At 70.6% G+C, this 56,982-nt stretch carries 52 protein-coding genes (1 of these 52 only partly in view); 22 read left to right on the forward strand and 30 right to left on the reverse strand.

What is annotated here, in order from left to right; translation table 11 throughout:
• The first annotated feature begins 224 nt into the window (after nt 1-224).
• Complete coding sequence (locus BST44_RS15020; RefSeq protein ID WP_083177906.1) at nt 225-785, forward strand: hemerythrin domain-containing protein; 561 nt, start codon at nt 225-227, stop codon at nt 783-785.
• Nucleotides 786-848: 63 nt separating this feature from the next.
• Complete coding sequence (locus BST44_RS15025; protein ID WP_083177907.1) at nt 849-1,511, forward strand: UdgX family uracil-DNA binding protein; 663 nt, start codon at nt 849-851, stop codon at nt 1,509-1,511.
• Nucleotides 1,512-1,515: 4 nt separating this feature from the next.
• Here BST44_RS15025 and BST44_RS15030 read toward each other — a convergent pair whose 3' ends face one another.
• The 11 genes from BST44_RS15030 to BST44_RS15080 all read right to left on the reverse strand — a co-directional run bounded on the left by BST44_RS15030 (nt 1,516) and on the right by BST44_RS15080 (nt 16,645).
• Nucleotides 1,516-4,422, reverse strand: a complete 2,907-nt coding sequence (locus tag BST44_RS15030) for an FAD-binding and (Fe-S)-binding domain-containing protein (RefSeq protein ID WP_083177908.1) — start codon at nt 4,420-4,422, stop codon at nt 1,516-1,518.
• Between the two features lie 21 nt (nt 4,423-4,443).
• A complete protein-coding gene (locus BST44_RS15035) occupies nt 4,444-6,237 on the reverse strand; it encodes a thiamine pyrophosphate-requiring protein (RefSeq protein WP_083177909.1) in 1,794 nt (597 codons plus the stop codon).
• 229 nt (nt 6,238-6,466) lie between these two features.
• The gene (locus BST44_RS15040; RefSeq protein ID WP_083177910.1) at nt 6,467-7,768 is read right to left on the reverse strand and encodes a UDP-glucose dehydrogenase family protein; all 1,302 of its coding nucleotides are present in this window, start codon (nt 7,766-7,768) and stop codon (nt 6,467-6,469) included.
• Nucleotides 7,765-8,757 (reverse strand): glycosyltransferase family 9 protein, encoded by a 993-nt coding sequence (locus tag BST44_RS15045; RefSeq protein WP_341865317.1) that lies wholly within the window; start codon nt 8,755-8,757, stop codon nt 7,765-7,767. Before BST44_RS15045 ends, BST44_RS15040 begins: the two co-directional genes overlap by 4 nt.
• A complete protein-coding gene (locus BST44_RS15050) occupies nt 8,727-9,422 on the reverse strand; it encodes an SDR family oxidoreductase (RefSeq protein WP_083177911.1) in 696 nt (231 codons plus the stop codon). The genes BST44_RS15045 and BST44_RS15050 overlap by 31 nt, the downstream gene beginning before the upstream one ends.
• Before the next feature lies 1 nt (nt 9,423).
• Nucleotides 9,424-10,833, reverse strand: coding sequence for a PfkB family carbohydrate kinase (locus tag BST44_RS15055; protein WP_083177912.1), 1,410 nt, complete (start codon nt 10,831-10,833; stop codon nt 9,424-9,426).
• On the reverse strand, nt 10,830-11,399 hold the full coding sequence (locus BST44_RS15060) for a D-sedoheptulose-7-phosphate isomerase (protein ID WP_083177913.1): 570 nt from the start codon (nt 11,397-11,399) through the stop codon (nt 10,830-10,832). Before BST44_RS15060 ends, BST44_RS15055 begins: the two co-directional genes overlap by 4 nt.
• Entirely contained in the window at nt 11,396-12,430 is a 1,035-nt protein-coding gene (locus BST44_RS15065; protein ID WP_244184824.1) for a glycosyltransferase family 9 protein, read from the reverse strand. The genes BST44_RS15060 and BST44_RS15065 overlap by 4 nt, the downstream gene beginning before the upstream one ends.
• Entirely contained in the window at nt 12,421-13,911 is a 1,491-nt protein-coding gene (locus BST44_RS15070) for an HAD-IIIA family hydrolase (RefSeq protein WP_083177986.1), read from the reverse strand. The genes BST44_RS15065 and BST44_RS15070 overlap by 10 nt, the downstream gene beginning before the upstream one ends.
• Entirely contained in the window at nt 13,908-15,548 is a 1,641-nt protein-coding gene (locus BST44_RS15075; protein ID WP_083177914.1) for a carbamoyltransferase family protein, read from the reverse strand. Before BST44_RS15075 ends, BST44_RS15070 begins: the two co-directional genes overlap by 4 nt.
• 8 nt (nt 15,549-15,556) lie before the next feature.
• Nucleotides 15,557-16,645, reverse strand: a complete 1,089-nt coding sequence (locus BST44_RS15080; protein WP_083177915.1) for an NAD-dependent epimerase/dehydratase family protein — start codon at nt 16,643-16,645, stop codon at nt 15,557-15,559.
• Here BST44_RS15080 and BST44_RS15085 point away from each other — a divergent pair.
• Entirely contained in the window at nt 16,644-17,522 is an 879-nt protein-coding gene (locus BST44_RS15085; RefSeq protein WP_083177916.1) for a glycosyltransferase family 2 protein, read from the forward strand. The genes BST44_RS15080 and BST44_RS15085 overlap by 2 nt on opposite strands.
• A 22-nt stretch (nt 17,523-17,544) precedes the next feature.
• Here BST44_RS15085 and BST44_RS15090 read toward each other — a convergent pair whose 3' ends face one another.
• The 6 genes from BST44_RS15090 to BST44_RS15115 form a co-directional block, all read right to left on the reverse strand.
• Nucleotides 17,545-18,765 carry a glycosyltransferase gene (locus tag BST44_RS15090; protein ID WP_083177917.1) on the reverse strand — a complete coding sequence of 407 codons (1,221 nt, stop codon included), beginning with the start codon at nt 18,763-18,765 and terminating at the stop codon, nt 17,545-17,547.
• Nucleotides 18,766-18,781: 16 nt separating this feature from the next.
• Nucleotides 18,782-19,750: a glycosyltransferase gene (locus BST44_RS15095; protein WP_083177918.1), complete on the reverse strand. Its 969-nt coding sequence runs from the start codon at nt 19,748-19,750 to the stop codon at nt 18,782-18,784.
• 249 nt (nt 19,751-19,999) lie between these two features.
• Nucleotides 20,000-21,055 (reverse strand): DNA topoisomerase IB, encoded by a 1,056-nt coding sequence (locus tag BST44_RS15100; RefSeq protein ID WP_083177919.1) that lies wholly within the window; start codon nt 21,053-21,055, stop codon nt 20,000-20,002.
• A gap of 119 nt (nt 21,056-21,174) precedes the next feature.
• A complete protein-coding gene (locus tag BST44_RS15105; protein WP_083177920.1) occupies nt 21,175-21,573 on the reverse strand; it encodes a heme-binding protein in 399 nt (132 codons plus the stop codon).
• Nucleotides 21,574-21,832: 259 nt separating this feature from the next.
• Nucleotides 21,833-22,240, reverse strand: coding sequence for an STAS domain-containing protein (locus tag BST44_RS15110; protein ID WP_083177921.1), 408 nt, complete (start codon nt 22,238-22,240; stop codon nt 21,833-21,835).
• Between the two features lie 227 nt (nt 22,241-22,467).
• A complete protein-coding gene (locus BST44_RS15115; RefSeq protein ID WP_083177989.1) occupies nt 22,468-23,307 on the reverse strand; it encodes an SDR family oxidoreductase in 840 nt (279 codons plus the stop codon).
• Between the two features lie 186 nt (nt 23,308-23,493).
• Here BST44_RS15115 and mbp1 point away from each other — a divergent pair, with 186 nt between their 5' ends.
• Together mbp1 and BST44_RS15125 are read left to right on the forward strand one after the other, a co-directional pair.
• Nucleotides 23,494-23,730 (forward strand): microaggregate-binding protein 1, encoded by a 237-nt coding sequence (gene mbp1 / locus BST44_RS15120; RefSeq protein ID WP_083177922.1) that lies wholly within the window; start codon nt 23,494-23,496, stop codon nt 23,728-23,730.
• 150 nt (nt 23,731-23,880) lie between these two features.
• Nucleotides 23,881-24,192 carry a DUF3349 domain-containing protein gene (locus BST44_RS15125; RefSeq protein WP_083177923.1) on the forward strand — a complete coding sequence of 104 codons (312 nt, stop codon included), beginning with the start codon at nt 23,881-23,883 and terminating at the stop codon, nt 24,190-24,192.
• 12 nt (nt 24,193-24,204) lie between these two features.
• Here the strand turns inward: BST44_RS15125 and BST44_RS15130 are convergent, their stop codons facing one another.
• The 5 genes from BST44_RS15130 to BST44_RS15150 are packed head-to-tail and all read right to left on the reverse strand — an operon-like array spanning nt 24,205 to nt 28,081.
• The gene (locus BST44_RS15130; protein WP_083177924.1) at nt 24,205-24,969 is read right to left on the reverse strand and encodes an endonuclease/exonuclease/phosphatase family protein; all 765 of its coding nucleotides are present in this window, start codon (nt 24,967-24,969) and stop codon (nt 24,205-24,207) included.
• Nucleotides 24,970-25,016: 47 nt separating this feature from the next.
• A complete protein-coding gene (locus BST44_RS15135; RefSeq protein ID WP_244184825.1) occupies nt 25,017-25,643 on the reverse strand; it encodes an SAM-dependent methyltransferase in 627 nt (208 codons plus the stop codon).
• The gene (locus BST44_RS15140; protein WP_083177926.1) at nt 25,640-26,413 is read right to left on the reverse strand and encodes a PIG-L deacetylase family protein; all 774 of its coding nucleotides are present in this window, start codon (nt 26,411-26,413) and stop codon (nt 25,640-25,642) included. Before BST44_RS15140 ends, BST44_RS15135 begins: the two co-directional genes overlap by 4 nt.
• Nucleotides 26,414-26,420: 7 nt before the next feature.
• Nucleotides 26,421-27,362 carry an acyl-CoA dehydrogenase family protein gene (locus BST44_RS15145; protein ID WP_083177927.1) on the reverse strand — a complete coding sequence of 314 codons (942 nt, stop codon included), beginning with the start codon at nt 27,360-27,362 and terminating at the stop codon, nt 26,421-26,423.
• Nucleotides 27,359-28,081, reverse strand: coding sequence for a glycosyltransferase family 2 protein (locus tag BST44_RS15150; RefSeq protein WP_167380207.1), 723 nt, complete (start codon nt 28,079-28,081; stop codon nt 27,359-27,361). Before BST44_RS15150 ends, BST44_RS15145 begins: the two co-directional genes overlap by 4 nt.
• A gap of 105 nt (nt 28,082-28,186) precedes the next feature.
• Between BST44_RS15150 and BST44_RS15155 the strand changes: the two genes are divergently transcribed.
• Nucleotides 28,187-28,780 (forward strand): nucleotidyltransferase family protein, encoded by a 594-nt coding sequence (locus tag BST44_RS15155; RefSeq protein ID WP_083177929.1) that lies wholly within the window; start codon nt 28,187-28,189, stop codon nt 28,778-28,780.
• Here BST44_RS15155 and BST44_RS15160 read toward each other — a convergent pair.
• A complete protein-coding gene (locus tag BST44_RS15160) occupies nt 28,774-29,031 on the reverse strand; it encodes a DUF7218 family protein (protein ID WP_083177930.1) in 258 nt (85 codons plus the stop codon). The genes BST44_RS15155 and BST44_RS15160 overlap by 7 nt on opposite strands.
• Before the next feature lie 137 nt (nt 29,032-29,168).
• On the opposite strand from BST44_RS15160, the gene BST44_RS15165 reads away from it, so the two are divergent.
• The 3 genes from BST44_RS15165 to BST44_RS15175 are packed head-to-tail and all read left to right on the forward strand — an operon-like array spanning nt 29,169 to nt 32,853.
• On the forward strand, nt 29,169-30,206 hold the full coding sequence (locus tag BST44_RS15165; protein ID WP_142274510.1) for a chemotaxis protein CheB: 1,038 nt from the start codon (nt 29,169-29,171) through the stop codon (nt 30,204-30,206).
• Nucleotides 30,199-30,957, forward strand: a complete 759-nt coding sequence (locus BST44_RS15170; RefSeq protein ID WP_083177932.1) for an STAS domain-containing protein — start codon at nt 30,199-30,201, stop codon at nt 30,955-30,957. The genes BST44_RS15165 and BST44_RS15170 overlap by 8 nt, the downstream gene beginning before the upstream one ends.
• A gap of 54 nt (nt 30,958-31,011) precedes the next feature.
• On the forward strand, nt 31,012-32,853 hold the full coding sequence (locus tag BST44_RS15175; RefSeq protein ID WP_083177933.1) for a CheR family methyltransferase: 1,842 nt from the start codon (nt 31,012-31,014) through the stop codon (nt 32,851-32,853).
• A 5-nt stretch (nt 32,854-32,858) separates the two neighbouring features.
• Here BST44_RS15175 and BST44_RS15180 read toward each other — a convergent pair whose 3' ends face one another.
• Nucleotides 32,859-33,752: a chemotaxis protein CheB gene (locus BST44_RS15180; protein ID WP_083177934.1), complete on the reverse strand. Its 894-nt coding sequence runs from the start codon at nt 33,750-33,752 to the stop codon at nt 32,859-32,861.
• A gap of 186 nt (nt 33,753-33,938) precedes the next feature.
• Between BST44_RS15180 and BST44_RS15185 the strand changes: the two genes are divergently transcribed.
• The 3 genes from BST44_RS15185 to BST44_RS15195 all read left to right on the forward strand — a co-directional run bounded on the left by BST44_RS15185 (nt 33,939) and on the right by BST44_RS15195 (nt 37,134).
• Entirely contained in the window at nt 33,939-35,114 is a 1,176-nt protein-coding gene (locus tag BST44_RS15185; RefSeq protein ID WP_083177935.1) for a glycosyltransferase, read from the forward strand.
• A gap of 48 nt (nt 35,115-35,162) precedes the next feature.
• Nucleotides 35,163-36,245 carry a helix-turn-helix transcriptional regulator gene (locus tag BST44_RS15190; RefSeq protein WP_083177990.1) on the forward strand — a complete coding sequence of 361 codons (1,083 nt, stop codon included), beginning with the start codon at nt 35,163-35,165 and terminating at the stop codon, nt 36,243-36,245.
• Nucleotides 36,246-36,723: 478 nt separating this feature from the next.
• On the forward strand, nt 36,724-37,134 hold the full coding sequence (locus BST44_RS15195) for an STAS domain-containing protein (RefSeq protein WP_083177936.1): 411 nt from the start codon (nt 36,724-36,726) through the stop codon (nt 37,132-37,134).
• 22 nt (nt 37,135-37,156) lie between these two features.
• Here BST44_RS15195 and BST44_RS15200 read toward each other — a convergent pair whose 3' ends face one another.
• Nucleotides 37,157-38,527, reverse strand: a complete 1,371-nt coding sequence (locus tag BST44_RS15200) for a flavin monoamine oxidase family protein (RefSeq protein WP_142274508.1) — start codon at nt 38,525-38,527, stop codon at nt 37,157-37,159.
• Nucleotides 38,528-38,649: 122 nt separating this feature from the next.
• Between BST44_RS15200 and BST44_RS15205 the strand changes: the two genes are divergently transcribed.
• Nucleotides 38,650-39,606, forward strand: coding sequence for an alpha/beta fold hydrolase (locus tag BST44_RS15205; protein WP_083177937.1), 957 nt, complete (start codon nt 38,650-38,652; stop codon nt 39,604-39,606).
• Here BST44_RS15205 and BST44_RS15210 read toward each other — a convergent pair.
• From BST44_RS15210 to BST44_RS15220, 3 genes are all read right to left on the reverse strand, one after another.
• On the reverse strand, nt 39,601-40,947 hold the full coding sequence (locus BST44_RS15210) for a flavin monoamine oxidase family protein (protein ID WP_083177992.1): 1,347 nt from the start codon (nt 40,945-40,947) through the stop codon (nt 39,601-39,603). The genes BST44_RS15205 and BST44_RS15210 overlap by 6 nt on opposite strands.
• 88 nt (nt 40,948-41,035) lie before the next feature.
• The gene (locus BST44_RS15215; protein ID WP_083177938.1) at nt 41,036-42,160 is read right to left on the reverse strand and encodes an Rv3169 family protein; all 1,125 of its coding nucleotides are present in this window, start codon (nt 42,158-42,160) and stop codon (nt 41,036-41,038) included.
• Entirely contained in the window at nt 42,160-43,341 is a 1,182-nt protein-coding gene (locus BST44_RS15220; protein WP_083177993.1) for a phosphotransferase family protein, read from the reverse strand. The genes BST44_RS15215 and BST44_RS15220 overlap by 1 nt, the downstream gene beginning before the upstream one ends.
• A gap of 73 nt (nt 43,342-43,414) precedes the next feature.
• Between BST44_RS15220 and BST44_RS15225 the strand changes: the two genes are divergently transcribed.
• Nucleotides 43,415-44,029 (forward strand): TetR/AcrR family transcriptional regulator, encoded by a 615-nt coding sequence (locus BST44_RS15225; RefSeq protein ID WP_083177939.1) that lies wholly within the window; start codon nt 43,415-43,417, stop codon nt 44,027-44,029.
• Entirely contained in the window at nt 44,026-44,919 is an 894-nt protein-coding gene (locus BST44_RS15230; RefSeq protein WP_083177940.1) for an SDR family NAD(P)-dependent oxidoreductase, read from the forward strand. Before BST44_RS15225 ends, BST44_RS15230 begins: the two co-directional genes overlap by 4 nt.
• On the opposite strand, the gene BST44_RS15235 is transcribed toward BST44_RS15230, so the two are convergent.
• Entirely contained in the window at nt 44,916-45,521 is a 606-nt protein-coding gene (locus BST44_RS15235; protein ID WP_083177941.1) for a class I SAM-dependent methyltransferase, read from the reverse strand. The two genes, BST44_RS15230 and BST44_RS15235, sit on opposite strands and share 4 nt — an antisense overlap.
• A 41-nt stretch (nt 45,522-45,562) precedes the next feature.
• On the reverse strand, nt 45,563-46,948 hold the full coding sequence (locus tag BST44_RS15240) for a 13E12 repeat family protein (protein ID WP_439330726.1): 1,386 nt from the start codon (nt 46,946-46,948) through the stop codon (nt 45,563-45,565).
• A 145-nt stretch (nt 46,949-47,093) separates the two neighbouring features.
• On the opposite strand from BST44_RS15240, the gene BST44_RS15245 reads away from it, so the two are divergent.
• The 7 genes from BST44_RS15245 to BST44_RS15275 all read left to right on the forward strand — a co-directional run.
• The gene (locus BST44_RS15245) at nt 47,094-48,044 is read left to right on the forward strand and encodes a DUF4129 domain-containing protein (RefSeq protein ID WP_083177943.1); all 951 of its coding nucleotides are present in this window, start codon (nt 47,094-47,096) and stop codon (nt 48,042-48,044) included.
• Nucleotides 48,041-48,523: a hypothetical protein gene (locus BST44_RS15250; protein WP_083177944.1), complete on the forward strand. Its 483-nt coding sequence runs from the start codon at nt 48,041-48,043 to the stop codon at nt 48,521-48,523. Before BST44_RS15245 ends, BST44_RS15250 begins: the two co-directional genes overlap by 4 nt.
• Nucleotides 48,520-49,497 (forward strand): AAA family ATPase, encoded by a 978-nt coding sequence (locus BST44_RS15255; protein ID WP_083177945.1) that lies wholly within the window; start codon nt 48,520-48,522, stop codon nt 49,495-49,497. Before BST44_RS15250 ends, BST44_RS15255 begins: the two co-directional genes overlap by 4 nt.
• Nucleotides 49,498-49,504: 7 nt before the next feature.
• A complete protein-coding gene (locus tag BST44_RS15260) occupies nt 49,505-50,764 on the forward strand; it encodes a DUF58 domain-containing protein (RefSeq protein ID WP_083177994.1) in 1,260 nt (419 codons plus the stop codon).
• Between the two features lie 64 nt (nt 50,765-50,828).
• The gene (locus BST44_RS15265; RefSeq protein WP_244184828.1) at nt 50,829-51,221 is read left to right on the forward strand and encodes a hypothetical protein; all 393 of its coding nucleotides are present in this window, start codon (nt 50,829-50,831) and stop codon (nt 51,219-51,221) included.
• 226 nt (nt 51,222-51,447) lie between these two features.
• A complete protein-coding gene (locus BST44_RS31340) occupies nt 51,448-56,520 on the forward strand; it encodes a PPE domain-containing protein (protein ID WP_083177947.1) in 5,073 nt (1,690 codons plus the stop codon).
• A gap of 231 nt (nt 56,521-56,751) precedes the next feature.
• Nucleotides 56,752-56,982, forward strand: partial view of a helix-turn-helix domain-containing protein gene (locus BST44_RS15275; protein WP_083177948.1) — the start only. It continues 246 nt past the right edge of the window; only the first 231 of its 477 coding nucleotides appear in the window; its start codon is at nt 56,752-56,754; its stop codon lies beyond the right edge, outside the window.

Here is a 56,982-nt window from a genome sequence, read left to right on the forward strand (position 1 = left end):
CCATGCTGCGCGACCACGCTGTCTACCAACCCGCAACCACTACTGCGGCGGCTTGACAACGTCATTGAGATTCTCCTTCTCGCGAATTCTCGCGACGTGGTTCGCGACCCGGGGTAGTAACTACCCACTGCCGGGCCTCCTACCCGTTTGGTCCCGCATTTCGTCGGGTAGCCGACTGGTGCGCGCAACAGCCCGCGCGCGAAACCAGAGATGGGAAGGACACCATGGCTCAGAGCGCCATCACGTCGCCCACCGATGTGGTCGACTTTCTTGTCAATCAACACCAGCAGATCAAATCCCTGTTCGCCGAAACGCTGGCGGCGTCGGGGAAAGAACGCGAAAAGGCGTTCGTCGAGCTCCGGCGGTTGCTGGCCGTGCACGAGACGGCCGAGGAGGAAGTCGTGCACCCGCGTGCCAAGCGGAAGCTGTCCGACGGCGCCGAGGTGGTCGACGAGCGACTGCACGAAGAGCACGAGGCCAAGACCGTCCTGCAGAAGCTGGAGAAGCTCGACGTGGACAGCGCGGAGTTCACCCGCCTGCTGACCGAGCTCCGTGACGCGGTCGTCGAGCACGCCGACCACGAGGAGCACGACGAGTTCTCCAAGCTGGGCCAGGAATTGAGCGGCGACGAACTCGAACGGATGGGTCGCGCCGCCAAGCTCGCCGAGGCGATCGCGCCCACCCGGCCGCACGCCGGCGTCGAGTCGCAGGCGGCCAACATGGCGGCCGGACCGTTCGCGGCGATGCTCGACCGCGCCCGCGACGCCATCGTCGGCAAGGGCTAGCACGACTCGATGGGGTGCCCCCGCGTGCGCGTGGGGGCACCCTCGCCCTCGGCAGGGAACACCATGACCGCGACCAAGGCGCCGGGCGCCGACCGCTACCTGCCCGCGGAGCGCGGGCTGGACACGCTGCGAGCGGCGGCCGAATGTTGCCGCGGCTGCCCGCTTTTCGCCGACGCCACCCAGACCGTGTTCGGCCGTGGGCGGGCGGGCGCACCGATCATGCTGGTGGGCGAGCAGCCGGGGGACCAGGAGGACCGCGCCGGTCAGCCGTTCGTCGGGCCGGCCGGGCGCCTCCTCGACCGGGCCCTCGAGGAGGCGGGCATCGATCCGGTGCGCACCTATGAAACCAATGCGGTCAAGCATTTCAAGTTCACCCGCAAGGGCGGCAAACGGCGAATCCACCAAAAGCCCGGGCGCACCGAGGTCGTCGCGTGCCGGCCGTGGCTCATCGCCGAGATCGAGGCGGTGCGCCCCCAGGTCATCGTGTGCCTGGGCGCGACGGCCGCGCAATCGCTGCTGGGGACGGCGTTTCGGGTATCCGCCGAGCGGGGAAGACACCTGCGGCTGCCCGCAGCCCTGGTTGACGTCGAGCCGGAGCCCGTCGTGGTGGCGACGGTCCACCCGTCGGCGGTGCTGCGCGACCGCAGCGACCGGCGCGACGAGGCCTACCGGCACTTCGTCGGCGACTTGCGCAGCGCGAGTTCCGGAGTCGTCGCCAGCCCCTGAGCCGCTAGTCCCTGAAGGGCAGCGGCCCCGCGAGGGCCTGCGCGAAGTGCATCGGCCGGCGGTCGCCGGCCAGATCGCGAATCTGGGTGCGGCAACTGAACCCGTCGGCCAGCACCAGCGCGTCGGCGTCGGCGTCGCGCAGCGCCGGCAGGAGCTTGTCTTCCGCGCACGCCACCGACACGTCGTAATGACCCTTCTCGAAGCCGAAATTGCCTGCCAGGCCGCAACATCCGGCGTCAAGGACGTCGGTGTCCACCCCGGCGCGGTCCAGCAATTGCCGTTCGTGGGTGTAGCCCAGGATCGCATGCTGGTGGCAGTGCTGCTGGACGACCGCGCGGGCGGTGACGGGTGCCGGCTCCCAGTCGGGCGCCTTGTCCGCTAGCAGGTCGCCCAGGGTGTAGGTCTGCCCGGCCAGCCGGTGGGCGTCCTCGTCGCCGTAGAGCAGTTCGGGCAGGTCGGACCGGAACACCGCGGCGCAGCTCGGCTCCAGGACGACGACCGGTGTGCCGGCCCGCAACGCCGGACCCAGCGACGTAAGAGTGTGCCGCAGAACGCGTTTGGCGGTGCGCAATTGGCCGGTGGAGATCCAGGTCAGCCCGCAGCAGACGGTTCGCTGCGGGACCTCGACGGCGAATCCGGCCGCCTCCAGCACGGCCACCGCGGCCCTGCCGATCTCGGGTTCGAAGTTGTTGACGAAGGTGTCCGGCCACAGCAGCACCCGTCCGCGCGGCGCCGGCGGGCGCGTGCCGGCCCGGCGCGCGAACCACCTGGTGAACCTCTCGTCGGCGAAGTTGGGCATCCGGCGCTGCGTGTCGATACCGCCGGCCTTCTTGACCATCGTCGAGAGGCCGGGCGCGTGGGCGACGGTGTTGAGCAGGTGCGGTGCCGCCGCGGCGAGTCGGGCCCACAATGGAATCCAGCCCATCGAGTAGTGCGCCATCGGCCGAAGACGGCCCCGATAGTGATGGAAGAGGAACTCGGCCTTATAGGTCGCCATGTCGACGTTGACGGGGCAGTCGCTGCGGCAGCCCTTGCAGGACAGGCAGAGATCGAGCGCGTCGCGGACCTCGGTGGAGCGCCACCCGTCGGTGATGACGTCTCCTTCCACCATCTCGAACAGCAGCCGCGCCCGCCCGCGGGTGGAATGCTCTTCCTCCTGCGTCGCCCGGTAGCTGGGGCACATCACACCCGACTCGTCCCCGCGGCACTTGCCGATCCCCACGCAGCGGTCCGCGGCGTGGGAGAACCGATGGTCGTCGTGCGGATAAGCGAACGCGGTGGCGGGTTCGGCCGGGCGGAAACCGACCCCCTTGCGCAGGTTCTCGTCGAGCTTGTACGGGTGCACGACCTTGCCGGGGTTCATCCGGTTCCGCGGGTCGAAGATCGCCTTGGCCCGTTCGAACGCCGTGACGACGCGGTCGCCGAACATGATCGGCAACAGCTCCCCGCGCGACTGGCCGTCGCCGTGCTCACCCGACAGGGAGCCGCCGTAATTGACCACCAGCCGCGCCGAATCCTCGACGAAGGCACGGAATTTGGCGATCCCCTCGGCTGTCCACAACACGAACGGTATCCGCGTGTGTACGCAGGCCTGCCCGAAATGCCCGTACAGCGAGGCGGATCCGTAGTCGTAGCGATCCAGCAGCTTGCGGAAGTCGCGCAGGTAGTCGCCGAGCCGGTCCGGGGGGACCGCGGCGTCCTCCCAGCCCTCGTGGGTCGGCGGTCCGCCGGGCCGGTACGCGGTGGCGCCCAGCCCCGCCTCGCGCGCCGCCCAGACCTCCTTCTTCCGGGCCGGGTCGTCCAGCACGAGGGCGCTGGCATCCGTCTGCTTCTGCAGCGCCTCGATCATCGACTTGGCTTTGCCGTCGGCCTCCTCCTGGTCGTCGCCGTCCAGCTGAACCATCAGCCAGGCCTTGCCGTCCGGCAACTGCCGCAGGGCCTTCTCGGCCAACCGTCGGGAGTGCTCGAGCTCGACCAGGCGGTGATCGAGGCCCTCGAGCGCCGCCGGCCGGTGTTCGAGGATCGCGGGCACGGCGTCCGCGGCCGCGGTGATGTCGTCGAAACCCAGGACCGCCAGCGCGCTCGCCGCCGGAACCCGGACCAACGTCAGCTCGGCGCGCAGCACCGTCACCAGCGTGCTCTCCGAACCGACCAGGGCCTTTGCCAGCTGGAAGTCGTTCTCCGGCAACAGCGAATCCAGGTTGTAGCCCGAGACGCGCCTCGGGATGCGCGGGTAGGCGGACCGGATGTCGTCGGCGTAGTCGTCGATCAGGGCCTTGAGACCGCGATAGATCTCGGCCCGCCGGCCGCCCGCTGCGACAAGCCGTTCGATCTCGTCCTCGCCGGTCCGGCCGACCCACATCCGCAGCCCGTCGTAGGTCAGCACCTCGAGTCGGCGCACCGAGTCGACCATCTTGCCGTACGCCTGCGCGGTGGAGCCGCAGGAGTTGTTGCCGACCATCCCGCCGATCGTGCAGCTGACATGGGTCGACGGCTTGGGCCCGACCATCCAGCCCGATTCGCGCAGTCTGTCGTTGAGCGCGTCGAGCTTGATGCCCGGTTGGACCACGGCCACCCCGGCTTCGGTGTCCACCGACTCGATCCGGGTGCAGTACTTGCTCCAGTCCAGGACCACCCCCGCGTTGCAGGACTGCCCGGCCAGGCTGGTGCCGCCGCCGCGGGACAGCACCGGCAGGTCGTGCCCGCGGCAGACCCGCACGGCGTCGGCCGCCGCCTCCGGGGTCCTCGGCATCACCACGCCGATGGGCACCTGCCGGTAGTTGGACGCGTCGGTCGAGTAGGCCGCGCGGGAGCCGGGATCGAATCGGATCTCGCCGTCGACGTTGTCACGCAGGTCTGCGGCCGCCGCCTCGAACAACTTCGGTGTTCGGTCTGGCCGTGTCGCGGTCATGCCAACTCCTCGTCGATTCGCTCAACCCTTCTTGTGCGGCATGAACTCCTGCGCCTTGGTTTTCAGGCCGACCTTGACGAATCCGACGCGGTCCTCGTCGCCGCCCAGCACCGCCGCGGTGGCCGACTTGAACTGGTCCCAGGTGGCGTGCGGCGGAATCGGCGGCATGTCGGGGTCGGTGTGAACGTCGAGCACGGTGGGCCGATCCGCGGACAGCGCCGTGCGCCACGCGTCCCCGAGTTCCTCCGGGTCCTTGATGGTCATCGCGCCAAGGCCCAGGCTTGCCGCGAACGCGGCGAAGTCGATGTCGGGCAGCGTTTGTGATTCCGCGAATTTCGGCGAACCGGCCATGGCGCGCATCTCCCAAGTGACCTGGTTTAGGTCGTTGTTGTGCAGGATCGCGACGATCAGCCGGGGGTCTTCCCATTCGTGCCAGTAATGCTTGATGGTGATCAGCTCGGCCATGCCGTTCATCTGCATGGCGCCGTCACCGACGAACGCGATGACGGGCCGGCGCGGGTGGCCGAACTTGGCGCCGATCGCGTAGGGGACGCCGGGGCCCATCGTGGCCAGGGTGCCGGACAGCGAGCCCCGCATGTTGCCGCGGAACCGTAGGTTGCGGGCGTACCAGTTGGCCGCCGACCCGGAGTCGGCCGTGATGATGGCGTCGTCCGGCAGCTTGGGGGACAGCTCGGAGTACAGCCGCATCGGGTTGATCGGGTCGGCGCTGACGTGGGCCTCCTTGTCCATGGTCTCCCACCAGCGGGCCACGTTCTTCTCGATGGTCTCCCGCCAGGACCGGTCCTCTTTGCGGCGCAGATGCGGGATCAACGCGCGCAGCGCGGTTTTGGCGTCGGCCACCAGGTTGACCTCGAACGGGTAGCGCATCCCGATCATGCGGCCGTCGACGTCGATCTGCACCGCGCGGGCCTGGCCGAACTCGGGCAGGAACTGGGTGTAGGGGAAGCTGGATCCCACCGTGAGCAGCGTGTCGCAGTCCCGCATCAGCTCGTAGCTCGGCCGCGTCCCCAGCAGACCGATCGAACCGGTGACCCAGGGCAATTCGTCGGAGAGCACATCCTTGCCCAGCAGCGCCTTGGCCGCACCCGCGCCCAGCAGGTCGGCAACCTCGCTCAGCTCGGCGTGCGCGCCGCGGGCGCCGGTGCCCACCAGCATGGCGACCTTCTTGCCGGCGTTGAGGACCTCGGCCGCGCGGGCGACGGCCGCGTCGTCGGGCGCGATTGCCGGGTACTCGATGCCCAGGCTGGAGGGCACCATCTTGAACGCGTGCTCGGGCGGCGAGTAGGGCAGCTCCTGCACGTCGCTGGGAATGATCAGGGCCGTGGGGGCCCGCTGGGTCATCGCGATCCGGATCGCGCGGTCCAGGACGTTGGGCAACTGTTCGGGGACGGTGATCATCTGGACGTAGTCGCTGGCGACGTCCTTGAACAGGGTCAGCAGGTCGATTTCCTGCTGGTAGTTGCCGCCCATGGCGGTGCGGTTGGTCTGCCCGACGATGGCCACCACCGGAACGTGGTCGAGCTTGGCGTCATAGAGGCCGTTGAGCAGGTGGACGGCGCCGGGCCCCGACGTCGCCGCGCAGACGCCCACCCGTCCGGTGAACTTCGCGTAGCCGACCGCCTCGAAGGCGCTCATCTCCTCGTGGCGCGCCTGGATGAATTTCGGCTTGTTGCCCGCGCGGGCCCACGCGGCCAGCAGGCCGTTGATGCCGTCGCCGGGGTAACCGAACACTTGCTCGACACCCCACGCGCGCAATCGCTCCAGCAGGTAGTCCGAGACCTCTTGCTTGGCCATTGATGTCCTCCTCGACAGACGGTTCTCGATAATGTTCGCTACGTACGCCGGCCGGCGCAGGCGCCACGGTCAAGCGTGGTTTGCTGCGAAGGCCCGCGGCCGTCTGTTTCGACCGCATCCTGGCGCGAATGGGCGGCGAGAGCACTTCCCACAAGACGGGGCATACCCCCGATTGCCGCGGTTATTCGCCCGGTTTCCCCGGCGGCCGCCGGCGGTCGGCGGCGGGCCGCTAAAAGCCCTGTGGCACACCGTTTCCGAGGTGGAGCAGGCCCGCTTTTTGCACCGCGCCCGGATCGAGTGAGTTCCGGGCGTCGAGCACCACGGCCAGCGGCGCGTCGCGGGCGATCACGCGCCAGTCCAGGTCACGGAACTGGGGCCACTCGGTCAGCACCACGATGGCCTCGGCCGCCTTGGCGGCGAGGTACGGGTCGTCGACGGCGGTCACCCCGCTTCCCTGCAGGACGGCCGGGTCGATGTTGGGCAATTGCGGGTCGTAACCCATGACTTGCGCGCCGGCCACCGCCAGTTCCCGGCACGCCGCCAGCGCGGGGGAATCGCGGGTATCACTGGTCGCGGCCTTGAACGTGAGGCCGAACGCGGTGATCCGGCAACCCCGGATGGGTCGACCGATCATTTGCTTGAGGGCCCCGGCGATGCGTTGCCCCTGAGCGCTATTGGTTTGCCGGGCGGCCTCGACCTCGGAGAAGGGGACACCGTGCCGGCGCGCGGTGTGCACCAGCGCCGCGGTGTCCTTCGGCAGGCAGGAACCGCCCCAGCCCGGGCCGGGCCGCAGGAACTCCGGGCCGATCCGGCGGTCGGCCCCCATGCAGCCGGTGACGTCGTCGATGTCTGCTCCGACCCGGGCACACAGGGCGGCCAGCGAATTCGTGTAGGACAGCTTGACGGCCAGGAAAGCGTTGCTGGCGTACTTGGCCAGCTCGGCGCTCTCCGGGCTCATCCGCAGCACGCGTTCGGGTCCCGACCCGTAGGACCGCCGGACCAGCTGTGCCGCCGTCTCGTCGTGGGTGCCGATGACCAGCCGGTCCGGGTGGCGGAAGTCGTGGACGGCTCGGCCCTCCCGCAGGAATTCGGGCGCGGACACCACGCCAATGTCCTTGTGCCGCAGCCGTTCCGCCATCGCGGAGGTGGTGCCGACCGGCACCGTCGACTTCAGCGCCACGACGGCGCCGCGGCGCAGGACGCCGCCGAGCAGGTCGATCACCGACTCCACCGCACCGAGGTCCGCCCGTCCGCCGTCGGCGCTCGGAGTGGGGACGCAGACGAACACGACGTCGCGGTCGGCCAGCGCGCCGAAGTCCTCGCTGAACCTCAGCCGGCCGCCGGCCAGCCCGTCGCGGAGCAGCTTCGGCAACTGCGGCTCGTCGATGACCGGAATTCCGGCCGCCAGTTTGCGCACCCGATCCGGGTCGATGTCCACCGCGACCGTGTTCAGACCGCGGTCGGCCACGCAGACGGCGGTGGTCAGACCGACGTAGCCAACACCTACCACGCCGACGAGCGGCCCACTCATGCCGTCTCCCGCAGGATTTGGCGGCTGGCGGCCAGCACCCGCGCAACCGTGATCAGAAGCAACCCCTCGTGCGGCACCGCGGCGTGCGGGTCACCGACACCGCCGGCCCACAGCGCGACGTGCGGTGCCGGGCCGCGCGGGCCCCAGCGCGCGGGAGCGGTGGGACCGAACAGCACCACCGACGCGGTGCCGGTCGCCGCGGCCAGATGCGCCAGCCCCGTGTCGCCGCAGATCACCAACCGGCTGTCGGAGATCAGCGCGGTCAAGGCGGGCAGGTCGAGCAGCCCGGACACCACCGCGGCGCGGGGCAGGCCCGCCGTGCGGGCGACCCGGTGCGCCAGATCGAATTCGCCGGCGGATCCGGTGATGACCACCTCGTGGCCGTCGTCGCTGAGCGCCGCGGCGACCGCGGCGAAGCGGTCCACGGGCCACTGCCGGGCGGGCGCCGAGGCGCCGGGATGGATCACGACCGCCCCGGTCTGGTCGAACGGAATCCCCGGGGGCCGCGGTATGAGCACATCGTCTGAATCGCAAGGGATCCCGCCCCACTCCAGCAGCGTGCACCAGCGGGTCACCTCGTGTACGTCCGAGCGCCATGGTGGCCCCTCGAGGCCGGGATGCCGCTGGTGGCGGTGGGTGAGCACGCACTGCGGCGCCCACGCCAGCAGGTGGTCGATGCTTTCCGGCCCGCAGCCGTGCAGGTTGATGCCCAGCGCCGGCGGCCCCGGCAGCGGTTGCACGTCGCCCAGGCACGAGGTGGGCAACAGCTCGTCGATCGCCCCGGTGAGCATCGCCAGCTCGCGGTAGCGGTCCGGGGCGGCGAGCATGACGCGGGCCTGCGGGTAGCGCCGGCGCAGGCCGCGTAGCGCGGGGACCGCCGTGAGGAGGTCACCCAGTCCCAGGGCGCGCAAGACGACGATGCTGTCGGCCCCGTCGGCGTCGCCGCCCGCCTCGAGCGTCAAGGCCACGACGACTCCGTCGAGGCGCACACCACCAGCTCCCGCACCTCGCATCCGGCCGGCTGGGAAAGGGCGAAAAGCACGGTCTCGGCGACGTCTTCGGGCTGATTGAGCTTGGCGTCGGCCGGCGGCTTGTATTGCTCGGTGCGCCCGTCGAAGAACGGGGTGTGCATGCCGCCGGGGATGAGCAGCGTCACGCCCACCTCGCCCGCGAGCTCGGCCGCCAGCGCGCGCGTGAAGCCGACGACCCCGAACTTCGACGCGCAATAAGCGGTGGCGTCGCCGACGGCCTTGATGCCCAGCGTCGACGCGCAGGTGACGATGCGCCCCCGGGTCCCCCTCAGGTAGGGGAGGGCGGCGCGGATGACGGCCGCGGTGCCGACCAGGTTGACGGCGATGACCTGCTCCCACTCTTTGGCCGGCACCTGTTCGAGCGTTCCGCACGAGTCGATGCCCGCGGCGGTGAAGACGCCGGTGATTTTGCCGTCCACCCGCTCGGCCAGCGACTCGACGGCGGCCGCGACCGCGCTGGTGTCGGCCAGATCGCACGCGGCGTAAGGCACGTCGGCGGCCGGTGGCTTCTTGTCCATCACCAGCGGCGCGCCGCCGCGTCGGGCCACGGCGGCCACCGCGGCCGCGCCCAGCCCCGAGGAGCCGCCGGAGATCAGTACGCCTTCGAGTGAGTGTGCAGTCATGTCAAGACCTTTCGGTAGGGGCGCGGCCGGAAGACGCCGCGGCGATCAAACGGGACGACGAGTAACCCGCCACGGTGGGCAGGATGACCACCTCGCCGCCGTGGCGGTACACCACGTCGGCCTCGGGCAGATCGGCGGCGACGTAATCGCCGCCCTTGACCCAGATGTCGGGCCGCAGCGTTTCCAGCATCCGTTCCGGGGTCGGGCCGTCGAAGATCGTCACCCCGTCGACGCAGGCCAGCGCCGCCAGGACGCGGGCGCGGTCCGCGTCGCGCATCACCGGGCGGCCGGCACCCTTCAGCGCGCGCACCGACGCGTCCGAATTGACCAGCACGATCAGGGCGTCTCCGAGTTCGCGGGCCTGGCGGAGCAGCCGGATGTGCCCGGTGTGCAGCAGGTCGAAGCAGCCCCCGGTGGCGACGACGACGCGGCCGTCGCGGCGCAGTCGCTCGGCGAGGGCGACCGCGTCGACGGCGGCCGGGTCCGCCGGGCGCGCGCCGTCGCCGAGCGCGTCGAAACCGGCGGCGGGCACGGGCGTCGAGACGGCGGCGGCGCCGCCGGCGGCGACGAACCGGGCCGCGTCGGCGACCGCCGCCTGCACCGCGGCGACCGGGTCGGCGCCCGCCCCGAGCGCCACGGCCGCGGCGACGGCGAACCGGTCCCCGGCGCCGCAGACGTCGGCCGCGCCGGCGCTCGACCCCGCCGGTATGCCGACGTGCCGCGCGGCCGACCCCGACCCGTAGACGCGGGCGCCGTGGGCCCCGCGGGTGATGCACACGGCGCGCGCGTCCCACTTCCGCAGGAGGACCTCGCCGCCGTCGCCCGAAGTGGTGGGGCCGCAGAAGTGGCGCGCCTCTTCGTGGTTGGGCGTGACCAGCGCGCACCCGGGCACGGGCGCGGCGCCCCGGGGGTGCGGGTCCCACACGACCGGGATCCGCGCCGCGGCCTCGGTCAGCGCCGCCCGGATGGCCGGCAGCGCGGTGACGCCGGCACCGTAGTCGGCCACGCAGATGGCCCGGGCGTCCGACAGCGCCCGCACCGCCTGCACCGGAAGCGGGACGTCGACGGGGGCGGCGTCGCCCCGGTCGACGCGCAGCATCGACTGGCCGCGGGCCCGAATCCTGGTCTTGGTCACGGTGGTGCCGCTCATCGGCAGGGGCAGCACGCTGACCCCCGCGGCGCCCAGCAGGTCGTGCAGTCGCCGACCCGTGTCATCGGGGGCGATGCCGGTGATCAGCACCACCTGCGTCTGGGTGCGGGCGGCCATCAGGCCCGCCCCACCCGGCCGTTGTACCTGCCGCTCGGCGTCGACCACCGGCACCGGCGCCTCCGGGCTCAGCCGCGACGCGGTGCCGACGATGTCGACGTCGAGTATCGAATCACCGACAATGACAAGGGGTTTGGTGGTCACGACGCACCCGCCCGCAGCAGCACCTCGTCGAGCGCCATGCACAGCCCGTGCAGCAGCATCAGATGGATCTCCTGCACGGTCGCGGTGCCGGCGGCGTCCACGCAGATCGCGTCGTCGCACATGGCGGCCAACTCGTTGGGCGCCCGGCCGGTGAGCCCCCACGTCACCATGCCCACGTCGTGTGCCGCCTTCACCGCCGTCACCACGTTCCGGCTGGTTCCGCTGGTCGACAAGGCCACCAGCACGTCGCCGGGCCGGCCGTGCGCGCGGACGCCGCGCGCGAACATCTCCTCGTTGCCGTAGTCGTTGGCGATTGCCGTCAGCGCCGACGTATCGCCGTGTAATGCGATCGCCGACAACGGGATTCGCTCCTCTTGGAACCGGCCGACGATTTCGGCGGTGAGGTGTTGCGCCTCGGCGGCGCTGCCGCCGTTGCCGCACGCCAACAGGCGACCGCCGCGGGTCAGCACGCCGGCCAGCTGCCGGCCCCACCCGCGCAGCCGGGTCGCCTCGGTTTCGCTGCGCCGCACGGCGTCTCGCAGCGCGTCGAAGTGCGCCTCGATCATGGCTCTTCCCCTTCCCGCACCGCGTCGAGCAGTTCGGCGTCGGTGATCCCGTCCAGACACGGGTGGCCCGCCACCGGGCAAACCCGGGCCCGGCTGGCCCGGCACGGCGCGGACTGGTCGCCGAGCACCCGCACCCGCGGCGAGTACGGGCGCCACTGCGCGGCCGGCACGACGGGGGCGAACAACGACACCACCGGCGTCCCCACGGCGGCGGCCAGGTGCGCGGGCCCGGTGTTGGGCACGACGACGACGCGGGCGGCCGAAAAGACGGCCGCCAGTTCGGCGAAGCTGGTCCGGCCGCCGAGGTCGACCGCCGCGTCGGCGGCGACCGCCGCGGTCAGTTCCGACTCGTCGGGTCCGCCGGTGACCACCACCCGGTATCCCGCGCCGGCCAGCGCCGCCACCATCGCCTCGCCGCGGTCCCGGCTGGGCCGGCGCGCCGGGACCGCGGCGCCGGGGTGGAAGACGACGTACGGTCCGGTGCCCACGCGTTCGGCCAGCGGCGCGGGCAGTGCCGGGACGGCACGGATCCGCAGCGCGCCGTCGTCGCCGGGCGGCAGCCGGCAACCGGCGGCCTCGGCCAGCGACAGCGCCCGCTCCGGTTCCGGGATCCCGTCGGCCACGTGGTGGCGCAGGTCGAGCAGGGTGCCGGGGTAGTCGACGCAGATCGCGCCCACCCACGGCACGCCCGCCATCCGGGCCAGCAGCGCCAGCGGCAACGGGGACTGATGAAACGACGTGAAGATGTACATCCTGGCGGGTCCGATGTCGTGCAGCTGCTTGACGAGCGCCTCGGCGTGCGAGGCCGTCAGCTCGGGCGCGTCGAAATCCACCCAGGGCGCTTGCCATTCGAGGATCTCGTCGACCCCGGCCAGCAGTTCCGCGGCGGCCCGCCCGCGCGGGCCCACCAGCATGGTGACGCGGTCGTGGCCGGCCGCCACCGCCCGCACCGCGGGCCCGGTGATCAGCACGTCGCCGGCGCTGTCCAGGCGGGCCACCACCGCGGTGTTGCGCGCGCAACTCACCGGCACTCCCGCAGGACCAGGGACACGGCGTCGGGCAGCGTCGCCGCCACCCGCGCGTGCGCCCGCGCGTGGTCGATCTCGGGCGGCAGGGTGCGCCGGGTGGGCACCAGCACCGCCGCGGCGCCGGCGGCCAGCGCGGCCTGCACGTCGGCCCCGATGTCGCCGATCATCACGCAGCGCTGCGGCGGGACCGCCAGCTCCCGCGCGGCCGCCAGCACCAGGCCGGGCCGTGGCTTGCGGCAATCGCAGCCGTCGGCCGGGCCGTGCACGCACACCTGCCACGCGTCGAACGGGCCGAGCACCTCGTCCACCCGGGCGTTGACGGCGGCGAGCTGGCCGGGACTGATCAGCCCGCGCGCCACGCCGGACTGGTTGGTCACCACGGCCAGCAGCAGGCCGCGCCGGCGCAGCCGGTCCAGCGCCCGGCCGGCCCCGTCGGTGGGTCGCACGCCGGCGGGGTCGTTGAGGTAGGGCCGGTCGACGATCAGGGTGTCGTCGCGGTCGAGGAGCACCGCGAGCGGGGGGTCGCGGTGGGCGCAGCGGAAGGCCCACTCGCCGGCCAGCCGGTGCGCGACCGCGACCGGTGGGATGAGCGCGCTCGTCACCGAGAGACGCGCCGCCTCAACGACATTCCGCGGACCGTCGAGCCAGCGCCGGACGGTGAACTCGGCCGTCAGCAGCAGCCATGCGGCGGCCGCCGCGCGAGCCAACGGGCCGCGGCGCAGCAGCGCGCCGACGACGCCGACGGCGGCGGCCAGCGTGGCGGCAGCGTGTGCCGGCATCCTGCCCGGTCCCTCGCCGATCATGTCGCGCCAAGCGCGGCCGTACTTGCGCCGCATCAAGGCGTTGTCGCGGTTGCCGAGCTGCGCCCGCACGCTCGACCACCGGGTCGCCGCCGCGACGGGATGCGTCGAACGACGCTCGCCGCGCACGATCACCCCGCCGGCGGCCACGATCCGCACCGCCAGGTCGGAGTCCTCGCGGTAGGCCCGCGGGAACCGCTCGTCGAAGCCGCCGACTGTCACCAGCATGTCGCGGCGATACGCCATGTCGGCCGTGATCCATTGCGCCGCTGACAGCCGCAGGGTGCGACGCTCGTCGTCGGTGGGCCGCCGGGATCGTCGCGCCGGCACCTCGATCACCGCCTGTGAGCCCACCGCGTCCGCCGCCCCGGCGGCCTTGAGGTCGATGGCCAGCGCCGACTTCCATTCCGGCCCCGGCACCACGTCGTCGTCCAGGAAACACACCCAGGGCGTGCCGGTGGCGCGCCAGCCCACGTTGCGCGCGGCGGCCGGCCCCCGACCGCCGCTGCGCAGCACCCGCACGCCCATGTCACCCACCGGCAGGTCGGGGGTGGGCCGCGGACGGTCGTCGACCACCACCACCTCCGCGGCCGCCGGGCCGGAGCCGCTCTGCAGGGCAAGCAGCAACTGCCGCAGGGAGTCTCGGCCGACCGTCGGTATCACGATGGCGTAGTCGGTCGTCATCGGCACCGCCGGACCAGGTAGGGGCCGAGGGCCAGCACGTCGATCGGGGAGCTGCCGAACACCTCGAGCGCGTCGCGCGGGCTGTCCACCATCGGTCGCCCGGCGGTGTTGAAGCTGGTGTTGACCACCACCGGGACGCCGGTGCGCTCGGCGAACCGGCTGATGGTCGCGTGCAGGCGCGGATCGGCGGCCGCGTCGACGGTCTGGATGCGCGCGGTGCCGTCGACGTGGGTGACCGCGGGGATGCGGTTCCGCCAGGACTCGGCGACGTCGTGGACGAACAGCATGTAGGGGCTGGGTAGCGGTCCGCGGGAAAAGATTTCGGCGGCGCGCTCGGCCAGCACCATGGGCGCGACCGGGCGGAACTGCTCGCGGCCCTTGACCGCGTTGAGGCGCTCCAGGTTGGCGGGGTGGCGCGGATCGGCCAGCAGAGATCGCCCGCCCAGTGCCCGCGGCCCGAATTCGGCGCGGCCCTGGAACCAGCCGATGAGCTGGTTGTCGGCCAGCGCGTCGCCGATCGCGGCGGCAACGTCGCCCGGGCGTTCGTAGTCGACGGCGGCTTGGGTCAGGGTGGCCTCGATCTGTTCGTCGGACCAGCCGCGGCCCAGCCGCGCCGAGGGCATCGGTGCGATCGGTTCGCCGAACGACGCGGCCAGGCTCAGCGCCGCGCCCAGCGCCGTGCCGGAGTCACCGGACGCGGGCTGCACCCACACGCGGTCGAAGCCGCCCTCGGCGTGGATGCGGGTATTGGCAACGCAATTGAGCGCCACGCCGCCGGCCAGGCACAGCGCGTCACCGTCGGTCCGGTCGCGCAGCCAGCCCACCAGGTCCAGCAGCACGTCTTCGACGACGCGCTGCACGCTGCAGGCCAGGTCGGCGTGCACCGGGTCGAGCGTCTCCTCGTGCGGGCGGCGGCGCGGCGCCAGCCCGCCCCACGCGATCGGCTCCGTGCGAAACCCGCCGTCTCCGCAGGCATAGACCCGCTGGTGCAGCTGGTCGGCGAAGCGTGGCTCGCCGTAGGAAGCCATCGCCATCACCTTGTACTCGTCGCTGGAGCGCGCGAAACCCAGGTGCTCGGTGAGGTTTTCGTAGAGCAGCCCCAGCGAGTGCGGCAGCGACTGGGAGGCGAGCACGTCGAGCTTGTGGTCGCGGTACACGCCGGCCAGCATCGAGGTGCGCTCGCCGCGGCCGTCGACCACCAGCACCGCCGCGTCGGGATGCGGGGAGGCGAGCGCGGTCGACGCGGCGTGCGCGACGTGATGGCGGATGTGACGCACCACGGCCGGGTTCAGGCCGGGCACGGCGGACGCCAGGAAGCGCGGCGCGCGCTCGGCGTACAGGGTGCGCAGGTATTCCCAATCCGGATCGAGGCCCCCCGGGTCGAGCGGCTCGTCGTACATCAGGGCCGGGTCGTAGGAGTAGCCGATCGCGTCGACCTCCTCGGGGGCGACACCGGCGTCCTCGAGGCACCAGCGGATGGCCGCGGTGGGGATTTCCCAGGTGGAGAAGGGCACCGCCTGCTTGCCGTGCTTGCGCCGCGAGAACCGTTCCTCTTCGGCGGCGGCCACGACCCGGCCGTCGACCACCAACGCCGCGGCCGGATCGTGGAATACCGCGTTGACACCGAGAATTCGCACCGCACCTCCTAATGCGCCAACTGGTCGGCGGCCGAGACGAGGTCCCGGTCCGGGTCGTCGCAGGCGGTGTCGTCACACGCGATGCGGAACCACGCCACGGTGGTGGCGAGCCCGGTGCGGTAGTCGACGTGTGGCCGCCAGCCCAGCCGCTCGCGCGCGACGGTGATGTCGGGGCAGCGACGCTGCGGATCGTCCTCGGCCGGCGGAATGAACTGGATGGTCGACGTGCCGCCGGCCAGCTCCCGGATCAGCTCGGCGGCCGCCAGCACGGTGAGTTCCGCGGGGTTCCCGATGTTGACGGGCCCGCCGAAATCACCGCGCGCCAGTTCGATCAGCCCCGCAACGGTGTCGTCGACGTAGCACAGCGACCGGGTCTGCAGCCCGGTGCCGGAGACCGTCAGCGGTTCGTTGCGCAGCGCCTGGCGGCAGAACGTCGGAACCATGCGGCCGTCGTCGGCGCGCATGCCCGGGCCGTAGGTGTTGAAGATGCGGGCGACGGCTGTGTCGACCCGGCCGAGGCGGCGGTACGCGAACGTCAGGGCCTCCGCGTACCGCTTGGCCTCGTCGTACACGCTGCGGGGACCGACCGGATTCACGTTACCCCCATAACTTTCGGGTTGCGGATGCACCTCGGGGTCGCCGTAGACCTCACTGGTCGACGCCAGGACGAACCGGGCGCCGGCGCGCTCGGCGATCTCCAACGCGGTCGCGGTGCCCGCCGACCCGGCGCGCAGCGTCTCGATCGGGCGTCGCTGATAGTCGACCGGGGAAGCCGGTGAGGCCAGATGAAACACGGTGTCGAAGGCGGTGCCGACCTCGTCGAGCACCGCGGGATCGCAGATGTCGTGTGGTACGAAACGATAACCGGGCCGCCCCGCCAAGCGATCCGCCGCGCCCGGCGGGCTGGTGGACAGGTCGTCGACGCTGACCACTTCCACGCCGCCGCCGAGCAGTCGGTCACACAGATGGGCGCCCACGAACCCGGCGCCACCGGTGATCAGGACCCGCGAAAGAGCTTGCACCGAGCTGTCATACCCGTCAGCGCCGGTGCAAAACTGCGTTTCATCGCGCACTTCTGGGGTAGCTGCACCAGTCATGGCGACCAAGCCCCTCACCTCATTCGTGATCGCGACCCGGGACCGCGCGGATGAGCTCAGCGCGGTCCTGGACCGCCTGTTGGACACCAGTGCGTGCCCGATCGTCGTGGTGGACAATGCCTCCCGCGACGATTCGGTGCGGGCCGCGACCCGGATCGCGGCGCGTTCGGCGGGCCGGGTCACCGTCGTACCGCTGAACCGGAACGAGGGTGCGGTCGCGCGCAACGTGGGGGTGGCGCGCTGCGGCACCCCGTACGCCGCATTCTGTGACGACGATTCGTGGTGGGCGCCGGACGCGACCTCGATCGCCGAGGAGGTGTTCGAAAGGTGTGACAGCGTAGCGGTATTGGCGGCCCGCACCGTGCTGTGGCCGCAGCGGCGCGACGACCCGTTCGTCGGGCGGCTGGCCGGCAGTCCGCTCGGCTGGGACCCGGTGCTGCCCGGTCCGTCGATCCTGGGCTTCCAGGCGTGCTCGGCGGTGGTGCGCAAGTCGGCGTTCGAGGCGGTCGGCGGGTTCAGCCCGATCCTGCACTTCCGCGGCGAGGAGAGCCTGCTGGCCTGGGACCTGGCCGCGGCGGGCTGGCAGCTGTGTTTCTGCCCCGCGCTGGTGGCGTACCACCAGCCGTCGGAAACGCGGTCGTCGAGCAGCGCCCAGCGCGCCCGCGAGGTGCGCAACGCGATGCTGACCGCCTGCCTGCGCCGGCCCGCAAGCCGGTGCGCCCGCGCGGGCGCCGCGTTGGCCTGGGCCGCGGCCCGTGACACCGCCCACGCGAAGGCGTTGCTGGAGGCGCTGGCCGCGCTGCCTGTCGCGCTGCGGCAGCGCCGGCGGCTGCCGGACGACGTCGAGCGGTCGTTGCGGATCCTGGAAAGTGCCTGAGCCACAATATCATCCGGGAGCATCACCCGGAGCGCTTGCTCTGCGCGCTGACTTCGCGCCGCACCGGTGCGAGCTTCTCGTAGATGCGCTCGGTGTCGGCCGCCACCCGGTCCCACGTGTAACGGGCGCGGGCCCGTTCGCGCCCTGCCGCGCCCATGGCGGTTCGCCGATCACGATCGGAGAGCAGCGCGGCGATCGCGTCACCCAGCCTGGCCGGGTCCTTGGGCGGCACCAGGCGGCCGGTGACGTCGTCGACGACCGTGTCGCGGATTCCGCCCACCGCGGTGGCCACCACCGGCACCCCGCAGGCCATCGCCTCCAGCGGCACGATGCCGAACGGCTCGTACCAGGGGGTGCAGGCCACCACGTCCGCCGACCGCAGCAGCGCGGGCATCTCGCGCCGAGTGACCGCGCCGAGCAGCCGCACCCGGTGGGCGACGCCGAGCTCGGCCGCCAGTCGCTGCAGCTCTCGGGCCTCCGGGTCGTCGGCGAAATCCGCTCGCGCCGGGCCGCCCACGACCACCAGCTCGGTGTCGGGAACCCGGGGCAGGGCGGAGATCAGGGTCTCAAAACCTTTGCGCGGCACCAGCCGCCCGACCGACACGATGCGCGGCCGTTCGCCGCGCGGGGCCCTCGGGCCGTCCGGGTTGAAGGCGTCGACGTCCACACCGCACGGCACCACGGACGTCCGCGACCGGGCGCGTCCCATCCGGACCAGCTCGAAGACCTCGTCGGTGCTGGTGGCCGCGACCCAGTCGGCGTCCCGGGCGATCCTGGCCTCGACGCCGACGCGACAATCCGGGCTGGTGTCATCGAGCCCCTGGTGCAATCGCTTGACAAGGCCCAGGGCGTGGAACGTCTGCACGGTCGGAACGCGGTGGGACCGCGCCGCGCGCTGGGTGGCGACCCCCGACATCCAGAAGTGGCCGTGCGCCACGTCGGGGGCATCGGCGACCCAGCGCGCGTCCAGGTATTCGGCGAAAGCGTACATGTATTGCAGCAGTGCGTCTTTGGGCAAAACGCGGGCCGGCCCCGCCGGGACGTGCACGACGCGGTAGCCGTGTTCGGTCTCGACGCATTCCGGCAGCCGCGCGTCGTCTCGGCGGGTATACACCACCACGTCGTGGCCGCGGCGGGCCAGCGCGGACGACAGCTCGGCGACGTGAACGTTCTGGCCGCCCGCGTCCACGCCGCCCAGGTGCGCCAGCGGGCTGGCGTGTTCGGAGATCATCGCGATCCTCATGCGTGCTCCCTTCGGGTCATCTGCACTGCTCCTCGATCACTCGGTCCCACTCGGCGAGGAAGCGGCCGAGTCCGAAGTGGGCGGAAGCGAATTCGCGTGCGGCCTTGCCGGCGGCCGCGGCGGTGGCCTGGTCGTTCATGAATTCGCGCAGGCCCGCCCCCAACGCGGCGGGGTCGGCGCTGACAACGCCCGCCTCGCCGGGGACCACCAGCGGCGCCATCGTGGTGCCGACGGCCACGACCGGCATGCCGAGGAACATCGCCTCGATCAGCGAGAGGCCCAGCGACGTCCAGCGGGCGGTGTGCAGGTAGACCCGCCTGCGGGCGATCTGGTCCCAGAGCTCCGGTGCCGCCACGTCCCCGCGGCCGGTCACGCCGCCCCGGTTGGCGTGCAGCGATTCGGTGCCGATGCCCCACACGTCGATCTGCGCGTATGCCGACAGCGGTTCCAGCAGGTCGGCGCCGACGACGCGGTTTCGCCGCAGCGGCTCGTTGATCATGGTGGCCGCTCGGAGAATGTCGCCGGTGTAGCGGGCGCCCGGGTCGGCGACGCCGTGGTCGATCACCCGGGTCGGGGCGCGGCCGTTGTCCCACATCAGCCGGTTGAAATCGGTGACGTGGATCAGGGGGACGTCGGTCCGGTCGGCGACCACGTGCCGGCTCCGCGTGGGGCTCGGGCGGGGAGCGTTGTGCTCGACGTAGACGGCCGGCAGCTCGGTCCCCGCCCGGCGGCCCGCCCAGCGCGCGACGAGGCCGGCCTCGTGCGGGCGTTGCAGCACAACGAGATCGATGTCCTCGCGCCGCAGCTCCTCGAGGGGCACCTCGCACGCGTTCGGCCAGGACCGTCCGGCCAGTCCGATGCCACCCTCCCCGCGGTCGGCGGCCACCGGGATCACATACCGGTGCCGTCCCGCGACGAACGCCTGCGTCCACGATCCATGGACGTGCCACACCAGCACATTCTTTGCTCGCCCGGGGTCAGCCATGGCGGGCGAAATACCCTATAGGTACTTCGTTAAACGATGCCTTTTGAGAAGACACACTTCGTCGCGCGGCTCCCCGACACGCCTGGGGTCATGGCGCATTGGGGCTCAGAAGGTTTCGCGCCGGGCCGAATCCACCGCGCGCGACGGCGAGGGCGAGGGCGGTGTCCGTCAAGCGAAGTGTCAAGGCCGGGCGGCGAAGATCCGCGGGCGAGAAGCGGTTTGCCACACACCTGTCGCCGGCCCGGGAGTTCACGCGCTCTTGGGCAACGCCGACGATCCGGACGCCCTGTGGCCCTTGGCCGTCCGCCGGATCAGCATCCGGGTCGCCTTGTCGAGAATCTCCTGGGCCGCGTCCGGGTCCCGGGCGCGCTCGGCGCGGCGCGTCGCCGCGGCGATCGTCAGCCCCTGCTCATATCCGGTCACGACGCGGGGGTCGACGTAGGAGCCGCGGGCCACGGCCGGGGTGTTGCCCAGCTCCTCGGCCACCTCCTTCATGACGGCGGACTCCACGCGTTTGGCCACCCGCCGCGACACGGCCGGGTCGGCGTCGGCGAAGGCGGTGGCCGCCAACACCGTCCCGTGCCAGGTGCGCAGGTCCTTGACGGTGTACTCGTCGCCGACGAGTTCCTTGAACCGCGCGTTGAGATCGTCGGAACGCACGTCTATCCAGCCTGACGCGGTGCGGCACACCAGCAGTCGTTCGGTGCGGTTCGGGCGGCGCATCAGCGCGCGGACCGCGCGGACCACTTCCGGATCCTCGATCTCCACGGTGCGCCGCACCCCGCTCTTGGCGGGAAAGTCGAATTCGACCGCATGGCGGCGGACCACCACGTGTTCGCACAGCAGGGTTGCCAGTCCGTACGACTCGTGTTCCTCGGCGTACTGCTCGCCGCCGGCGCGGAAGTATCCGCGGTCGAGCAAGCGCAGCGCCAGCGCCAGCACGCGCTTCCGCGTCAACCCGCTGCGCGTCAGGTCTTTGGCGATGACGGCGCGCCAGTGTGACAGTTGGGTGGACAGTTCCAGGACTCGGTCGAACTTCTCCTCGGCGCGTTCCTGCTGCCACGCGGTGTGATACAGGTACTGGCGACGGCCCGCGGCGTCGACGCCGACGGCCTGGATGTGCCCGTTGGCATGCGGCGAGATCCACACGTTCTTCCAGGCCGGCGGGATGACCAGATCCTTGATGCGCTGCAACGTGTGGGGGTCGGACACCAGGTCTCCGTCGGGCGCGTAGTACGCAAAACTCTTGCCCCGGCGCTTGCGCGCGATGCCGGGCTTGGTGAGAACGCTGCGACGCAGCCGCATCTTTTCCCTCCAGTCACGTTCGCTGACCGGACAACTACCCGCCGCGAGAACCGTTCACACGTGAAAAGAAGCGACCCGCCACGGCGCCGTGGCGGGTCGCTTTTCTCTCGCGGCGCGAATCAGCCGGCCATGAACTCCTGGTAGGCCGACTCCAGGGTCGGCGGCAGGGCCTGGACGTTGCACTGCCGTTCGGTGTCGCCGATCGGCGCCAGGATGCCGCGCAGGTCGTAGTACTCCTGCGGATGGGCCGTGAAGTAGCCCCGCAGGTTCGCCGCGGCCTCGGGCCGCGGCTGGCCGTAGGCCGCCGTGACCACCTGGTTGGCAGCCGGGTGCGCCGCCAGGTACTGCTCGGCCGAGCCCTGCACGGACGAGACGGTGGCGTGCACGCCGCCGGGGCTGCAGTCGGGCGCCGCGGCCGCCGTCGGCGCCCCGACGACACCCATGGTGATCCCCCCGAGCAGGCAGCCGGCGCTGATGCCGGCCAGTCGCCGGCGCGCGACAATACTGCTGATTTTCATGATCAATGTGTCCTTCGAAATGTGATGTGGTTCTTCAAGAGAGGCTCCCGATCCTCGAAAACCAAAGTAGCTGAAGCGGAAAGTGGCGGTGTTCGCTCACGACGAACGGGGGACCGCCAAACCGCCATTACGGCCACGGAACGGGGCCGTTCACTAAGCGAATGGTCAAATACGGTCGGCGACGTTGAGAATTCTTAAGGAAAGCAGGCCGGTTCTTAACGAATCGCCAGCAAGATCGTGACGGAATCGTGATGTGGATTCAACGCCGTTGCTTAGACCCTTGGATGAGCTGGAGCGCCTCGGCGACGGAATCGACCAGGGGCAAGCCGAGGCCGGTCACCAGGCGGGTGAGCCGCCGCAGCGCGACACCGCCGACGACGCTGCAGTGCAAACGCGCGACCTGGCACTCCTCCTGGACGAGCAGCAGCGCCCGAAGGCCCGCGCTGCCGAGGTACTCCACGCGCCTGAGGTCGAGGATCAGTGGCGCCCGCAACCGCACGAAGCGGCGGATGGCCTGGGCGACGAGGTCGGCGTTGGACGCGTCGATCTCGCCCTGGACGCGCAGCACGGTGGCGAGGGCGTGCGCTTGCACGTCCAGTTGCGCACCGGCGCAATCGATTTGATAGCAGTGGAGTCGCTTTTCGACTCGGTACGGTTGAGCAGTCATGTCGTCGCCCGTCGGGTGTCGTGGTCAGTGGTGAGCGACCGACGCCCACGGCCGCTCGCAAGAGGGCAGCTGTGGATTCAACCTGAGGTGACCATAGCCCTATGCGGCCGTCGGCGGGCGGGAATGACTTCGCTCGCGCGGGGCGCCCGGTCGAGGAGCCATCGCCACCAGCGGATTCAGCCCGGCGCAGCGGACAACTCTTCGTTTCCTGGCCCCGCGACGGCCGCTCAGATCCGGGAGAAGTCCGGGTGGTGCACCGGCGCGTCGGCGCCTTCGCTGCCATCCTTGCCGTGGCCGTCGGTGGCCGCCGGCGGCAGTGACCGCAGCCACGTCTCGACGCCGGGGCCGACGACCACCGCGCGTTCGGGGGCCAGCAGCGCCCCGGCGGCGAGCCCGGGAACGGCCGGCTGCACCGTTCGCACCCTACGGCTGTCGCCCTGCCGGGCAAGCACTTTCGAGGTCAGTTCGGGTAGCCGGATGGCGTCGGGGCCGGTGATGGTGCGCGGCGAGTGCGTCTGGCCCAGGGCCGTCTCCACCAGGACGTCGGCGACGGTGTCGGCCGCGATGGGCTGAATCAGCCAGTCCTCCACGATCACCTCGTCCCCGTCACAATTCACCGGCCCCGTGGGGCCGGTGGCGGATTCGTACCACGGGGTGGACTTCACGACCGTGGTCGGGACGGGGCCGTCGAGCAGGATTTCTTTCGCCGCCCGCTTGGCCTCGAAGAAGGGCAGGCCGTCGAACGCCGGGTCGTCGATGCCGGCCAGCGTCGACACCACCACCCGCTGGACCTCCCGCGCGGCGCACACGCCCATGAGGTTGCGCGAGGCGGTGATGAAAGCCTCGGCGATGGTGGGCTGTCCGTCGTCCGGCACGGGGTTGGACACGTCGATCGCGACGTCGACTCCCTTGAACGCGCGGTACAGCCCCTCCCCGCTGAGCAGATCGATTCCGTGTTCGCGGGAAACCTCGACCACCGCGACGTCGCGCGCCTTGAGCCTCGCGACGACGCGGGATCCCGCTGTGCCGGTCGCCCCGACGACGGCGATGGTGGTCAGACGCCTCACCCGCTTTCGTTGGTCGATCATTACTACCCAGCCGCCGTCGGTTCAAACGGTCGGGGTTCGGTGGAAACCGATCCCCCGTGATTGCGCGCACACCGCCGGAAGCGGTTTGGCGGCTCGGACGGCGGGAAAGCCGTAGAGGCGAGTTGCACAAAACCAGAGGCACAAAAACCAGAGGGAGGTCGACCCATGGGGGATGACAAGAGCGGGCCGCAGGAAGCGGTGCAGGGCGCCGTCGAGGGCGTCAAGGGCAAGGTGAAAGAGGTCGGCGGGGCCGCGCTGGGCCGCGACGATCTGGTCGAGGAGGGTCAGGCCCAGCAGGACAAGGCCGACGCTCAGCGTGACGCCGGCAAGAAGGAGGCCGAAGCCGAGTCCGCGCGGGCCGGCGCGGAGGCCGCCGAAGAGCGTCAGAAGGAAAACCAGTAGTTCGTTGGTGGAAAGGGGTCCGGTCCCGGTTCGGGGCCGGGCCCCCTTTTTTGCGTCCCCCTTTTTGCCCGCGCCGCCGGCGGGGTTTCAAACCGCGACGTCCGGCTATTCCTGGCGAGAACCGTCAGCGGTGGATGAGCGAGGTGGAGGATGGGCCTGACCGATCGGGTCGCGAGCATGGTCGCGTTCCTGCGCGCGGGCTACCCGAGTGGGGCGCCCGCTGTCGGCTACGCGCCGCTGCTGGCGCTGTTGCCGCGACGGGTGTCCGACGAAGAGGTCACCACCATCGCCACGAAGCTGCTCGCGCCCAAGCGTCCCTCGATCACGGGTCCCTCCATCACGACCGTCGACGTCGGGGTGGAGATCACCCGGGTCACCGACCGGCTGCCCTCGGTGGATGAAATCGACCGTGTGCGCCGCCGGCTGAGCGGGATGGGTTGGGCGGGACGCCGCCGCGCCTGAGCGCGGGGACAGTCACGCGTGTTCGAGGTCGACGACCAGGGGCCGATGGTCGGAGATCCCCATGGGCTCGGCCGCCACGGCGCCGCCGCGCAGGCGGCGGTCGTCGGTCAGGATGTGATCGAGCTGGCGGTCGGGGGCGTCCGCCGGGAAAGTCACCGCGGACGCCAACGCGCGCATGCCCGACCAGCGGCGCACCGTCTTCGGTGTCATGTTGAGGTCCCCGGTCAGTAGCCGCGGCCCGGGGAAGCCGCGCAGGTCGTGGACCAGCCGGCGCAGCTGGCGCCGATTCCAGCCCGGCACGAAGGAGAGGTGCGTGTTGGCCACGGTCAGCCCGCCCGTCGGGGTGCGCAGCTGCGCGATGACCGCCGCCCTCGGCTCTTCGTCGACGACCATCACCCGGTTGGGCCCGGGCAGGTACATCGGAAAGCGCATCGGAATGCGGGGCAGCCGCACCACCTGCCAGCTGGCCACCGGGTAGCGCGACAGCAGCGCGATGCCGTAGGCCGCGGTGCCGGGTTGTTCGCGACCGGTGGCGGCCATCCATGTCGCGCCGGGTGTGCCGGAGATGGCGGCCACGAACCGGTGTTCCACGGCTCCCATGGCTTCGGCCGCCACCGCGGTGAGGTCCGCGCGCTCCGAGCGCGGCTGATCGCAGTCGACCTCCTGCAGGCTGAGCACGTCGGGATCGAGGCGGCGCACGCAGTCCCGCAGCCGCTGCAGTTCCACCCCGTCACCGACGGTGCGGCCGTGCAGGATGTTGAAGGTCGCCACGCGCATGCGGTGTCTCGTACCCACTTTCGGCCCCGCGCAGTCCCGCGGCGGGGTCAGCACGCCCCGGGCACTCCTTCGCGCGCCGCCACCGACCGTGCGTCGCCGGTGTCGAACACCTCGACGATGACGTCCGCGTCCTCGTAGCATCCCAGCGATCGCAGCCCCGGGGTGCGCGCGATGACCGCGTGGGCCGCGTCGCCGGTGAGCGGGTAGTCGGCCACCTCGTGCCGCCAGTGCGCGGCAACGACGGTCGCGCCCGCTTGCAGCCGGGGACATTCCCGACGTAGCACCGCGGCCAGCGCGTCGGCACGCAGGTAGTACGCGACCTCGCTGAGCACCAGCAGGTCGAAGGGCCCGTCCGGCCACGGGGCGTCGAAGGACGACCGGGTCAGCGTGACCCGATCCCGGCAACCGCCCTGGCGCAACCGGGCGTCCGCGCCGCGCAGCGCCGCGCCGGCGACGTCGACCGCCGTCACATGGTCGCAGCGCCGCGCCAATCGCGCGGTCAGCGTGCCGATCGAGCAGCCCGGTTCGAAGGCGTGCCGGTACCGGCGGGCGGGCAGCAGCGCGAGGGTGATGGCGTACTTGCGCTGCTCGTACCACCGCGACGAGAGTGCCCAGGGGTCGTCGGCGCCGGCGTATATCCGGTCGAAGTAGGCGTCGGGCAACCGGGTGGTCACCGGAACACCACCTCGCCCACGGCGAGCAGCCGCTGCACGACGAACGGCGGTAATACGGGCGGGGTTTCGCCGCGGCCGGGCCGTAACTGGCTCCGGTAGCATTGCGCGGCTTGGCGTTTGCGGTTCACGGCCCAGCCCGGTGCGGGGACCGAGTGGGCGCGGTCCCACGGCACCACGGGGTCCGCGGGGGCGGCCCAATGCCACATCCAGACCGGGTATTCCAGCAGCGCGACGCCGGTGCGCTGGCATGCCGCCGCCGCCGCGCGCCCGACGGCTTCGTGGTCGGGATGGCCGTCGCCCCGCCAGGTGGCGGCGCACCAGGCGCCGGGGCCGGCGGCCCCCAGAATTTCGGTCAGGGCCCCGGTGAGCCGATCCTCGTGGTCGCCGAGCTCGCCGTCGGGCATGCCCAGCCGCGTCGGGGGAGGGACACCCAAAACGCCTGCGGCCCTGCGTAGTTCGTAGCGACGAGTCGTCGACAGCCGAAGCCGACCGGACAGCGTCGCCCCGGGCTGGGCGGCGCCGCCGTCGCTCACCGACACCACGCGGACGTCGACGCCGGACGCGATCAGCTGTGCGATCGTCGCCCCCAGGCCGAGGGTCTCGTCGTCCGGGTGAGGCGCCACGACGATCAGGCGCCGGCACCGCGCCAGATCCAGCAATGGCAGGGGGCTGCGCTCGAAAGCGGCCAGCCACAACGGCGCCGGAGTTCCGCCATAGGTCAGCGGCTTGGCCGCGAACCGGGCACTGTTGCTGGTCGGCGCGGTTCTCACGGCGTCCTCAGTGCTGGCGGCCGGCGAGCTGCCCGAGCTCGGCGAGGTCGCGCTCGGCGTGGCTCTGCCGGATATAGATGCTCAGGTCGGCGACGCGCTGGGCGTGCCGGCCATCCTGGCAGAGTGGACCCGGTCCCAGCGCGCGGCCGGTGCGGGTGATGGCCTCGTCGACCGCGTGTTCCACGACGGTGCGGACGCGGCGCGCCAGCAGCTGCGCCGTGCCGGTCCGGTCGAACGGGTCGGAGTCGACCTGCGCGGCCGCCGCGGCCAGGATCGCGTCGCCCGCGGCCAGCGCGGCGTCCACGGCGCCGAGGTGTGCCAACGAATAAGCGTCAGCGGATTCGCTTCTGGCGCAGCGGTACAGGGGGTCGGCGACGCGGCGCGCGCCCCCGATCCAGCAGGCGGCCACCCCGATGGCGCCGTGCCAGAACCCCGGCCTGTCCAGATAATCACCGGGATCACCCACGGCGACGGCGTGGGTGTTGGTGAACTGCACGGGCCGGGTGTCGCTGCCCGCCATGCCGGCGTTCCACCAGGTGCTGGGCAACGGCTTGACGCTGGCGTCGGTCACCTGCACGGCGAACAGGCCCCGCGTTCCGTCCTCGAGCCTCGCGGTCACCAGTGCGTGGGTGCAGAACCCTGCGCCCGAGCACCACACCTTCGTGCCCGTCAGGGTGAACGCGCCGCCCACGTCGGTCGCCGTCAGCACCGCATCGGGCGCCTCGGCTGCCCAAACACCCCAGAGCTGGCCGGATTCCGGTGGCTTACCGCCCAATTCGTGAAGTATCGCGACCGCGTCGACGTGCGCTTCGGCGACCCGGGCCGCCACGATGTCCTCCTCGGCCAGCGAGGCCAGGCGTTGCCAGCGTTCGGCGGTGCGCCCGGAGGCGGGCAGTGGCAGCTCGAGTCGTCCCGACTCCAGCCAGTGCCTGACCAACCCCGCCGTCACGTGCAATCACCCGCCGCCGATCTCCCCAGTTGCCTGAGGTGGTGAGCGAACCCGTGTGGCGCCCGAGCCTGGGTTCGCGCCGACGTGATGACGGAGAGTTCGGTGTCGCGATGGATACGGTAACCGGCGGCCTCGAATCGCTGGACCAGGTCGACATCCTCGCCGGAGGCCAGCGCGCGAAAGCCGCCGACCCGCCAGTAGGCACGCGCGCTGAAGCCCATGTTGGCCCCGTGAACGTGTTCGTGCTCGGTCTCGCCGGTGATCGGGTCGGCGTGGTAGCGCAGCAGATAGCGGTCGACGACGTCGGCGCCGTGCAGCCGCCAGTCGGTCACCCGCACGACGCCCAGGACCATGTCTGCGCCGACGTTCAACTGATGCACCAGCCAGTCGGGGTCGACGCGGCTGTCGGCGTCGGTGGTGGCGTACCAGCACCTGGCTTCCCCGAAAAGCGACCGCGCGTAGCCGAATCCGACCGCGCGCGCGGTGCCGACGTTGTGGGCGTCGACGCTGACGAAATGCACGTCGGGCCCGTACTCGCCGGCCAATTCGCCGCTGCCGTCGTCGCAGTCGTCGAGCACGACCACGACGGTGACCGGAACGGGTGCGCAGAGGCCCGCGGTGAGGACCGCGCGCAGGCAGTCAGGCAGCTTCGCCCGCTCGTTGTGGGCGGGTATCACGACTGCGGCGGCATCGTAGGCGCGTAGCCAAGCGGTTGACACTACGAAAGATTTGCCCGATTGCCCGCAAGTTAAACGGGCTTACCAACCCGGACACCGCATCCGCGCAGGTTGCACCGGCCGACGGCGGGGTATGACCAATGCACCATGGCACCCATCGAGACCCACGCCGACGCGCCCCCGCCCAGCACGCGGCTGCGGCACGCACTGCGGGGCGCGGCGTCGGCGCTGAAGGAGAACGGGCCGCGCTTCGCGCTGGCCGGCAGCTACGCATTGTGGGCCTACGGCGCGCCCGAACCCACCCACGATGTCGACCTGGTGGTGGCCGAATCCGACGTGGACGACGCCGTGGCCACCCTCACCGACGCCGGCTTCGCCGTAGAAAGGCCCCCGGAGGATTGGCTGTTCAAGGCGCGCACCGGCGATACGGTGGTCGACGTTCTGCACCGCCTCAACGGCGTGCGGGTGGAGCCGTCGACCCTGGACTGCGCCGAGCAGCACGACGTGCTCGCGGTCCGGATGCCCGTGCTGCCGCCGACGATGGTGCTCATCCAGCAACTGCGTGCCCTGGGGGAGCACCACTGCGACTTCGCCAAGCTGCTGCCGGCCGTGCGCGCCGTCCGCGAACGGCTGGACTGGGAGCGGATCCGGGCGCTGACCGCCGACAACGACTACGCGGTCGCGTTCCTCGTGCTGGTCGAACGGCTCGGCCTCACGGGTCAGTGCCTCACGGATCAGTGATTGCGCAGCTTGGCGACCAGTTTGTCCTTCGTCAGGCTCGAGTAGCCGGACATGCCAAGCTCTTTCGCACGCTTCTTCAGCTGGGGAACCGTCCAGTCCTGGTAGGAGCCGGACTTGCCGCCCTTGCGCCCCACCGAGGACTTGCCCCGCGCGGCGGCCGCGTTGGAGATCCGGGCCGCCTTCTCCTTGGAGTCGCCCTGCTTGCGCAGGTCCTCGTACAACTTCTCGTTCTTGATCGACGAATTCGGCATGGTCCATCCTTCCTGTCGCGCTTCCTGTCGCGATGAGACATCCCTGGCGTCCCGGTTAGGGTGCCCGCGCGGGTGGTGGTGAAAACCCAAGTCTTCGCCCGGGCGCTATCCATCGCCTGGTGGGTTACCTAGCATTGATGCGGGTAGTCGTCGGGGTGGTGATCACAGCGAAGAGCGAAAACGGCGAGCTGCGCGGCGTGGTGGCGATCGGCGCCTCCGCCGGCGGGGTGGACGCCCTGTCCAGGCTGGCAGCGGGGTTGTCAGCCGACGTGCCCTACGCCTACCTGTTGACGCTGCACATTCCCGCAGATGCGCCGAGCTTCCTGGCCCGCATCGTCGACCGGAGCGGGCCGCTGCCCGCCGTCGCGGCCGAAGACGGCGTTGCGCTCGAACCGGCACGGATTTACGTCGCCCGGCCAGATCGCCACCTGATGGTCGACGACCACCGGGTGGTGCTGTCGCAGGGCCCGACCGAGAACGGGCACCGGCCCGCCATCAACGCGATGTTTCGCTCCGTGGCGCTGGCATTCGGCCCCCACGCGATCGGTGTCCTGCTCTCGGGGGTGCTCGACGACGGCGTGCTGGGCCTGGGAGCGATCCGCTCGCGCGGCGGCACCACCATCGGCCAGTCGTCCGAGGACGCGCTGTTTCCCGCGCTGCCGAACAACGCGCGCGATGCCGGCGTGCTCGTTCGGGAGGCCGCGGCCGCCAAGATCGGCATGCTCCTCAAAGAGCTGTCGCACCACGAGCCGAATGATCCGAAGATGAAGCGCGACGCAGCCATGGAACTCGAGAACCGGATCGCGACGATGTCACGATTCGCGACCGACTTCGACACCCAACAGCTGGGCGTCCCGTCGGGATACAGCTGCCCGGACTGCAAGGGCTCGCTGGTGTCCATCAGCGAGGGCAACTTCCGCTGCCAGGTGGGTCACGCCTGGACGGCCGGCCCGTTGCTCGCCGCGCGGGACGACGAGGTCGAGGGCGCGCTGTGGGTGGCGCTTCGCAGCCTGCAGGAGAAGGCCCGGTTGGCGCGACAACTGGCGGAGAAGGCGGGGCCGGGTGTGCTCAATCGCCGTTATACCGGCCTCGCCGACGAAACCGAGCGGGCGCTGAGGGTGCTCAGCGACCGGTTGTCCAGCGGCGGGCCTGGCCGCGGTGGTTCCGATGGCTGAGCCGTGGTCGGCTATTCGCGTCGCTACGCACGCGCAGCACGACGTGCCGATCCTGGTGGCCGACGGGGTGCTTGACAGCTCCACCTACCGGGGCCTGCGCGACACGGTCATCAAGGCCGCCCTCGACGAGCCTCGCGCGGTGATCGTCGACGTCGACCGGCTCGCCGTGCCGACGGCGACGGCCTGGACGGTATTCACCAGCGCCCGCTGGCACGTCAGCATCTGGCCGGACGTCCCCATCCTGCTGGTGTGCTCGGCGCCGCAGGTGCGACGGGCGATCACCGCGGCCGGCGTGGCCCGGTATGTGCCGGTCCACCCCGGCCGTGAGTCGGCGCTGCGCGCCGCGCACAGCGGCTCGTCACACGTCCGGCGGCGGGCGCGCACCGAACTTCCGCGCTCGCCGGGCACCGTCACCCTCGCCCGCGCCGCGGTCACCGACTGGCTCACCGCATGGGACAGCCGCGACGTGATTCCCATCGCGTCCACGGTGGCCACCGTCTTTGTCGAGAACGTCCTCGACCACACCGAGAGCGCGCCGGTGCTGATCGTCGAAAGCTACCGGGACGACGTCACCGTCGCGGTGGAGGATTGCAGCAACCGGTTGCCGGGTCGGCACGAGGACGCCGCGCGCGGCGCCGAAATCGTGTCCGGGCTCGCCTTCGTATCCGCACTGTGCCGAGCCTGGGGCGCCACCCCGACGTCGTCGGGCAAGACGGTCTGGGCATTGGTCGGTCGCGAGAACCGATTCTGACGTCGCGAGTAGTGTTCAAGTCCTTCGGCCCTGCTGGATCTGGACGGGACATGAATGGACGGGACGACTGACGAGGCTTTCGAGGCCCTGCTGTGCTACATGCGGGACTCTCGCGGCTTCGACTTCACCGGCTACAAGCGCACGTCGCTGATGCGCCGTGTCCGCCACCGGATGGATCAGGCGGGCTACAGCACCTTCGAGGAATACCTCGATTTCCTGCAGGCGAGTTCCGAGGAGTTCGCCGCGCTCTTCAACACCATCCTGATCAACGTCACCGCCTTCTTCCGTGATGCCGACGCCTGGGAATACGTCAGCTCCGAAGTCATCCCCCGGATGCTCGCCGAGCGCGGTCCGGCCGACCCGATCCGGGTATGGAGTGCGGGATGCGCGTCCGGAGAGGAGGCCTACACGCTGGCCATGCTGCTCGCCGAGGCTTTGGGGCCCGAGGCGTTCCGCCAGCGGGTCAAGATCTACGCCACCGACATCGACGAGGACGCGCTGACCGAGGCGCGCGCCGCGTCGTATGACGCCAAGGCCGTCGAGGGGGTGCCGGCCGAGCTGCTGGCGCGCTACTTCGAACAGGTCAACGGCCGCTACGTCTTTCACAAAGACCTGCGACGCGCGGTGATCTTCGGCCGCAACGACATGGTCAAGGACGCCCCCATCTCCCGCGTCGACCTGCTCGTGTGCCGGAACACGTTGATGTACCTCAACGCCGAGACCCAGCGAAACGTGTTGGGCCGCCTGCACTTCGCCCTGGCGCCGCAGGGCACGCTGTTCCTGGGACGCGCCGAGATGCTGCTCAGCCACGGCGACCGGTTCACCCCGTTGAATCTGAAACACCGGATCTTCCGCAAGGCGATCGGGAGCCACACCGGCGTGGAGCGCTACGATCCCGCCGGGGCGTTCTACGAACGCAACGTGGACCTTACGGGCTTGATGACGGTGCGCGACTTGGCATTTCGCGCCAGCCCGGTAGCCCAGATCGTGGTCACCGGCGAGGACACCGTCGCCATGATCAACCAGCAGGCCGAGAGTTTGTTCGGGCTCTCGGCTCGCGACATCGGCCGGCTGCTGCGCGACCTGGAAGTGTCCTACCGCCCGGTGGAGCTGCGCGCCTATCTGGAGCAGGCCAAGGTGGAGCGGCGCTCGGCGCGGATCCAGGACGTCAAATGGCAGCGGCCGGGCGCCGAGACGGTGTGGTTCGAGATCCACGTCAATCCGCTCGTCGACGCCGAGAACGGGTTGCTCGGTGTGTCGATCGTGTTCTTCGACGTCAGCGCGACACGCGCCCTGCTGGACAAGGTGGTGCAAACCAACCGCCAGCTCGAGGCGGCATACGAGGAACTGCAGTCCACCAACGAGGAACTCGAGACCACCAACGAGGAACTGCAGTCCACGGTGGAGGAACTCGAGACCACCAACGAGGAATTGCAGTCCACCAACGAAGAACTAGAGACGATGAACGAGGAACTGCAGTCCACCAACGACGAATTGCACACCATCAACGACATGCTCCGGGAACGCAGCCTGGAGCTCGACGAGGCGAAGGACTTTCTGGATTCGCTGATCTACTCCGTGGGCATGGGGATGGCCGTGGTGGACCGCGAGATGAAGGTGACGTTGTGGAACCGCGGCTGCGAGGAGCTCTGGGGGCTGCGCGCCGACGAGGCGATCGGCATCAGCCTGACCGCCCTGGACATCGGCCTGTCCCTGGACACCGTGCGTCCGCTGATCGGCAACGCGTTCGTGGACGCCGACAGCTCCGGTGAGACGGAGGTGGACGCCGTCAACCGGCGCGGGCGGCCGGCGCGGGTGCGGATCACGTGCACGCCGTTCCGGTCGAGGGAGGGTGCCGTCGGGGGCGCGCTTTTGCTGATGGACGTGGTGAGCTAAACCGCTCAGTGCCCCCACCGCGCGGCCGCCTCCTCGGCCGCCTGGTGGGCCAGCTGCGCGCGGCGTCGCGATTCGGCGGCCCGGCGCCGCGCCGTCGCCACCGTCTGGGCGGTGGCGCCGAACCCCGAGGAGAGGTCGTCGCGCCTGCGGCTGAGTTCGGCGGCGCGCATCCCGGCGAGTTCGGCGCGGCACGCCGCGGTGTTGACCAGGTCGTCGCACGGCGGCCTCTGGTTGGCCGGAGTCCCCGCGCCGCTGTCTTCGTCGGTTGCCGGCTGCCCGCCGCGCGCGCCCGGCGGCGGTTCGGGCAACGGCTCAGGCAGCGGCGCGCCCGCGACGATGTCGGCCAGGACGCGGCCGATCTCGTGAACCGGCAAGGCCAGGTCGGCCCCCGCCCGCGCGGCCGCCACCGGCATCGACGGGTACCGCGCCGTGGCCGGGCTCTCCGCGACGACGATGGCGCCGGCCCGCTTCATCGCCGCGGTGCCCGCCGCCCCGTCCTGCCCCGACCCCGACAACACCGCCGCCGCGCTGCGCGCTCCGTACGATGCGGCTACCGAGCGCAGCAGCACGTCGAAGCGCCGCACCCCGCGCCCGCTCATCGCGCGCAGGTGGCAGCGGCCGTCCGGCGTCAGCTCGAGATCCATGCCCGGCGGACAGACCACCGCCCACCCCGGGGCCAGCGTCTGACCGTCGCGCGCCCACCCGACCCCCAGGGCGGTGTGCCGGCGAAGAATCGTGGGCAGCACGCTGTCGTGATCGCCGAGGTGTTGCTGAACGACGACGGCGGCCGGAAACTCGGCCGGCAGGTCACCCAGGACCGTCGACAGGGCGTCCAAGCCACCCGCCGACGCCAGCAGGATCACCAGCTCGACGACGTGCCGTCGCGCGCCGTTCGCCACCCCTCCAGTCTTCCAAAGCGGCGGCCGCGCCACAGTCCCGCGAGCGATCCCTTGTCGTCGGGGTCCTCCCGGGTTATCCGAAATGCGAAATGGTTCCCCCGGGGGCGAAGTGGCTGCGGTGCCGCAGTTTCGCCGATACGGGGCGGGGTACGCACCCACGCCAAGGGCGACGCAAGGGGGTTTGAAGTGAGGATTGCGATCGTCAGCGGCGACGACATCGTCGATGACGACCCACAGCAACTGTGCGCCGCGCTCGCGGACCACGGCCACGAGGTCACCGGGTTCGTCCGGCGCAAGGGCGGCCGACCTGCGGGAACGCACTCCGCCGGCCACCGCACCGTCACGGTGCCCGCCGGTCCCAGCGCGGCAAAGTCAGCCGCGGACGTGCTGCCGTACGTCGGCGACTGGGCGGGCGCGCTGGCGCGTGAGTGGGCGGCCGAGAAGCCCGACGTCGTGCACGCGTACGGCTGGCTCGGCGGTCTGGCGGCCCAACTGGCCGCGCGGCGCCAGGACGTGCCGACCGTCCAGAGTTTCCTGGGACTGGCCAGCACATGCGGGTTCGCCGGCGCAGCGCCACCGGAGAGCGAGCGGCTTCGCATCGAACCGTTGCTGGCCCGCAGCGCGACATGGGTGACCGGCGAGAGCACCGACGACGTCGACGCACTGAGCCGGCTGCGCCGCAGCCGGACCCGCGTGTCCGCTTTGACGAGTGGCGTCGACGTCGAGCTGTACACCTCCAACGGCCCGGCGCTCGCCCGCACCGACCTGCACCGCGTGCTCTGCATCGCGCCGAACCCGCTGCCCGGCAACGGTTTCGATATCGTCATCCGCGCCCTGCCCCGGGTTCCGGCGGCGGAGCTGGTGATCGCGGAGACCAAACCCACCAACCGGGCCCACGACGAGGCGCGCGCCCGGCTGCGACAGCTCGCCGCCGGGCTGGGGGTGGCCGACCGGGTCCGGTTCGCGGGCACGGTCACCGATGATGAACTGCCCATGCTGCTGCGCTCCGCCGACGTGGTCGCGTGCACGCCCCGGCGGCCGCCCCGCGCGACGACGGTGCTCCAGGCGATGGCCTGTGGCGTGGTGGTGGTGGCTTTCGGCGTCGGGGTACTCAACGACGCCGTGGTGGACAGCGTCACCGGGCTGGTGCTGTCGCCGGGGTCCCCCCGGCGGCTGTCCACCACGTTGAGAAGCCTGCTCGCGCAGAGCTTTCAGTGCGAGAGCATGGGCTCGGCCGGTCGCAGCCGCGCGCTGTCCCGCTACGCCTGGGACCGGATCGCCCTCGACTGCCTGAACATCTACCGCCAGGTGAGCGCCCCAGTTTGGTCATCCAGGCGCTTGCAGTCATCGGGAGTCCGGTGATGCAATATTGACAGCCCAATGTCCCAGGGGGCGCCAGCCATGACCGCCATGACGAGCATCAGCGACAACACCCGCCGCAACGGCGCCGCCCGTGCGGTCGGTCAACTGCCCGGCGTGAACCAGGCCGACCCCGGCCCGGCGCCGGCAGACGATGCGGTGCGGCGGACGCACGGGGCCGCCTCGGCCGTCCGGTATGACCAGTTCCGCACCATCGACGCGCAGGCCGCGCGGCAGTTCTTTGCAGGGGCCTACCAACCCGGCTGGCGCGTCACCGGACTCACCAGCCGCTCCGCGGTTTCGCACCGGCGGTGCGAGGCGGATTCGCTCACGGTCGACGACGTGACGATCCAGGGTCGGGTCGCGCTGGAAATACCGGCCTCCGACACGGTCGTCGTCATCCAGCCGCGGGCGGGGTCGATGAGTGTCGCGGGCGGCCCGCAGGCCACGGGGGAGTTCCCCATACTGGTGGCCCACGACCTGGCGTGCGTGCTGCAGTGCAACGGCGCGCGGTTCGACGTGGTGAGCATCGCCCCGGACGTGCTGCACAAGGTCGCCGCGGATGGGCGCGCGCCGATTCCGCAGCAGGTGCGCTTCCTGGACTGGCGGCCCCGCTCGCGCGCGGCCGTGCGGGCGTGGCATCGGGCGCTGGAGTACGTGGCGTCGACCCTGGCCGGCCCGGACACCCCCCAACAGCCGCTGATCGTGGCGGGGCTGGCGCCGCTGCTGGCCGGCGCGCTGCTGCAGTGCTACCCGTCCAACGTCACGGAGCTTGACCTGGCGGACGAACCCGTGCCCGAAACGCTCAAGGACGCCGTGTCTTTCATCCATCGGCACGCCGGCGAGGACGTCAGCATCAACGACGTGGCCGCCGCCGTGCACCTGACGCCCCGCGCGGTGCAGTACCTCTTCCGCCGCCAACTCGATAGCACGCCAACGGAATACATTCGCCGCGTGCGACTCAGCCGCGCCCATCAGGAGCTGTTGGCCGGCGCGCCGCCCAACACGACCGTCACCGAGATTGCCCAGCGCTGGGGTTTCGCGCACACGGGCAGGTTCGCAGTGCTCTACCGGCAGACGTACGGACAGAGCCCGCATACCACCCTCCGACACATGACCCCGCCGCCGTCCTGACCCGGCTGTTGTCACCCGACCGTTATGGTCCGGCTGCCGTGCGCACAACACGCCGCTGAGCTCCAGGTCAGGCCCATCGCGTTCACCCCGCGTCGCACCGGGCGCCGGCTGCCCGCGATGTCGGGGAAAACGACGAAGCGAAAGTGAATTTCGCGCGTCGAGTTCTGCGCGATACGCCTGGTTGAGCCCTGATCGGGGCGAGTGGCCGGCCGTACGGTGTCGTGCATACGCGCCGACGGGGGTTTTTGCGGGTAGGCTGGGGTCAGGTTGAGTCCCCAGCTGCCGTTATCAACGGGCGCAATTCGGACACCGTCGTCGCTCGCCCTGCTCACCACAATCCCTGAAGGGCGCACTCAACATGACTGCTCTAGCTGATCTGCATACATCTGATCCCCATACACCCGAGCCCCATACACCCGAGCTGCTCGGACAACCGCGCAGCAGGTACCAAATCGATTGCGCCGGAGCGCAAATCCACGTGCACGCCCGCAGTGTGGCCACCGTCCTGCGCATCGATGGCGAGGTCGACGCGGCCAACACCAACCTGGTCACCGAGACGATTCGCCGCTTTTCGCGGCTGAAGGCCCCGCTCATCCTCGACCTCAGCGGCCTGGATTTCCTTGCGGGGTCGGGCCTTCGGGCGCTACTGGTCCTCGACGAGGAGCACCGGCGGGCGCGGCTGCGATACTGCGTGGTCGGCGGCACGGCGCTGCGCCGGCTCACCCGGGTGGTGCCCGACCACGGACTGCCCATCGCCGACTCGGTCGCATCGGCCCTTTCGCGCATCGAAGGCGCCACGACCGCGCGCCGTCGGTTGGTTTCGGGCCCGGCCCGCCAGCACGAACCGCAGCGCGACGCGTCGACGCGACTTCGGGGGCTGGCCTCCTGAGAGCCCGCGTCCTGGGAACCCACTAGCCGCGCAAGCGGCGCATCAACTCCTCGGCGGCGCGCCGGCCACTGGCCATGGCGCCGTGCACGGTGGCCGGATTGTCGACGCCGACCGCTTCGCCAGCCAGGTAGAGCCGGTCACCGATCGGCTCCTGCAGCCGGCGCCGGTCGTCCAGGCCGGAGCCGGGTGCGTGAAATGAGTAGGCGCCGCGCGCGTACGGGTCGGTGCTCCAGTTCGACGTCTTGACCTCGACCGGCGAGGCGTCGTCGCCGAAGAGCCGGTGCGCGATGGGTCGCGCGGTGGCCACCAGTTCACCCGATGCCGCGGATTCCACCGCGCGCCCACGGCCGCCGGCGTTGAAGGCCAACACAATCGGGCCCGCGTTCGCGGGCAGGGTGAACCATTGGGCCCACCAGCCGTTGTCGGCGCTCAGGTATTGGTAGAAGGCGTTGTCCACCGTCCAGCCGCGCCGGTCGAAGCGGAAGAAACTCTTGGACAGCACCCCGAAGCCCAAGGCGTCGATCGCGTGGCGGTGGGGCCCGGGCAGCGGCGGGTCGAAGGCGATCGCACCGGCTTTCAGCACGCCGAGCGGAACGGTGACGATCGCCGCCGGTCCCGAAAACGACCGCTCCGTCGTCCGCACGACGACGGTGTCACCGCGCTGCGCTACCGCGGTCACCGGCGTGTTCAGCTCGATCCGAAGGCCGTCGGCGAGCAGCTTCGGCAGGGCGTCGTAGCCGTTCGTGACCACAACCTGGTCGCCACCGGTGTAGTCGCCCTCGTCGAATGTGATGGCGGACAGCTGATCCGCGTCGGCGGCGAACTCGTCCTCGATCTCGGTGGTGAGGTAGAAGGCCAACTCGGCACGGCCGGAGGTGGACAGCGTGGCGCCGCCGGCCGCGGCGTCGATCGCGGCGGCCAGGCTGCCGCCGTCGACCCGATAACGCGCCCGCTCCACGAACGCGCGCCACAGGGTCGGGTCGTAGTCGAGCCGTGGCAGTCTGGGATCGATCACGAGCCTGGCCCAGCTGTAGTAGTCGGTCGTGGCCAGCTGCGCCCGCGCCTGCCGCGCGAGCTCGGTCAGCGGGTTGTCCGCCGTGCCGTGGATCCACGACGCGCCCATCTCCAGCGGTGCGCCCCAGTCGCGGTCGGTGTGCACGCGGCCGCCGATGCGGTCGCGTGCTTCGATCACCCGCACCGGCCAGCCCGCGCCGGCGAGGCTGCGCGCGGCGGACAGTCCGGCCATCCCGGCGCCGATGACCAGCACCGACCGGGTGTCCGGCCGCGTCGGGCGCGCGGACGGCGGGCGCCGCGGCGCGCAGGCGGCCGGCAGGGCGCCGCCCGCCACGCCGACGGTCGCCGCGATGAATTCCCGACGGGATATCGGGTACACGGGTGTTAGCGTCTCACACAGAAATCGTTTGCCGGATTTACCGAATCCGAACGGACCTTAGGGATAAACTTGCGACAGTCCTTAACTGCGGCGACGCGGCCGCGTTCGACGGGGGAGCGGCGATGAGTGCTCGACGATCGGTTCGGACGGTCGACCCCTACCCCGACGCGTTGCCGCCCAGCCGGGCCGTGACCGTGCGGGCGACCGACGGCACCCGCCTGCACGCCGAGGTGTTCGGGCCGCCCGACGGCTATCCGATCGTCCTGACGCACGGCATCACGTGCGCCATCCGGGCCTGGGCCTACCAGATCGCGGACCTGGCCGGCGACTACCGGGTGATCGCCTTCGACCATCGCGGGCACGGGCGCAGCGGAATGCCCCGGCGCGACGGGTACAGCATCAAACACCTTGCCTCCGACCTGAATTCGGTGCTGGACGCGACGCTGGCGCCGCACGAGCGCGCCGTGCTGGCCGGCCACTCGATGGGCGGCATCACGATCGCCGCATGGTCGTCGCGCTACCGGCACATGGTTCGCCGGCGCGCCGACGCCGTCGCGCTGATCAACACCACGACCGGCGACCTGGTCCGCAAGGTGCAGCTGTTGCCGGTGCCGCACGGGCTGTCCCCGGCCCGGGTCGCGGCCGCCCGCGCGCTGATCAACGCATTCGGCGGAGTCCCGATCCCCGGCGCCGCCCGCCTCCCGAGCCGGTACCTGATCGGGATACTGGCGGTGGGCCGCGACGCCGACCCCGGCGTCGCCAGGATCGTCCATCGGTTCTTCGAGCAGACGTCGCCCGCGGGGCGCGCCGGTTGCGCCAGGATGCTGGTCGCGGCGCTGGGGTCGCGCCACCTGGAGCTGGACGGTCTGACCGTGCCGACGCTGGTCATCGGGAGCGAACGCGACCGTCTGACCCCGATCAGCCAGGCCCGCAGGATCGCGGGCACCGCGCCGAACGTCGTCGGCCTGGTCGAGTTGCCCGGCGGGCACTGCTCGATGCTGGAGCACCCGCGCGAGGTGAACCGCCACCTGCGGGCGCTCACCGAATCGGTGACCCGGGACGTGCGGATCAGTTCATAGCAGGGCGGTGATCTCGGCGGCCGCCCGCTGACCGGACCGCACGGCGCCGTCGAGGAACCCGGTCCACTCGTCCGCGGTCTCGGTGCCGGCCCAGTGAATGGGCCCGACCGGCTCGCGCAGCCACGGCCCGAACCGTGTCCACGATCCCGGGGGGACCGCGGCGGTGGGGCCGCCGGGAGCGAATTGCTCGGCGCCCCAACGATGATCGACATAGTCCAGCGGTTTGAGCGCGTCGTCGCCGAACAGGGTCGCGAAGCAGCGCAACGTGTCGTCGCGCCGCTGCTCCGGGGACAGCGAGTCGAACGCGCGCGCGTCGACGAAGCCCATCAGGATGCCCGGCCCGTCGGCGTGCGGGCTGACGTCGAAGGTGATGAACACCGGCCCGGTGTCGGAGAGTGCCTGGCCGGAAAAGCCATTGGCGCGCCAGAACGGCGTGGAATAGGCCGCGTAGGCCTTGCTGAGCCGGCCCTGCGGCCAGTGCTCGGCGAGTTGGTGGTACTCGGCGGGCAGCGGGGGAGCGAACTCGATCGACGCCCGGTGGGCGGGCGGCACCGCGACGACGACGAATCCGGCCTCGGCCTGGCCGACGTCGGTGGTGACGGTCACGCCGGCGCCGTGTCGGTCGATGCGGCGGACCGGCGCGCCCAGCACGACCCGGGTGCCCAGCTCGGCGGCCGCGGCCTCGGCGATCTGCTGGGTGCCGCCCGGGAAACGGTCCTGCTGGGCGCCGTTCTCGACGTCGAGCAGCCGGTCCAGCCCGCCCGCGGCGTGCGTGTAGCGGGCCGCGTGCAGCATCGACACGTCGTCGGGTTCGCAGCCCCAGGTCACCCGGGCCACGATCGCCAGCAGATCGCGCGACGAGGCGGTGGCGCGCACCGAACGCAGCCAGCCGCCGAGCGACAGCCCGTCGAGCTCGCGCGCCCGGCGCGCGTCCCACGGCGCCGACACCGGGATGCTGCGGGCGATCCGGTCGAATTGCCAACGCAACCGGCCGATGTCGAGCAGGCCGGTCAGCGAAAGCTTCGGGATGGTGCCGCGGTAGGAATGCGTCCAGCCGCGCCAATGGATCACGTTCTTGCCGTCGTGGTGGGTCGGTACGGTTCCGACGTCGAGCTCCGCGGCCAGCGCCAACACCGCGTCCTGCGTCGGGCCGACGAACGTGCCCCCCAGGTCGGCGGGCAGCCCCGCCACGCTGCCGGTGAACGACCGGCCGCCGACGCGGTCGCGGCCCTCGAAGACCACCACGTCGTGGCCCTGGCGGGCCAGCTCGCGCGCCGCGGCGAGCCCCGCAAAGCCGGCGCCGACCACGACTACGTCGACGATCCACGGCGGATTTGGCACGCGCACCAGTCAACCGCATTTCCGCGGATTCGTACGGCAAATGCCTACACCCGCGGACGCCGGCTGGTTGGCCGAGATGGCCCGAGAACTACGGGGCGACGGTCAGCCAGTCGGCGAACCCGGACGGGTCGTGGCGGCCCAGCGCGCCGTGCTCGTAAAGACCCCAGCCCTCTTGGGGTGCGCCGTCACCGTCGCGGCACACGGCGCGGCCGACGTGGTCGATGACGCCGAAGCCCGACCGCGCGACGATCGCCGGGTCGGTCATGTCGTAGGTGCGGCGTTCGACGAACTTCTCGCCCTTCCACATGCCGTGCAGCCAGTCCGAGTCGCCGCCGTAACCGCCGCCGACGTGGATGGGCACCGGCAGCTTTGACTCGACGTCGAAGTGCACCGGCGTGCCGTCGGGCGCGGTGGCGTCGATGGTCGCCCCGGTGGGGATGCGGGTGCCGGAGCGGTAGTGGATCTTGACCTGCGGCCAGCCGAGTTGCTCGACGCGGCCGTCGCGCCAGATCCGGGTGCAGTCGTTGAGCGAGCGGAAGCCGTTGGGCTCCTCCTGGATGATGAGCACGATGGCGAAGTCGTCGAACGCCATCGGCACGTACAGCCACCACATCCCCTCGAACGGGGGGTCGGCGGGCCGCCCCGCCGGCTCGGGCTCGCCGATCGGCCTGATGCCCCAGGACCGGTCGCGGCTGCCCAGCCAGGTCGCGGGGTCGACGGCGATCTCCTCGCCGTCGACGGCGATGCGGCCGCTCCAGCTGCCGAGCTGGGCGAACCGCTGCGCATCCAGCGTCACCCGGTTGCCCGACCGCAGCACGTGCGGCTGCTCCTGCACGACGTCGAACAGCCCCTCCCAGGTGAGATCGGCTGCGATCCCTTCGGTTTCGTCGAGGACGAGCCGCAGCTTGCGCAGCGGCTCGATGACCTCGATGCGGTAGCCGTTGACGCGCTGGTTGAGCCGGTCTTGGTCGATGGCGTCGCACAGGTGCACCGCGGTCTGGGTGTCCCCGCGCCGGACCAGGAAGAACGCGTCCTTGACGCCGAGGTTGGGGTAGTAGCCGATGCCGCTGATGACGAAGATGTTCCCGGTGCGGTCGTGCGCGTTGAAGTAGGAGCGGTCATAGAAGTTGCGGTCCGAGGAGCCCGGCCACGCGATCGGCTGCGGGATCTGATGAACCGGGAACTCGTCGAGCGGGCCGAGTGAATGCGGCATTACTGGTCCTCTCCGTTAGTGCCCTCGCCGACCGTGCCCTCGCCGATCGGACCCTCGCCGATCAAACGCCGCATCAAGCCGGCGTGGTAGAACAGCGACTCGACATCGTCGGGCTTCTCGGTCTCGCCGAAGTGCACCCGGCGCGCGCCGGTGCGCATGAAGACGCACGCCCACATGACGCCGGAGTAGACGTAGAACCAGCGCAGGTCGCCGATTTGGACGCCGGTCAGTCGCCGATAGGTGGCGCGCACGTCGTCCTCGCGCATCACCTCCGGCAGGCCCGGCAGCCCCGCCAGGCCGGTCAGCTCCTGAAACACCATGTGCGCGTAGATCATCCACGCCACGTCGAGCTCGCGCGGCCCGAGCGTGACCATCTCCCAGTCCAGCACCGCCACCGGGTGGAAGTCGCGGTACAACACGTTGCCCACCCGGGCGTCGCCCCAGAGCAGCACCGGCTCGCGCGCGGCCGGTTCGGCCGGCCAGTTGTCCTGCAGCCAGGCGAAGGTGCGTTCCAGCAGCGGCGAGCGGCCGATGTCGGGCACCGCGAAGTCGTACCAGGACCGCACCCAGTTGAAGTGCCGGCGCAGGGCGGTGTCCCCCTCTTGGCCGTCGGACAGGAAGCCAAAGGTGTTGGCCGCGCTCGGGATCGAATGCAATTTGGCAAGCACCCCGACCGTGGCGTCCTGCAGTTCGCGCTGGCGTTCGGGCGGGGCGTCGGCGAACCAGTTGTTGCCGAACGTGTAGGGCATCACGTCGGGCGGCACCACCCCGTCGACGTAGTCCATCACGAAGAAGGGTGTGCCCAGCACTTCGCCGGTGGGCTCGAGCCAGCGCACCGGCGGGACGGGGACGTCGGTGAGCTCGCCGACTTTGCGGATGACCTCGAATTGGTGGTCCAGCCGGTACGTGGGGAAGACCTGCACGTCCTCGGCGGCGGGCGCCACCCGGGTCACGAGTTTCTGCTCGGTCGGCCCGCCATCCTGCTGCCAGCGCGCCGTCAGGATGATGGTTTCCGACGACATGCCGGTCGAGTCGACCCCGCTTTCCACGGTCACCTGCGGGTCGGCGCCGGCGGGCAGCACGGTCGACAGCCATTTCGACATCACCGAGGGCAGCGTCGTGACGTCGCGGCTGGAGCGCTGCAGCCGATCGACCTTGTCGAGCACGGGTTCGTTGGCCACGGGTGCCTCCATTCCTTGAGACTTATTCTCTTTGAGACCTCGGCGCGGCAATTACGATACGGTAGGTAGCGTTATGAAAGCAGACCCGCCCGCCCTTGACAAGGCCCTTGAGAAGGCGCCCGGCGCAGGCCGCCCGCGGGACCCGCGGATCGACTCGGCCATCCTATCGGCGACCGCGGAACTGCTTGTCCAAATGGGCTATTCCAGCCTGAGCCTGGCCGCGGTCGCCGAGCGCGCGGGAACCACGAAGTCGGCGCTGTACCGACGCTGGTCGAGCAAGGCCGAACTGGTGCACGAGGCGGCCTTCCCGGTTGCGCCGACCGCGCTGCAGGCGCCGGCCGGGGACATCGCCGCCGACATCAGGATGATGATCGAGGCCACCCGCGACGTCTTCACCACCCCGGTCGTTCGCGCCGCGCTGCCTGGGCTGGTGGCCGACATGACGGCCGATCCCGCGCTGAACGCCCGGGTGATGTCCCGGTTCGCGGACCTGTTCGCGACGGTGCGGGTGCGCCTGAGCGACGCCGTCGATCGGGGCGAGGCCCACCCCGACGTCGACCCGGACCGGTTGATCGAGCTGATTGGGGGAGCCACCATGCTGCGCATGCTGCTGCGCCCGGAGGAGGAACTCGACGACGCGTGGGTGGAGCAGACCACCGCCATCGTCGTGCACGGGGTGACGCGGTGACGGGGCGGCTGGCCGGCCGGGCCGCGATCGTCACCGGCGGTAGCCGCGGACTGGGCCGCGCGATCGCGCTGGCGCTGGCGGCCGACGGTGCCGCGGTGGCGGTGGCGGGGCGCACCGAGCAGGTGTGGGACGAGCGGTTGCCGGGAACCATCGGGGAGACGGTCGCCGAGATCGAGGCGGCGGGCGGGCGCGCGGTGGCGGTGCGGGCCGACCTGACCGACCGCGACGACATCGCCCGGTTGGTGGCCTCGGCGCGAGATACCTTGGGGCCCCTCACGATTCTGGTGAACAACGCGGCCTTCACCGCGCCGGGCCGGCCCCCGGCGCCGGGCGCAGAGCCTCGCGCGAAGTCCGCGTCGGGCGGCACCAAGGCCGCCAAGGCCGCGTCGGGCGGCGCCAAACCGGGCTGGCCCGGATTCGTCAGCATCCCGCTGGCCGCGTATCGCCGACATTTCGACATCGCGGTGTTCGCCGCCTACGAGCTGATGCAGCTGGTGTGCCCCGACATGATCGAGGCGGGCGGCGGGGCGATCATCAACATCTCCTCGGTCGCCTCGAGGATCCCCGGCAACGGGCCGTACCCCGACCGCAGCGGTGGCGTGCTGCCCGGCTACGGCGGTTCCAAGGCTGCGCTCGAGCACCTGACCCAGTGCGCGGCATACGATCTCGCCGACCATCGCATCGCCGTCAACGCCCTGTCACCGTCGAAGCCGATCCTGACTCCGGGGCTGGCCTACTATGCCCGCGAGTTCGACGAAACGGCGGAGTCCGACGAATTCGCCCGTGCGGCAGTCGAACTGGCTCTGGTCGACCCCGCCGAGGTCACCGGCCGCACGATCGGCCATCTGCAGGTTCTCGACGGCAGCTTCCGGCCTTTCCAGCCCGACTAGACCGGCTTGTTCGCCGTGACCGCGTTGATGATCACGGCATACAGCCGCTGCCATTTCGGGGACTGGAATCCCGCCTGCAGCAACAGCTTCTCGGCCCGGTGCCTGGTGCGGGCCCTGCCGCCGCGGCCGACGGCGAGGGTCGGCACCAGCCACGGCGAAAACCGGTCGACGAGCACCAGGCTTCCGCCGGGCCGCAGCACCCGGGCGCACTCCATCAGCCCCGCCAGTTGGTCGGCCCAGTGATCGAACGACGTGGTGCTGACGACCAGGTCGAAGGCGCGGTCGGCGTAGTTGAGCTCTTCGGCGACCCCCAGGCCGAAGCTCAACCGCGGGTCGCGGGCGAGGCTCCTTGCGACGGAAACCATCTGCGGGGCCGCGTCGACCCCGGCGAGGTGCCTGGCGTTCGGATAACGGCGGGCCAGGCGCTGCAGCAGGTAACCGGTGCCGCATCCCACGTCGAGTACATATTCGGGGGCGGTGACCGTCGCCACGGCCAGCTGTGCGGTGCGATCGGCGATTTCGTGGTGCAACCGGCCGCGCCAGCCGCGGTCGTAGCCGGCGGCGCGATCGTCGAACGGGGCGACATCCCGATGTGGGGGCACACGCCGAGTGTCTCACCGGGGGTGCCCCGTTGACGAGGACCTCAGCACTCCGACCCCGGGTCGTCGGGCGGGTCGGGATCGCCGCGGAGGAGTTCGTCCGGATGGTGGGCGTGGTTTGTCTCCGGCGGCCCTGTGCCATCCGTCCAGGCGAGCCGCCCGTCGTCGCCGACCTCGGTGCGCCATTCGCCCCGGCTCGCCGCGGCGTGGTCGCAGCCGCAGGCGAAGAACAGTTCGTCCGCATCGGTTCGGCCGCCGTCCGCCCAGTCCGGGCAATGGTGAACCTCGCAGTGGTAGCCCGGTTCGAGGCAATTGGGTCGTGTGCAACCGCGGTCGCGGGCGTGGCAGATGAGCCGCTGGTCCGCCGTGGCAATGCGCTTCTGGCGGCCCAGGTACAGCGGCCGACCGGTGTGCTCGTCGAACACCGCCAAGTAGTGAATCGCTTTGGCGGCCAGGCGGATCAGGTCCGGCATCGGCAGCCTCGAGCCCCCGCCGGTTGTGGCGGGCGCCGGGAAGGGGACCGATGGGTCGACGACCGCGTGGGCGGCGCGGTCCAGTTCGGCCAGCGTGGTCGTGACGACTACTGTCACGGGGTGACCGCGGTGCGTCCCGAGCCGGCCCGAGGCGACGGCGGTTTCGAGGCCGAGCTTGAACGCGTCGTGGCAGCGTTGCGCCGGTGTGCGCCGATCCCGCGCTTGCGAGTCGCCTGCCGCGGAGTCCCGTTGGTGGCGCCCGGGTCGCACGGCCGCCGCGACTGCTTCGAAGTACGCGCGGGCCTCGGGGTCGAGCAGTCCGGACAGCGGCGACATGCCGTCGGGGCCCTGTGGGCCCAGGTGCAGCCGGCGCCTGCGGGCACGGTCCTCGTCGTTGAAGAGGCCGTCGGGATTGAGGTGATCGGCGATCCGCCGGCCGAGCTTGGCCACCACGCCGGCGTCCAGTTTCCCCGCATGATGCACCAAAGTGCGTTCGGCGTTCGCGGCATCCGAGGGCGATACGCGGGACGGGAGCACATCCACGGCCGCGCAGACCGCCCGGATGTGGTCCTCGCCGACCGCGCCCGCCTCCACCGCGGCCGCCAGCGCCGGTAGCTCCGGGGGCACCGGCGGCCCGGTGAGCGAGCGCCGCGGCCGGATTCTTGCCGCGACCCGAAAGCGGCGCGTGATCTCGTGGGGCGTGATGCGCAGCCGCGCCCACAGCTTGTCGCGCACCGCTGGCACGCACCCGCTACCGTCGGGCGGGTCGGCGATTTCCGCGAAATACCGGTACATCAGTCCCCGGTTGGTGCGCTCTTGAGTCTCCAGTCGCTCGGCGACCTCGAGCCGGAAGTCATTGCCCACGACATCCGATGAGGTCTCGCGCAGCAGGTCGTGGGCGGCGTCGATCGCGTGCAGAGCGGCGCCGATCCGCTCGCGTGCCTGCTCGGCGCTCATCCCGAATCCCACCCCACCACGCTATCGAACACACATTCGAATAACGACGGCCGAATCGGGTTTTGTGGATGAATCGCGGACTGTGGATAACTTCCCGGCTGACGTGCCAGGATGGGGCAAAGCCAACCGGTCGAGTGGTGTGCCAATGCCTGGTGTGGACAAGGCCACGGGGCGGGTCGTCGTCCTGATCGTGCTGCTGCTCGTCGTCTCCGCCGCCCTGCGCGGCTACCTGCCGGACTCCCCGCGCGGCACCCGCGGCGAGCCAACCGGGAGCCCCGCGGCCCTCATCTTCGTCGTCGCGGCCCTCGGCGTGACCCTCGCGCTGGTGGCGATCGCGGTGGTCGCTCGGTTGCAGGACCCCCGCGCGCCGGCGCCGCAAGCCGGCCAGCTGTCCGAAATGCTCGGCACCGGCAGGGGACGGCCGAGCTGGCGCGCGGTGCTGATCGCGCTGGCGGTCGTCGTCGCCTGGCTGCTGATCGTGGTGGTGACGTCCCGCCTGCTGACCCCGCACGGTGTGGGTCAGGCGCCGCCCCCGCCGGCGACCGGATCTGCGGCGGCAGGGCATCCCAACGCGCCGGCGCCGCCCCGGTCGCAGCCGCAGAACGGGGACGTGTTCGGCATCCTGCTTGCCGCCACCGTCCCGATGATGTTGATCATCGTCGCGGGGACGCTCGTCATGTCGCGCCGCCGGTGGCGCGCGGCGGGGGCCACCGCCGACAACGTCGACGAACCCGCCGAATCGGCGGCGCCACCGACCCGTTCGGAATCGCTGGCGCGGGCGGCCGAACGCGGGCTGGCCGAGATGACCGACCTCAGCCGGGAACCGCGCGAGGCGATCATCGCCTGCTATGCGGCGATGGAGCGGGAGCTCGCCAACGTGCCCGGCGCGGTCCCGCAGGATTTCGACACGCCGACCGAGGTGCTGGCCCGGGCGGTCGAAAACCACGCGCTGCGCGCGGAGAACGCCGTGCAGCTGGTGAACCTGTTCGCCGAGGCGCGATTCAGCCCGCACGTGATGAACGAGGGCCACCGCGACCGGGCGGTGCGCGTTCTGCAGTTGGTCCTCGACGAACTGGGTGCACGGAGCGCCGCATGAAAAAAACTTTGGTGCTTGGTGTTTGCCTGATCGCCGGGGTCGAGCTGCTCGCGCTGATTCAGCACGACCGGCGGTTCGTGTTGGTCGCCTCGGGTGGTGCGCTGGCCCTGGTGTTGCTCACCGTCCGGCGGGCCCTTGGCCACGGCACGCACCCCGATGCCGAACCCGATCCCGACGATGTCGGGGATTCGTTGCGGCGCTGGCTCTCCAACACCGAGACGACGATCCGGTGGTCGGAGTCCACCCGCAGGGACTGGGACCGCCACCTGCGTCCGATGCTCGCGCGCAGGTACGAAATGGCCACCGGCCAAAGGCAATCCAAGGATCGCGTGGCCTATCACGCGAGCGGCCAGATGCTGTTCGGGGCCGAACTGTGGGAATGGGTCAATCCGAACAACGTCACGCGCACCGGCGACCGGCAGCCCGGCCCCGGCCGTGCGGCACTGGAAGAGATTCTGCGAAAGTTGGAACAGGTATGACGCTGCCGGCGGCAACAACGACGGCCCACTGCGAGGCGGTGCTCGACGAGATCGAACGCGTGGTGGTGGGCAAGCGTTCCGCGCTCACGCTGATCCTGACCGCGGTGCTCGCCCGCGGCCACGTCCTGATCGAGGACCTGCCGGGGCTCGGCAAGACGCTGATCGCCAGGTCGTTCGCCGCCGCGCTGGGGCTGCAGTTCACCCGCGTGCAGTTCACCCCGGACCTGCTGCCCGCGGACCTGCTCGGCTCGACGATCTACGACATGCAATCGGGCCGTTTCGCCTTCCGGTCCGGACCCATCTTCACCAACCTGTTGCTCGCCGACGAGATCAACCGCACGCCGCCCAAGACACAGGCGGCGCTGCTGGAGGCGATGGCCGAGGGCCAGGTGAGCATCGACGGCCAAACACACCAGCTGCCAGCGCCTTTCATCGTGCTCGCGACCGACAACCCGATCGAGTACGAGGGCACGTATCCGCTGCCGGAAGCGCAACTCGATCGTTTCGCGATCCGACTGGAACTGCGTTACCTGTCCGAGCGCGACGAGACCGCGATGCTGCGGCGCAGGCTCGATCGCGGATCCAGCGAGCCGACCGTCAACCAGGTCGTGGACGCGCACGACCTGCTCGCGATGCGCGAATCGGTTGAGCAGGTGAGCGTGCACGAGGACGTGTTGCACTATGTGGTGTCGCTGGCCAACGCCACGCGGCACCACCCACAGGTGGCGGTGGGTGCCAGCCCGCGCGCCGAACTCGACCTGGTCCAACTCGCCCGCGCCCGCGCGCTTTTGCTGGGGCGGGACTATGTGATCCCCGAAGACGTCAAGGCGCTCGCCATCCCGGCGGTCGCGCACCGGATCACCCTGCGCCCCGAGATGTGGGTCCGCAAGATTCAGGGCGCCGACGTGGTCGGGGAGCTGCTGCGCCGCCTGCCGGTGCCGCGGGCCAGTGGCGGCCAGGGGAGCGCCGGGTGAGTGCGGCGTGACCCACCCCGAGGTCGAGGTCCGCTGGCGCGCATCGGACTTGACGCGCGCGATCGCGACCTGCGCGGGGTTGGCGCTTGCGGCCGGGGTGATCGCCGGGCGCTGGCAGCTGATCGCCTTCGCGGCGCCCCTGCTGGGGGTGTTGTGTTCGATCAGCTGGCAACGCCCGGTGCCGACGGTTCGTGTGCACGGCGATCCGGATTCCCAACGGTGTTTCGAAAGCGACCGGGTGCGGGTGAACGTCCGGGCGACGCTGGACGGCGGCGCTACGGAGGCGATCGAGCTGACCGTTCCGGCCGTCGCGGGGATGGAGCTCGAGGTTCTCGACGCGAGCCCCGGGCGCGCGAAAACCCTTGCGGCAACGGCGCAACGGTGGGGCCGCTACTTCGTCCGGGCCCGGGTGGACGTGGTGGCCCGCGGGGGGTTGCTGGCGGGGACGGCGACCGTCGACGCCGCCGAAGTCATCGTGTTTCCGCTGACGCCGCCGCAGTCGACGCCGATCCCGCAGACCGAGCTGCTCGACCGCCTCGGCGCCCACCTCACCCGGCACATCGGCCCGGGCGTCGAATATGCCGACATCCGCGCCTACGTGGCCGGGGACCAACTGCGCGCGGTGAACTGGCCGGTGAGCGCGCGGCGCGGCCAGTTGCACGTGACGCAGCGCCTGACCGACCGCGCCGCCGACGTGGTGGTGCTGATCGACACCTATCGCCAACCCGCGGGCCCGGCGACTGAGGCCGCCGAGCGCGTCGTGCGCGGCGCCGCGCAGGTCGTGCAGACCGCGTTGCGGCACGGGGACCGCGCCGGGATCGTCGCGCTGGGCGGCAACCGCCCACGCTGGCTGGGCGCCGACATCGGCCAGCGCCAGTTCTATCGGGTGCTCGACACGGTGCTCGGCGCCGGCGATCGATTCGAAAACACCACAGGGACTTTGGCGCCCCGCGCGGCCGTGCCCGCGGGTGCGATCGTCATCGCGTTCTCCACGTTGCTAGACACCGAATTCGCGCTCGCGCTGATCGATCTGCGCAAGCGCGGCCATGTCGTCGTCGCCGTGGACATCCTCGACAGCTCTCCGTTCGAGGGTGAGCAGGACCCGCTGGTGAACCGCATGTGGGGGCTGCAACGCTCGTCCATGTACCGCGACATGGCGACCGTGGGCGTCGACATCGTGTCGTGGCAGGGGGACAGCGGATTGGAGCAGTCCATGGGCGTGCTGCCGGATCGCCGCCGGCGGGTTCGGGGTCGGCTGCGTGGCTAGCGACGACGCGGTGGGGATCCCGCCGCTGTGGGCCCGGGCGTTCTCGATCGCGTTCGGCCTGCTGATGGTGGGCCTGGCAGCCGACGGCTCGCGCGGGCCGGCGGTGGCCGCCTGGGTGGCGGCGCTGGTCGCGGTGGCCGCCGGGACGGTATTTCGTCCCGCCGCAACGATCGCCGTGGTGCTGTCGGTTGTGACCATCGTGCTGTCCGGGCCGCCGCTGGTGTTCGTCGCGCTCTCCGGGCTGTGCGCCGCCGCCTACCTGGTTTGCCGTCACGCGGTCGGCGGGTCGGCGGCGGCCGTGCTGGGCAGCTGGCCGACGGCCGTTGGGGCCGTGGGCTTTACGTTCGCCGGGTTGGCCGCGACCGCGTTCCCGCTGCAACTGCCGTGGCTGCCGTTGGCCGCGCCGCTGGCGGCCCTGGCCGTTTACGTGCTGGCGCTGCGCCCGTTTTTGAGCTGATCGGTTTCGCCGCAGCGGCTGCGCGGAGTGGCCTCGGGCATTTATTTCAGTATATGTTGCCGTAGATAGCGCATGCCGTTATATTTGGGCCGAAGAGAGCTCCCGGCACAGAGATCAGTCGCATGAACGGACGGACCAATGCCCTTCCGTCGTGCAGGCCGGCGACGAGCCGCCGCCACTTACCGTCGAACAACTACCTCGTCATTTCTGAAAGGGAAACGGGGCCATGGATTTTGCCTTGTTGCCGCCCGAGATTAATTCGGAGCTGATGTACACCGGTCCCGGGCCAGGCCCGATGCTGTCGAACGCGCAGGCCTGGGATGCGCTGGCAGCCGAGCTGGAATCGGCTGCCGGCGGATACTCGTCGGAGATCGCGGGGTTGGCCGGGCAGGTCTGGTCGGGCCCGGCATCGCTGGCGATGACGACCGCGGCGACGCCCTATGTGGAATGGCTGCAAGCGAGCGCCGCGGCGGCCGGGCAGACTGCCGCCCAGGCGTATGCGGCGGCGGCGGCTTATGAGGCGGCGTTCGCGATGACGGTGCCCCCGCCGGTGGTTGCCGCCAACCGGGCACGGCTGATGATGCTGATTTCCACCAATTTCCTCGGGCAGAACACGCCCGCGATAGCGGCCACCGAAGCCGAATACATGGAGATGTGGGTCCAAGACGCCACTGCGATGTACGGCTACGCCGCCGATTCCTCGATCGTCAGCACGTTGAAGCCGTTCGACGAGCCGCCGCAGACCACCAACCAGAACGGGCAGACCAACCAGGCCCGCGCGGTCGCCCAGGCCACCACCAACGCCACCAGCACCCGCACCGAGTCCACGCTGCAGCTGACCTCGAGCGCCACCGCCGAGCACACCAGCTCGACTGTCACCACCCAGAGCACCGGCACCACCGTCACCCTCAGCAATGGCCAGACCCTCACCGTCGCCCCCGGTGGGACCTACACCATCGGCTCCGGCACCACCGTCATCGTCGAAACCGGCGGCCAGATCATCGTCGAATCCGGCGGCACTCTCACCGTCGACGGCGGCGGTACCCTCGCCATCGACGGCGGCACCGTCAACGTCTTCGGCGCCCTGACCGTCGAATCCGGCGGCACCGTCAACGTCTTCGGCACCCTCACCATCGAGTCCGGCGGCAGCCTCCTCGTCGAGGGCGGCACCCTCACCGTCTACAGCGGCACTGTCACCCTCAACTCCGGCGGCATCCTCACCATCAACAGCGGTGCCCTCACGATCAGCTCTGGCTACGGCGGCACCCTCACCAACAGCGGCACCCTCACCATCGGCTCTGGCGGCACCCTCACCAACGGCGGTTCTCTCACGATCGCCGACGGCGGCACCCTCACCGACTCCGGCATGCTCGCCAACGGCGGCACCCTCACCGACGGCGGTGCCCTCACGATCAACGGCGGCGGCACCCTGACTGACAGCGGCACCCTTACGGTCGCCGACGGCGGCACCCTTACCGACGGCGGAGCCCTCACGATCAACGGCGGCGGCACCGTCACCGTCGACAGCGGCACCCTTACGGTCGCCGACGGCGGCACCCTAACCGACACCGGTACTCTCACGATCAACAGCGGCGGCACCGTCACCATCGACAGCGGCGGCACCCTCACCGACTCCGGCATGCTTTCCAGCAGCGGCACGCTCAACGACTCCGGCACGCTGACCGTCGACCCCGGCGGCTATCTCATCGACGCCGGCAACCTCACCGTCAACCCCGGCGGCACCCTCACCGACTCCGGCACGCTGACCGTCAACGCCGGCGGTACCCTCACCGACTCCGGCACCGTCACGGTCAGCGACGGCAGCACCTTCACCAACGGCGGCACCCTCATCATCGACGGCGGCACCCTCGACAACGGCGGCGTCCTCACCGACTACGGCACCGTCACGCTCAGCCATGGCGGCGCCCTCACCAACGGCGGCGCCCTCACGGTCACCGACTCAGGCACCTTCACCATCGACAGCGGCACAATCACGGACAGCGGTACCCTCACCGTCGACAGCGGCACCCTCACCATCGACAGCGGCGGCACCCTCACCGTCGACCCCACCGGCACGCTCACCATCAGTGGCACCGTCGACGACATCAGCGGCATCCTCACCGATGGCGGCACCCTCACCGACTCCGGCACCGTCAGTATCAACTCCGGCGGTGGACTGACCGTCTCCTCCGGCGGCACCCTCACCGTCACCTCCGGCGGCACCCTCACCGACTCCGGCACCCTTGCCTCCTCTGGCACCGTCACCATCGACTCCGGCTCCACCCTCGCCATCAACAGCGGCGGCACTTTCACCGATTCCGGCACCCTGGTCATCAATAGCGGCGGCAGTCTCACCGATTCCGGTGCCCTGACTATCAATAGCGGGGGCAGTCTCACCGATTCCGGTGCCCTGACTATCAATTCGGACGGCAGTCTCACTGATTCCGGTGCCCTGACTATCAATTCGGGCGGCAGTCTCACCGATTCCGGCACCCTGACCATCAACAGCGGCGGCACCCTCACCGACAGCGGCACGCTCACCGTCTCCTATGGCGGCACCCTCACCGATTCCGGCACCCTGACCATCAATAGTGGCGCCACTCTGACGGACAGCGGCACCCTGACCGTCACCAGCGGAGGCACCCTCACCGACTACGGCACAGTCACGGTCAGCGGCGGCAGCTCTCTCAGCGACAGCGGCACCGTGACCGTCAACGCCGGCGGCACCCTCAGCGACAGCGGCACCGTGACCGTCGACGCCGGCGGCACCCTCACCAACGACGGCACCGTCACGGTCGGGGGCAACATCAACACCGGCGGCATCCTCACCGTTGGCGCCGATGGCACCCTGACCAACAACGACGTCCTCACCGTTGGCGCCGATGGAATCCTCACCGTCAACAGTGGTGGCACCGTCACCCTCAACGCCGACAGCGGCCTCACCGTCGGCCCCAGCGGCGCCCTGACCATCAACGGTGGCGGCGTTCTCACCGACGGCGGCACCTTGACCGTCGACGCCGGCGGTGTCCTCACCGACGGCGGCACCCTCAACGTCGATGCCGGCGCCACCCTCATCGACGGCGGCAACCTCACGATTAGCGGTGGCGGTGCCCTCGCCAATTCCGGCACCCTCACCGACTCCGGCACCCTCACCATTAGCCCGGGCGCCACTCTCACCGACTCCGGCGCCCTCACCATCGACTCCGGTGCCACCCTGACCGATAGCGGCACCCTGAACATCGGCGCCGGCGGGACTCTCACCGATAGCGGCTCCCTCACCGTCAACACGGGTGGCGCCCTCAGCAACGGTGGAACGCTCACCAACAGCGGCACCCTCACCGTCAACACGGGTGGCACCCTCAGCAACAGTGGAACCCTTACCAACACCGGCTCCATAACCGCCGACCCCGGTTCCGGCTTCTTCGACAACGCCACACTGATCAACAGCGGGAGCCTCGACAACGCTGGCACCCTCTATGTCAACCACGGTGCGACACTGATCAACAGCGGCAACCTCACTGACAGCGGCGCCCTCAACGACTACGGCACCCTGACCATCACCGACAGCGGCAGCCTGAACGTCAGCCCCGGTGGCTACCTCACCGTCAACCCGGGCGGCACCCTGACCCTCGATGGCGGCACCCTCACCGACACCGGCGGCGTCGTTACCGACGCGGGGACTCTCACCGTAAGCGGCAACGGCTACCTCAATGTCACTGGTTACGGATCCCTCACCGTCACGCACGGGGCCGCTCTCAACGACTACGGCACCATCACGATCCAGCCCGGGAGCACCTTCTACGACGTCGGTAGTATCGGTAGTACCGTCACCGTCCAACCCGGTGGTACGTTTACCAATTCGGGTATTGTCACCGTCAATTCCGGTTCTACGTTTACCGATTCGGGGACGGTTACGGTCAATTCCGGTGCTACGTTTACCGATTCGGGAACCGTAACTGTCAACTCTGGTGCTACGTTTACCGATTCGGGAACTGTAACTGTCAACTCTGGTGCTACGTTTACCGATTCGGGGACGGTTAGTATCAACTCCGGTGCCACCCTTACCAATTCCGGGACGTTCACGGTCAACAACGGCGGTGCCGTCTCGGTCGAATCGGGTGGCACGCTCACCGACTCCGGCACCCTTACCATCAACGGCGGCGGCACGCTTTCCGACTCCGGCGCCCTCACCGTGCAACCTGGCCACATCCTCACCGACTCGGGAACTCTGACGGTTAACAGCGGCGGCACACTCACCGACTCGGGCACGCTCACGGTCAACAACGGTGGTGTCGTCTCGGTCGAACCCGGTGGCACGCTCACCGACTCCGGCGCGCTCACCATCAACAGCGGCGGCACGCTTTCCGACTCCGGCGTCCTCACCGTGCAACCTGGCCACATCCTCACCGACTCGGGAACTGTGACGGTTAACAGCGGCGGCACACTCACCGACTCGGGCACGCTGACCGTTAACAGCGGCGGCACACTCACCGACTCGGGCACGCTCACCGTCAACAGCGGCGGCGTGCTCACCGACTCGGGCACGCTCACGGTCAACAACGGCGGTGTCGTCTCGGTCGAATCCGGTGGCACTCTCAACGACTACGGCGCCGTTGCCGTTGAATCCGGCGGCACGTGGACCGATTACGGGACCGTCACCGTCGACGCGGGGGGCAGCGTTACCGTCCAATCTGGAGGCACCCTCTCGATTGAGCCCGGCGGGACCCTCAGTGATTACGGCACTCTGTCCGTCGAGTCTGGCGGTACGCTCAACGACGCTGGCGCGCTTTCCGTCGAATCCGGCGGGACCGTCAGCGATTACGGCACTCTCACCATCGACGGCGGTACCCTCAGCGATTACGGCACGGTCATCGTTAACGCGGATGGTACCGTCACCGTCGAATCCGGCGGCGCCGTCACCCTCGACGACGGTGGTGCCCTCACGATCGAGTCGGGCGGCGCGACCACGCTTAACTCCGGCAGCATCTTGACCGTCGGCGATGACGGCACCCTGTCCATCAATAGCGGTGGCTATCTCACGGTGAACGCCGGCAGCACCGTCCCCGTTGAATCCGGCGGAACCTTGACCGTCGGTCCCGGCGATATCGTCAGCGTTGGTTCCGGAGGCTTCGCCGGCCGGGGCGGCTTTATCGGCCCCGTTACCGTGGCTCCGGGGAGTCTCCCGGCAACCGTGCCTCAGCCGGACCTTCTCATCTTGTCGGCTGCGCCGGGCCTATCGGGAACCTCCGGAATCCAGCCCCAGCTGAATGTCGACGAACTCTTGGATGCGTTCGCATAACTGCTGACAGAGCGGGTCGGCTGCGCATCTCCGTGCGGGCTTGACCACGCGGCCATCGGCCGCGACGCTCGCCTGGTCACGCGTAACGCCGGAAGGCCGATTAGGGGATCGTCGCTCCAGCAACGACACGCGGCCGGGGCGGGCACCTTGTCGTCGCGGCGGTGCCAGCAAAATGCCCCATACCCTGTCTTAATATGGGTGTACGGCAGGCGGCCCACCGTGAACGGAGGTATGGTGACCGAGGATCGAGCCACCACGGAGGGCCAAGTGTCCACGACCGATTTGGCGGGCAAGCTCAACAAGCTGTTTGAGGTCATGCGTAGCCCATCGCAGCCGGTGCTATCGAATGCCGCTGCTGCTGAGGCCATTACGGAAAAGACCGGCGTTTCGATCAGCCCGGCGTACCTGTGGCAGCTTCGCAGCGGGCTGAAGGCCAACCCGACGGTGGCGCATTTGCGCGCG

The organism is Mycobacterium scrofulaceum (genome assembly GCF_002086735.1).
GTDB classification, from domain to species: Bacteria; Actinomycetota; Actinomycetes; order Mycobacteriales; family Mycobacteriaceae; genus Mycobacterium; species Mycobacterium scrofulaceum.

Bases quoted from the DNA above. Each gene is read 5' to 3' on its own strand.
- BST44_RS15020 (WP_083177906.1), top strand. From the start codon at position 225: ATGGCTCAGAGCGCCATCACGTCGCCCACCGATGTGGTCGACTTTCTT.
- BST44_RS15025 (WP_083177907.1), top strand. From the start codon at position 849: ATGACCGCGACCAAGGCGCCGGGCGCCGACCGCTACCTGCCCGCGGAG.
- BST44_RS15030 (WP_083177908.1), bottom strand. From the start codon at position 4,422: ATGACCGCGACACGGCCAGACCGAACACCGAAGTTGTTCGAGGCGGCG.
- BST44_RS15035 (WP_083177909.1), bottom strand. From the start codon at position 6,237: ATGGCCAAGCAAGAGGTCTCGGACTACCTGCTGGAGCGATTGCGCGCG.
- BST44_RS15040 (WP_083177910.1), bottom strand. From the start codon at position 7,768: ATGAGTGGGCCGCTCGTCGGCGTGGTAGGTGTTGGCTACGTCGGTCTG.
- BST44_RS15050 (WP_083177911.1), bottom strand. From the start codon at position 9,422: ATGACTGCACACTCACTCGAAGGCGTACTGATCTCCGGCGGCTCCTCG.
- BST44_RS15060 (WP_083177913.1), bottom strand. From the start codon at position 11,399: ATGATCGAGGCGCACTTCGACGCGCTGCGAGACGCCGTGCGGCGCAGC.
- BST44_RS15070 (WP_083177986.1), bottom strand. From the start codon at position 13,911: ATGACGACCGACTACGCCATCGTGATACCGACGGTCGGCCGAGACTCC.
- BST44_RS15085 (WP_083177916.1), top strand. From the start codon at position 16,644: ATGGCGACCAAGCCCCTCACCTCATTCGTGATCGCGACCCGGGACCGC.
- BST44_RS15080 (WP_083177915.1), bottom strand. From the start codon at position 16,645: ATGACTGGTGCAGCTACCCCAGAAGTGCGCGATGAAACGCAGTTTTGC.
- BST44_RS15090 (WP_083177917.1), bottom strand. From the start codon at position 18,765: ATGAGGATCGCGATGATCTCCGAACACGCCAGCCCGCTGGCGCACCTG.
- BST44_RS15095 (WP_083177918.1), bottom strand. From the start codon at position 19,750: ATGGCTGACCCCGGGCGAGCAAAGAATGTGCTGGTGTGGCACGTCCAT.
- BST44_RS15100 (WP_083177919.1), bottom strand. From the start codon at position 21,055: ATGCGGCTGCGTCGCAGCGTTCTCACCAAGCCCGGCATCGCGCGCAAG.
- BST44_RS15105 (WP_083177920.1), bottom strand. From the start codon at position 21,573: ATGAAAATCAGCAGTATTGTCGCGCGCCGGCGACTGGCCGGCATCAGC.
- BST44_RS15110 (WP_083177921.1), bottom strand. From the start codon at position 22,240: ATGACTGCTCAACCGTACCGAGTCGAAAAGCGACTCCACTGCTATCAA.
- mbp1 (WP_083177922.1), top strand. From the start codon at position 23,494: ATGGGGGATGACAAGAGCGGGCCGCAGGAAGCGGTGCAGGGCGCCGTC.
- BST44_RS15125 (WP_083177923.1), top strand. From the start codon at position 23,881: ATGGGCCTGACCGATCGGGTCGCGAGCATGGTCGCGTTCCTGCGCGCG.
- BST44_RS15130 (WP_083177924.1), bottom strand. From the start codon at position 24,969: ATGCGCGTGGCGACCTTCAACATCCTGCACGGCCGCACCGTCGGTGAC.
- BST44_RS15155 (WP_083177929.1), top strand. From the start codon at position 28,187: ATGGCACCCATCGAGACCCACGCCGACGCGCCCCCGCCCAGCACGCGG.
- BST44_RS15160 (WP_083177930.1), bottom strand. From the start codon at position 29,031: ATGCCGAATTCGTCGATCAAGAACGAGAAGTTGTACGAGGACCTGCGC.
- BST44_RS15165 (WP_142274510.1), top strand. From the start codon at position 29,169: ATGCGGGTAGTCGTCGGGGTGGTGATCACAGCGAAGAGCGAAAACGGC.
- BST44_RS15170 (WP_083177932.1), top strand. From the start codon at position 30,199: ATGGCTGAGCCGTGGTCGGCTATTCGCGTCGCTACGCACGCGCAGCAC.
- BST44_RS15175 (WP_083177933.1), top strand. From the start codon at position 31,012: ATGGACGGGACGACTGACGAGGCTTTCGAGGCCCTGCTGTGCTACATG.
- BST44_RS15190 (WP_083177990.1), top strand. From the start codon at position 35,163: ATGACGAGCATCAGCGACAACACCCGCCGCAACGGCGCCGCCCGTGCG.
- BST44_RS15205 (WP_083177937.1), top strand. From the start codon at position 38,650: ATGAGTGCTCGACGATCGGTTCGGACGGTCGACCCCTACCCCGACGCG.
- BST44_RS15215 (WP_083177938.1), bottom strand. From the start codon at position 42,160: ATGCCGCATTCACTCGGCCCGCTCGACGAGTTCCCGGTTCATCAGATC.
- BST44_RS15225 (WP_083177939.1), top strand. From the start codon at position 43,415: ATGAAAGCAGACCCGCCCGCCCTTGACAAGGCCCTTGAGAAGGCGCCC.
- BST44_RS15240 (WP_439330726.1), bottom strand. From the start codon at position 46,948: ATGAGCGCCGAGCAGGCACGCGAGCGGATCGGCGCCGCTCTGCACGCG.
- BST44_RS15245 (WP_083177943.1), top strand. From the start codon at position 47,094: ATGCCTGGTGTGGACAAGGCCACGGGGCGGGTCGTCGTCCTGATCGTG.
- BST44_RS15250 (WP_083177944.1), top strand. From the start codon at position 48,041: ATGAAAAAAACTTTGGTGCTTGGTGTTTGCCTGATCGCCGGGGTCGAG.
- BST44_RS15255 (WP_083177945.1), top strand. From the start codon at position 48,520: ATGACGCTGCCGGCGGCAACAACGACGGCCCACTGCGAGGCGGTGCTC.
- BST44_RS15265 (WP_244184828.1), top strand. From the start codon at position 50,829: ATGGTGGGCCTGGCAGCCGACGGCTCGCGCGGGCCGGCGGTGGCCGCC.
- BST44_RS31340 (WP_083177947.1), top strand. From the start codon at position 51,448: ATGGATTTTGCCTTGTTGCCGCCCGAGATTAATTCGGAGCTGATGTAC.